The organism is Pseudodesulfovibrio mercurii (genome assembly GCF_000189295.2).
GTDB lineage: Bacteria > Desulfobacterota > Desulfovibrionia > Desulfovibrionales > Desulfovibrionaceae > Pseudodesulfovibrio > Pseudodesulfovibrio mercurii.
Genome location: NC_016803.1, coordinates 277,501 through 333,747, shown reverse-complemented (window position 1 = coordinate 333,747; position 56,247 = coordinate 277,501). Strand labels below are relative to the sequence as shown.

General features: G+C 64.7%; 53 protein-coding genes, 1 tRNA gene, 2 rRNA genes and 1 pseudogene (2 of these 57 cut by a window edge). 11 read left to right on the top strand and 46 right to left on the bottom strand.

The features are described from left to right. The 3 genes in view from gpmI to DND132_RS01500 are tightly spaced (at most 31 nt apart) and all read right to left on the bottom strand, a layout consistent with a single transcriptional unit that may run on beyond the window. Window positions 1-686 carry the 5' portion of a 2,3-bisphosphoglycerate-independent phosphoglycerate mutase gene (gene gpmI / locus DND132_RS01510; RefSeq protein ID WP_041915659.1) on the bottom strand. It extends 844 nt beyond the left edge of the window, so the window shows 686 of its 1,530 coding nt (coding positions 1-686); its start codon is at window positions 684-686; its stop codon lies off the left edge, out of view. An 11-nt stretch (window positions 687-697) separates the two neighbouring features. Beyond that, the gene (gene rsfS, locus DND132_RS01505; RefSeq protein ID WP_014320937.1) at window positions 698-1,072 is read right to left on the bottom strand and encodes a ribosome silencing factor; all 375 of its coding nucleotides are present in this window, start codon (window positions 1,070-1,072) and stop codon (window positions 698-700) included. A gap of 31 nt (window positions 1,073-1,103) precedes the next feature. Then, on the bottom strand, window positions 1,104-1,691 hold the full coding sequence (locus tag DND132_RS01500) for a nitroreductase family protein (RefSeq protein ID WP_014320936.1): 588 nt from the start codon (window positions 1,689-1,691) through the stop codon (window positions 1,104-1,106). Window positions 1,692-2,017: 326 nt separating this feature from the next. Here DND132_RS01500 and DND132_RS01495 point away from each other — a divergent pair, with 326 nt between their 5' ends. Together DND132_RS01495 and DND132_RS01490 are read left to right on the top strand one after the other, a co-directional pair. Continuing rightward, on the top strand, window positions 2,018-3,322 hold the full coding sequence (locus DND132_RS01495; RefSeq protein WP_014320935.1) for a phenylacetate--CoA ligase family protein: 1,305 nt from the start codon (window positions 2,018-2,020) through the stop codon (window positions 3,320-3,322). 23 nt (window positions 3,323-3,345) lie between these two features. Beyond that, a complete protein-coding gene (locus DND132_RS01490; protein ID WP_014320934.1) occupies window positions 3,346-3,777 on the top strand; it encodes an ACT domain-containing protein in 432 nt (143 codons plus the stop codon). Between the two features lie 74 nt (window positions 3,778-3,851). Here the strand turns inward: DND132_RS01490 and DND132_RS01485 are convergent, their stop codons facing one another. After that, on the bottom strand, window positions 3,852-4,607 hold the full coding sequence (locus DND132_RS01485; protein ID WP_148266922.1) for a substrate-binding periplasmic protein: 756 nt from the start codon (window positions 4,605-4,607) through the stop codon (window positions 3,852-3,854). Window positions 4,608-4,863: 256 nt separating this feature from the next. On the opposite strand from DND132_RS01485, the gene DND132_RS01480 reads away from it, so the two are divergent. Together DND132_RS01480 and DND132_RS01475 are read left to right on the top strand one after the other, a co-directional pair. After that, the gene (locus tag DND132_RS01480) at window positions 4,864-5,493 is read left to right on the top strand and encodes a CPBP family intramembrane glutamic endopeptidase (protein WP_014320932.1); all 630 of its coding nucleotides are present in this window, start codon (window positions 4,864-4,866) and stop codon (window positions 5,491-5,493) included. A gap of 74 nt (window positions 5,494-5,567) precedes the next feature. Next, on the top strand, window positions 5,568-5,945 hold the full coding sequence (locus DND132_RS01475; RefSeq protein ID WP_238528284.1) for an Hpt domain-containing protein: 378 nt from the start codon (window positions 5,568-5,570) through the stop codon (window positions 5,943-5,945). Between the two features lie 71 nt (window positions 5,946-6,016). Here the strand turns inward: DND132_RS01475 and DND132_RS01470 are convergent, their stop codons facing one another. Further along, complete coding sequence (locus DND132_RS01470) at window positions 6,017-7,366, bottom strand: MATE family efflux transporter (protein WP_014320930.1); 1,350 nt, start codon at window positions 7,364-7,366, stop codon at window positions 6,017-6,019. 86 nt (window positions 7,367-7,452) lie between these two features. On the opposite strand from DND132_RS01470, the gene cls reads away from it, so the two are divergent. Continuing rightward, window positions 7,453-8,910 (top strand): cardiolipin synthase, encoded by a 1,458-nt coding sequence (gene cls / locus DND132_RS01465; protein ID WP_014320929.1) that lies wholly within the window; start codon window positions 7,453-7,455, stop codon window positions 8,908-8,910. Window positions 8,911-9,315: 405 nt separating this feature from the next. On the opposite strand, the gene dapB is transcribed toward cls, so the two are convergent. The 4 genes from dapB to uvrB are packed head-to-tail and all read right to left on the bottom strand — an operon-like array spanning window position 9,316 to window position 15,248. Beyond that, on the bottom strand, window positions 9,316-10,095 hold the full coding sequence (gene dapB / locus DND132_RS01460; protein ID WP_014320928.1) for a 4-hydroxy-tetrahydrodipicolinate reductase: 780 nt from the start codon (window positions 10,093-10,095) through the stop codon (window positions 9,316-9,318). A 33-nt stretch (window positions 10,096-10,128) separates the two neighbouring features. Next, window positions 10,129-12,183 carry an NAD-dependent DNA ligase LigA gene (gene ligA / locus DND132_RS01455; protein ID WP_014320927.1) on the bottom strand — a complete coding sequence of 685 codons (2,055 nt, stop codon included), beginning with the start codon at window positions 12,181-12,183 and terminating at the stop codon, window positions 10,129-10,131. 23 nt (window positions 12,184-12,206) lie between these two features. Then, entirely contained in the window at window positions 12,207-13,217 is a 1,011-nt protein-coding gene (locus DND132_RS01450; protein WP_238528277.1) for a potassium channel family protein, read from the bottom strand. A 27-nt stretch (window positions 13,218-13,244) separates the two neighbouring features. Continuing rightward, a complete protein-coding gene (gene uvrB / locus DND132_RS01445; protein WP_014320925.1) occupies window positions 13,245-15,248 on the bottom strand; it encodes an excinuclease ABC subunit UvrB in 2,004 nt (667 codons plus the stop codon). Window positions 15,249-15,331: 83 nt separating this feature from the next. Here uvrB and DND132_RS01440 point away from each other — a divergent pair, with 83 nt between their 5' ends. Further along, entirely contained in the window at window positions 15,332-15,808 is a 477-nt protein-coding gene (locus DND132_RS01440) for a hypothetical protein (protein WP_014320924.1), read from the top strand. A gap of 7 nt (window positions 15,809-15,815) precedes the next feature. On the opposite strand, the gene aat is transcribed toward DND132_RS01440, so the two are convergent. The 4 genes from aat to DND132_RS01420 all read right to left on the bottom strand — a co-directional run bounded on the left by aat (window position 15,816) and on the right by DND132_RS01420 (window position 19,867). Then, the gene (gene aat, locus DND132_RS01435; protein ID WP_014320923.1) at window positions 15,816-16,508 is read right to left on the bottom strand and encodes a leucyl/phenylalanyl-tRNA--protein transferase; all 693 of its coding nucleotides are present in this window, start codon (window positions 16,506-16,508) and stop codon (window positions 15,816-15,818) included. Window positions 16,509-16,550: 42 nt separating this feature from the next. Further along, entirely contained in the window at window positions 16,551-18,866 is a 2,316-nt protein-coding gene (gene clpA / locus DND132_RS01430) for an ATP-dependent Clp protease ATP-binding subunit ClpA (RefSeq protein WP_081475880.1), read from the bottom strand. Between the two features lie 9 nt (window positions 18,867-18,875). After that, a complete protein-coding gene (gene clpS, locus DND132_RS01425; protein ID WP_014320921.1) occupies window positions 18,876-19,190 on the bottom strand; it encodes an ATP-dependent Clp protease adapter ClpS in 315 nt (104 codons plus the stop codon). A gap of 80 nt (window positions 19,191-19,270) precedes the next feature. Then, window positions 19,271-19,867, bottom strand: coding sequence for a class IV adenylate cyclase (locus DND132_RS01420; protein ID WP_014320920.1), 597 nt, complete (start codon window positions 19,865-19,867; stop codon window positions 19,271-19,273). A gap of 49 nt (window positions 19,868-19,916) precedes the next feature. Here DND132_RS01420 and crcB point away from each other — a divergent pair, with 49 nt between their 5' ends. Together crcB and DND132_RS01410 are read left to right on the top strand one after the other, a co-directional pair. Next, on the top strand, window positions 19,917-20,291 hold the full coding sequence (crcB, locus tag DND132_RS01415; RefSeq protein WP_041915875.1) for a fluoride efflux transporter CrcB: 375 nt from the start codon (window positions 19,917-19,919) through the stop codon (window positions 20,289-20,291). 21 nt (window positions 20,292-20,312) lie between these two features. After that, window positions 20,313-20,645, top strand: a complete 333-nt coding sequence (locus DND132_RS01410; protein WP_014320918.1) for a DUF190 domain-containing protein — start codon at window positions 20,313-20,315, stop codon at window positions 20,643-20,645. A 130-nt stretch (window positions 20,646-20,775) separates the two neighbouring features. Here the strand turns inward: DND132_RS01410 and DND132_RS01405 are convergent, their stop codons facing one another. From DND132_RS01405 to DND132_RS01310, 19 genes are all read right to left on the bottom strand, one after another. Beyond that, on the bottom strand, window positions 20,776-21,843 hold the full coding sequence (locus DND132_RS01405) for a protein-glutamate methylesterase/protein-glutamine glutaminase (protein ID WP_014320917.1): 1,068 nt from the start codon (window positions 21,841-21,843) through the stop codon (window positions 20,776-20,778). Between the two features lie 19 nt (window positions 21,844-21,862). Then, window positions 21,863-24,127, bottom strand: coding sequence for a chemotaxis protein CheA (locus DND132_RS01400; protein WP_014320916.1), 2,265 nt, complete (start codon window positions 24,125-24,127; stop codon window positions 21,863-21,865). A gap of 141 nt (window positions 24,128-24,268) precedes the next feature. After that, window positions 24,269-26,335, bottom strand: coding sequence for a methyl-accepting chemotaxis protein (locus DND132_RS01395; protein WP_238528275.1), 2,067 nt, complete (start codon window positions 26,333-26,335; stop codon window positions 24,269-24,271). Window positions 26,336-26,506: 171 nt separating this feature from the next. Continuing rightward, window positions 26,507-27,037: a DUF2062 domain-containing protein gene (locus DND132_RS01390; RefSeq protein WP_148267032.1), complete on the bottom strand. Its 531-nt coding sequence runs from the start codon at window positions 27,035-27,037 to the stop codon at window positions 26,507-26,509. 12 nt (window positions 27,038-27,049) lie between these two features. After that, on the bottom strand, window positions 27,050-29,101 hold the full coding sequence (fusA, locus tag DND132_RS01385) for an elongation factor G (RefSeq protein WP_014320913.1): 2,052 nt from the start codon (window positions 29,099-29,101) through the stop codon (window positions 27,050-27,052). A 2-nt stretch (window positions 29,102-29,103) separates the two neighbouring features. After that, entirely contained in the window at window positions 29,104-29,967 is an 864-nt protein-coding gene (locus DND132_RS18410) for a hypothetical protein (RefSeq protein WP_014320912.1), read from the bottom strand. 34 nt (window positions 29,968-30,001) lie between these two features. Next, window positions 30,002-30,730, bottom strand: a complete 729-nt coding sequence (locus DND132_RS01375) for an outer membrane protein assembly factor BamD (RefSeq protein ID WP_014320911.1) — start codon at window positions 30,728-30,730, stop codon at window positions 30,002-30,004. Window positions 30,731-30,738: 8 nt separating this feature from the next. Next, window positions 30,739-31,656 (bottom strand): thioredoxin-disulfide reductase, encoded by a 918-nt coding sequence (gene trxB / locus DND132_RS01370; RefSeq protein WP_014320910.1) that lies wholly within the window; start codon window positions 31,654-31,656, stop codon window positions 30,739-30,741. Between the two features lie 3 nt (window positions 31,657-31,659). After that, window positions 31,660-31,980, bottom strand: coding sequence for a thioredoxin (gene trxA / locus DND132_RS01365; RefSeq protein WP_014320909.1), 321 nt, complete (start codon window positions 31,978-31,980; stop codon window positions 31,660-31,662). Between the two features lie 144 nt (window positions 31,981-32,124). Next, window positions 32,125-33,216: a tRNA (adenosine(37)-N6)-threonylcarbamoyltransferase complex transferase subunit TsaD gene (gene tsaD, locus DND132_RS01360; RefSeq protein WP_014320908.1), complete on the bottom strand. Its 1,092-nt coding sequence runs from the start codon at window positions 33,214-33,216 to the stop codon at window positions 32,125-32,127. Then, the gene (gene fbp, locus DND132_RS01355; RefSeq protein ID WP_014320907.1) at window positions 33,216-34,247 is read right to left on the bottom strand and encodes a class 1 fructose-bisphosphatase; all 1,032 of its coding nucleotides are present in this window, start codon (window positions 34,245-34,247) and stop codon (window positions 33,216-33,218) included. Before fbp ends, tsaD begins: the two co-directional genes overlap by 1 nt. A 29-nt stretch (window positions 34,248-34,276) precedes the next feature. Then, a complete protein-coding gene (locus tag DND132_RS01350) occupies window positions 34,277-35,065 on the bottom strand; it encodes a hypothetical protein (RefSeq protein WP_041915655.1) in 789 nt (262 codons plus the stop codon). Between the two features lie 60 nt (window positions 35,066-35,125). Next, window positions 35,126-35,917, bottom strand: coding sequence for a tetratricopeptide repeat protein (locus DND132_RS01345; RefSeq protein WP_014320905.1), 792 nt, complete (start codon window positions 35,915-35,917; stop codon window positions 35,126-35,128). Next, on the bottom strand, window positions 35,901-36,224 hold the full coding sequence (locus tag DND132_RS01340; protein ID WP_014320904.1) for an FtsB family cell division protein: 324 nt from the start codon (window positions 36,222-36,224) through the stop codon (window positions 35,901-35,903). The genes DND132_RS01345 and DND132_RS01340 overlap by 17 nt, the downstream gene beginning before the upstream one ends. Before the next feature lie 2 nt (window positions 36,225-36,226). Then, window positions 36,227-36,505, bottom strand: coding sequence for a hypothetical protein (locus DND132_RS01335; protein ID WP_014320903.1), 279 nt, complete (start codon window positions 36,503-36,505; stop codon window positions 36,227-36,229). A gap of 258 nt (window positions 36,506-36,763) precedes the next feature. Further along, a complete protein-coding gene (gene pgsA, locus DND132_RS01325) occupies window positions 36,764-37,354 on the bottom strand; it encodes a CDP-diacylglycerol--glycerol-3-phosphate 3-phosphatidyltransferase (protein WP_014320902.1) in 591 nt (196 codons plus the stop codon). Between the two features lie 11 nt (window positions 37,355-37,365). Continuing rightward, window positions 37,366-38,253, bottom strand: a complete 888-nt coding sequence (locus tag DND132_RS01320; protein WP_014320901.1) for an Mrp/NBP35 family ATP-binding protein — start codon at window positions 38,251-38,253, stop codon at window positions 37,366-37,368. A 45-nt stretch (window positions 38,254-38,298) separates the two neighbouring features. After that, entirely contained in the window at window positions 38,299-39,297 is a 999-nt protein-coding gene (locus DND132_RS01315; protein ID WP_238528269.1) for a DUF368 domain-containing protein, read from the bottom strand. Next, window positions 39,287-39,928 carry a protein-L-isoaspartate(D-aspartate) O-methyltransferase gene (locus DND132_RS01310; protein WP_014320899.1) on the bottom strand — a complete coding sequence of 214 codons (642 nt, stop codon included), beginning with the start codon at window positions 39,926-39,928 and terminating at the stop codon, window positions 39,287-39,289. The genes DND132_RS01315 and DND132_RS01310 overlap by 11 nt, the downstream gene beginning before the upstream one ends. A 167-nt stretch (window positions 39,929-40,095) precedes the next feature. On the opposite strand from DND132_RS01310, the gene DND132_RS01305 reads away from it, so the two are divergent. Further along, the gene (locus tag DND132_RS01305; RefSeq protein WP_014320898.1) at window positions 40,096-40,527 is read left to right on the top strand and encodes a CBS domain-containing protein; all 432 of its coding nucleotides are present in this window, start codon (window positions 40,096-40,098) and stop codon (window positions 40,525-40,527) included. Window positions 40,528-40,739: 212 nt separating this feature from the next. Further along, window positions 40,740-42,092, top strand: coding sequence for a M23 family metallopeptidase (locus tag DND132_RS01300; protein ID WP_014320897.1), 1,353 nt, complete (start codon window positions 40,740-40,742; stop codon window positions 42,090-42,092). Between the two features lie 52 nt (window positions 42,093-42,144). On the opposite strand, the gene DND132_RS01295 is transcribed toward DND132_RS01300, so the two are convergent. The 11 genes and pseudogenes from DND132_RS01295 to DND132_RS01250 all read right to left on the bottom strand — a co-directional run bounded on the left by DND132_RS01295 (window position 42,145) and on the right by DND132_RS01250 (window position 53,033). Next, window positions 42,145-43,125, bottom strand: a complete 981-nt coding sequence (locus DND132_RS01295) for an ADP-ribosylglycohydrolase family protein (protein WP_014320896.1) — start codon at window positions 43,123-43,125, stop codon at window positions 42,145-42,147. 87 nt (window positions 43,126-43,212) lie between these two features. Continuing rightward, window positions 43,213-45,675 carry an endopeptidase La gene (lon, locus tag DND132_RS01290; protein ID WP_014320895.1) on the bottom strand — a complete coding sequence of 821 codons (2,463 nt, stop codon included), beginning with the start codon at window positions 45,673-45,675 and terminating at the stop codon, window positions 43,213-43,215. A 105-nt stretch (window positions 45,676-45,780) separates the two neighbouring features. Further along, window positions 45,781-47,037 carry an ATP-dependent Clp protease ATP-binding subunit ClpX gene (gene clpX / locus DND132_RS01285; RefSeq protein WP_014320894.1) on the bottom strand — a complete coding sequence of 419 codons (1,257 nt, stop codon included), beginning with the start codon at window positions 47,035-47,037 and terminating at the stop codon, window positions 45,781-45,783. A 5-nt stretch (window positions 47,038-47,042) separates the two neighbouring features. Then, window positions 47,043-47,651, bottom strand: coding sequence for an ATP-dependent Clp endopeptidase proteolytic subunit ClpP (clpP, locus tag DND132_RS01280; RefSeq protein WP_014320893.1), 609 nt, complete (start codon window positions 47,649-47,651; stop codon window positions 47,043-47,045). 272 nt (window positions 47,652-47,923) lie between these two features. Further along, window positions 47,924-49,402, bottom strand: a complete 1,479-nt coding sequence (gene tig, locus DND132_RS01275; protein ID WP_014320892.1) for a trigger factor — start codon at window positions 49,400-49,402, stop codon at window positions 47,924-47,926. A 51-nt stretch (window positions 49,403-49,453) separates the two neighbouring features. Continuing rightward, window positions 49,454-49,538: transfer RNA gene (locus DND132_RS01270), tRNA-Leu, on the bottom strand. Window positions 49,539-49,609: 71 nt separating this feature from the next. Continuing rightward, window positions 49,610-50,989, bottom strand: coding sequence for a bifunctional hydroxymethylpyrimidine kinase/phosphomethylpyrimidine kinase (thiD, locus tag DND132_RS01265; RefSeq protein ID WP_014320891.1), 1,380 nt, complete (start codon window positions 50,987-50,989; stop codon window positions 49,610-49,612). A gap of 96 nt (window positions 50,990-51,085) precedes the next feature. Then, window positions 51,086-51,514, bottom strand: a complete 429-nt coding sequence (locus DND132_RS01260; RefSeq protein ID WP_014320890.1) for a hypothetical protein — start codon at window positions 51,512-51,514, stop codon at window positions 51,086-51,088. A 124-nt stretch (window positions 51,515-51,638) separates the two neighbouring features. Then, entirely contained in the window at window positions 51,639-52,202 is a 564-nt protein-coding gene (locus DND132_RS18640) for a MerR family transcriptional regulator (RefSeq protein ID WP_238528392.1), read from the bottom strand. 117 nt (window positions 52,203-52,319) lie between these two features. After that, window positions 52,320-52,526, bottom strand: a pseudogene (locus tag DND132_RS18635) (MerR family transcriptional regulator); the annotation flags it as partial. Between the two features lie 174 nt (window positions 52,527-52,700). Next, window positions 52,701-53,033, bottom strand: coding sequence for a hypothetical protein (locus tag DND132_RS01250; RefSeq protein WP_238528249.1), 333 nt, complete (start codon window positions 53,031-53,033; stop codon window positions 52,701-52,703). A 413-nt stretch (window positions 53,034-53,446) separates the two neighbouring features. Here DND132_RS01250 and DND132_RS01245 point away from each other — a divergent pair, with 413 nt between their 5' ends. Then, a complete protein-coding gene (locus tag DND132_RS01245) occupies window positions 53,447-53,839 on the top strand; it encodes a Ros/MucR family transcriptional regulator (RefSeq protein ID WP_014320887.1) in 393 nt (130 codons plus the stop codon). A 286-nt stretch (window positions 53,840-54,125) separates the two neighbouring features. Here DND132_RS01245 and DND132_RS01235 read toward each other — a convergent pair whose 3' ends face one another. The 3 genes from DND132_RS01235 to DND132_RS01225 all read right to left on the bottom strand — a co-directional run. After that, entirely contained in the window at window positions 54,126-54,761 is a 636-nt protein-coding gene (locus DND132_RS01235) for a TetR/AcrR family transcriptional regulator (protein ID WP_014320886.1), read from the bottom strand. 430 nt (window positions 54,762-55,191) lie between these two features. Next, window positions 55,192-55,306: ribosomal RNA gene (gene rrf, locus DND132_RS01230) — 5S ribosomal RNA — on the bottom strand. Window positions 55,307-55,372: 66 nt separating this feature from the next. Continuing rightward, window positions 55,373-56,247: ribosomal RNA gene (locus tag DND132_RS01225) — 23S ribosomal RNA — on the bottom strand; it runs 2,064 nt beyond the window's last position.

Here is a 56,247-nt window from a genome sequence, read left to right as displayed (position 1 = left end):
TCGCCCTCGGCGTAGCGCGCCTCGATGGCCTCCACCGGGTCGTTGATGACGACGCCCTGGCCGTCCACCAGGGCGCGATAGGCCTTTTCCACGCGCTCGAACCGCTTGTCACGGTCCATGGCCCAGAACCGGCCGGACAGGGTGGCCACCGTGCCCAGGCCGAGTTCGGCGAGCTTGGCCTGCAGGGTGCGCAGGTAGGCGAGCCCGCCCTTCTGGGCCGTGTCGCGGCCGTCCATGAAGAGATGGATGAAGACCTCGGGCACGTCCTCGGCCTTGGCCATGTCCAGCAGGGCGAAGAGGTGGCGCATGTGCGAGTGCACCCCGCCGTCCGAGAGCAGCCCCATGAGGTGCAGCCGCCCGGAGCCCGCTTTCGTCTTGTCCATGAGCTTCCCGAGGGCGGGATTTCGGAAGAAGGAGCCGTCCTCGATGGCCATGTCGATGCGGGTCATGTCCTGATAGATGACGCGCCCGCCGCCGATGTTCATGTGGCCCACCTCGGAGTTGCCCATGAAGCCGTCGGGCAGCCCCACGGCGCGACCCGAGCAGGTCAGGCGGGTGGAGGGATAGTCGGCCAGGAGCCGGTCCAGGTTCGGGGTGGCGGCGTTGCGCACGCAGTTGCCCGCGCCCTCCGGGGCGATGCCCCAGCCGTCCAGTATCAGCAGCAGAGTCTTCTTGGGTTCGGCCATGTCTCGATCCATCAGGCCTCAAGCTCCACGCGGGGAGCCTCGGCCCACATGCCTTCGATGTTATAGAACTCCCTGAGCTCGTCCAGGAACACGTGGACCAGGACGTCGTTCAGGTCCACCAGGACCCACTCCCCGGTCTTGTGTCCTTCCATGCTCAGGAATTCCAGGTTGTTCTCGGCGGCCTTGTCCAGGATGTGGGTGGCCAGGGCCTGGGCGTGCTTCACGCCGCGCGCCGAAACCACCACGATCATGTCCGTGACCGAACTCAGGCCCGATACGTTGATGACGGTGATCCGCTCGCCCTGCTTGTCGTCGAGCCATCCGGCCACGTTGCGTGCCTTTTCCAGGCTCGTCATGTCCGCGAATTTCTTTTCTTTATTCAGCAATGTCTGTCCTTGTGTTGGCCGTCAAACGGCGTCAGTCCCTGGGGAACCGGCCCACCAGGAGCTCGTCGAGCCCGCGCTTGGGCACATGGTGCTTCCCGTCCTCGCCGGTCCAATACTTGATACTGCCGTCCGAGGGAAGCGGTTCCACGACCACTTCCTGGGCCGGGACGCCCAGGGCCAGGACCATGAGAATCTCGTAGCGGTCCGGCAGGTCGAAGATCTCGGCCAGCTTGGCGCGGTTGATCGTGGCGATGATGCAGCCGCCGAAGCCCTTCTCCACGGCCCCGAGCATGATGCTCTGGCAGGCGATGCCGTGGTCGCAGCCCGGCGAGTCCGCCAGTTCCCTGTCCAGCAGCATGATCACGTACCCGGTGGGCCGCTCGCCCTCGGCCGGGCCCTTCCAGTCCTTGAGATACCCCGCCCAGCCCAGGAGCGGGAAGATCGCCGCGCACTGCGCCGGATCGGCGGTGACGACGTACTTGAGCGGTTGCAGGTTCCTGCCCGAGGGCATGAACCGGACCAGGTCCACCAGATCCGCCAGCTCTTCCGCGCTCACCGGCCGGGATTCGTCGAACTTGCGCCGCGACCGGTTGCGCTCCATCAATTCCCTGAATGTCATAGTCACTCCGATGTGGAAGGTTAACCACCGATTGTGTAATGCACTTTGGACCGGTCCGCAACAGCGGCGGCCCGAAGAACAAGGACGCGCGGACCGCCCCCGGCCCACAAACCCCTTGACGCTACACACGACATGGGGCACTGTTCGGTCTATGCAACAATTCCTATTTGCGCGCTTTTTCTGGTTTACGGGCTCCTTGTAGGAGGCTCGTGGCTTATGGAACGGCGCAGGGATGGCGCTCAAGCGGACCACGGGCTCTCGAAGACCCGTGGTTTTTTCATATGCACACCATGGCCGATAACAGGCCGCCCAAGGAGGATGAAGGGATGATCTACGACGTGAAGAACGAGACCCTGCCCAGGGAGGAAATGGAAGCGCTCCAGCTGCGCAGGCTCAAATCCCTGTGCGAACGGGTTTATGCCAACGTCCCGTTCTACAAGAAAAAATTTGACGAAAAGGGCGTCAAGCCCCAGGACATCAAGAGCCTGAAGGACATCACCCTGCTGCCGTTCACGGTCAAGCAGGACCTCCGCGACCAGTATCCCTTCGGCATGTTCGCCGTGCCCAAGGACCAGATCGTCCGCATTCACTCCTCCTCCGGAACCACGGGCACGGCCACCGTGGTCGGCTACACCAAGCGCGACATCGAGAACTGGGGCGAACTCGTGGCCCGGTGCATGATGGCCGCCGGCGCGTCCGCCGCGGACACCGTGCACAACGCCTACGGCTACGGCCTGTTCACGGGCGGCCTGGGCGCGCACTACGGGGCCGAGGCCCTGGGCGCCACCGTGGTGCCCGTGTCCGGCGGCTCCACCCGCAGGCAGGTCACCCTGCTCAAGGACTTCGCCCCGGACGTCATCTGCTGCACCCCGTCCTACGCCCTGTTCCTGGCCGAGACCGGCCTGGAGATGGGCATCGACATCCGCGATCTGCCCCTGCGCATCGGCATCTTCGGGGCCGAGCCCTGGACCAACGAGATGCGCGCGGATATCGAGAAGAAGCTCGGCATCACGGCCATCGACATCTACGGCCTGTCCGAGGTCATGGGCCCCGGCGTGGCCATCGAGTGCGCCGCCGCCCAGGACGGCCTGCACATCCAGGAGGACCACTTCCTGGCCGAGACCATCGACCCGGTCAGCGGCGAACCCGTGGGCCCGGGCGAGGAAGGCGAGCTGGTCTTCACCACCCTGACCAAGGAAGGCATCCCGCTCATCCGCTACCGCACCCGCGACCTGACCACCCTGAACTACACGCCGTGCAAGTGCGGCCGCACCACCGTGCGCATGAAGCGCGTCACCGGCCGGTCCGACGACATGCTCATCATCCGGGGCGTCAACGTGTTCCCGTCCCAGATCGAGTCCATCCTCATCGACACCGAGGGGCTGACCCCGCACTACCAGCTCATCGTCGAACGCCAGGGCAACCTCGACACCCTGGAGGTCCGGGTGGAAGTCAACGAGTCCCTGTTCTCGGACGAGATCAAGAGTTTACAGCGTGTGGAATCAAAGGTAATGAAGAACATTAAGGAATTCCTGGGCGTCACCGCCAAGGTCAAACTGGTCGAGCCCAAGTCCATCGAACGGTCCCTGGGCAAGGCCAAGCGCATCATCGACAACCGTCAGAAGGACTAGTCCCCCAAGCCAAGGAGAATACCATGAAAGTCGATCAACTCTCCATATTTCTGGAAAACCGGGCCGGACGCCTGGCCGAAGTCACCCGCATCCTGTCCGAGGCCGGGGTGAACATCCGCGCCCTGTCCCTGGCCGACACCTCGGACTTCGGCATCCTGCGCCTGATCGTGTCCGACTTCGAAAAGGCCAAGACCAAGCTGAAGGAAGCGGGCTTCACCGTGGGCCGCACCTCGGTGGTGGCCGTGGAGGTCAACGACCAGCCCGGCGGCCTGCACACCATCCTGAGCATGCTCCAGGAGGCGGGCATCAACGTGGAGTACATGTACGCCTTCGTCCAGCAGTCCGGCGACTCGGCGGTCCTCATCTTCCGCTTCGACCGCACGGACCAGGGCATCGAGCTGCTCAAAAAGAACAACATCAACATCATCCCCGGGGACAAGCTCTACACCATGTAGCGCGCCCGCAAGCATGCGAAAAAAAAGGGTGAAGGCTCCGGCCTCCACCCTTTTTTTCCGACCAGCGCCGACGATCAGTAGCGGTCCATGATACGCTCGTACACGCCGTCCTCCCGGTTGGTCCGGATGCGCGCGTCGATCTCGGGCAGACGCGCCTCCCAGCCGGGATGGCGGTTGAAGACGAAACGCAGCTCCGCGCTGCCCAGGGGCCGGGCCGCCACATGGAAGTCGGCCATGGACAGTTCCGACGATTTGCGGATGATCCAGCGCACCGTGTACTGGTCGAACAGGGCCGCGTCCACCCGGCCCGCCTTGAGCATGCGCAGCAGGACCACGTCGCTGTTCACGTCGTAGCGGTAGGCCTTGCCGCTCCTGAACAACGGTTCCACCTCGGGATAGCTGTAGCTCTTGATGCAGCCGATGGTCAGACCGTGCAGACTCGACGCGTCCGTGTATTCCACGGGCCGGTTGCGCCTTGACAGGAGCACGGTCCGCAGGGTCAGCACCGGTCCGCTCCACAGGTAGTTGTCGGCGTCGTCGATCCATTCCCGGCACTCCAGCCGGGTGTAGATATCGTCCCCCGGCGTCCGGAGCATGCTGCGCGAGGCCGGGATCAACTTGACGGAGGTCCCGACGCCGTCGGGCATGGAGGCCCGGAAGATATCCAGGGCCGCTCCCTCGGGTTCGCCGTCCACGACCATCTCGAAGGGCGGCCACCCCCTGGTGAACAGGGCGAAGGTGACGGCGTCCCCGGCCACGGCCGGATGCATCTGGCACGCACAGGCCAGGAGCATCCATACGACCACGGACAGGGGACGCCTATGGAACACTGAAATCAACCGAACCTCCCTCGCCGATACCCTCGGCCCTAACTACACACGAAAATTATTATCCGAAAGAAATGCACGAAGAAACCGGGACTGCGGAGGATTTGACGACTTTCCACATTTTTTCCACAGGTTGACCAGATAAGGAACATCCCGCAAACAGATCTGTGGACAACCCCGTCATCGGAGGAATGCGGCATTTTCATGACAATGACCCGGCGGGCTGGATCGGCCCGGCAACCGTGCGTATATACGTCTAATGCCCGGCCCGTTCCTGTGGATCGAATTCCTGGCCCTGTTCGGCCTGACCCCGCTGCTCCACGCCCTGGGCTGGCTGCCCGTGCCCAAAATCCCCCTGCTCCTGACCATCGCGGCCGCCTGCCTCCTCTATCTCGACAGGAACGGATTCCTTCGAAAAACGGATTTTTTCGTTTTTTTGGGTGAAAATACACGCAATTTGCGGGCCATCGCCCTCCGCACCCTGGCCGTGGCCCTGCTTTCCGTGGCCATCATGCTCATTTTCATCCCGGACGGGCTCTTTGAGTTCCCCCGCACCCGGCCGCTCCTGTGGCTGACCGTCATGGCCCTCTACCCGCTCCTGTCCGCCTTCCCCCAGGAGGCCGTGTACCGGGCCTTCCTCTTCCGGCGCTACGCCCCCATCCTGAAATCCGAATCCGCCCGCACCTGGGCCAGCGCGCTGACCTTCTCCTTCCTGCACGTGGTCTTCGGCAACTGGGTGGCCGTGGTCTTGACCCTCCCGGCGGGCTTCATCTTCGCCCGGATCTACCGCAGGACCGGGTCACTCCTCCTCGCCTCCCTGGAACACGCGGCCTACGGCTGCATCGTCTTCACCGTGGGGCTCGGCCGATTCTTCTACAATCCCGGCTGATCGACGACCCCACTTTCTTCGCAAACCAGTTGCCGAAAGCGACCCGCCGCAGTATAGGGAGAGAATCCGATCGCATGATCGGTATTTCCCCAAAGGCGGTAGATACGGTGGAAAAGGAAATAGTGGACAGCAAATTCCTGGAATCCATGGCGGATCGGCGTCCGTTCATGAAACGGATGTTCACCGTGTTCATCTCCCAGGAGCCCAAGAGAATCCAGAACATCAGGGACGCCCTGACCTCCGGGGACGTGGAAAAGCTTCGCCACCTGGCCCACTCCCTCAAGGGCGGGGCGGCCACCATCGGCGTGGAACGGGTGCGCGACTGCTGTCTCCAGCTCGAAAACGCCTGCAGGGCGGGCGACCTGCACTCGGCCCTGGCCCTCATGGACCACCTTGAAGAGGAGATGCGTCACGCCTACGAATTCATGTTCAACTATCTGGCCGAGCACTGAACCGGCCCGAGCGCGGATTTTCCGGGCCCGTCGGCGTGACCGGCGGGCCTTTTTTCGTGCCCGCGCCCGGACTACCCCTTGAGCGGGGCGTTGCCCACGCCGGGCCAGATGCGCGCCAGGCCGAAGCCCGCCCGGATGAAGGTCCACAGGGCCGAGGCCAGCCAGATGTAGACCAGGACGTGCTCCGGCCGGACCGTCTCCACGGCCAGGACACACGCCCCGCCCACGGCCGAGGCCGCCAGCATGCTGTTGCGCAGGTAGGCGAAGTCGCCGGTGCCCCAGTGGATGCCGTCCGTGGCAAAGGACAGGGAGCCGATGGGCTGGGACAGGGAGACCACGATCCAGCCCGGCCCGAACACCGCGTAGGCCGCGGGCGGCACCAGCAGCCAGGCCACCAGGTCCGTGCAGAGCAGCATGACCAGGCACAGGGCCACGCCCGTGCCGAAACTCCACCAGCAGACCAGCTTGGCCACCCTGCGGGCCCGCTCGCGGTCGCCCGCGCCCAGGAAATAGCCCACCAGGCTCTGGCCGGTGATGGCGAAGGCGTCGAGGAACAGGGCCGAAAAGAGGAAAAACTGCCGAATGGCCTGGAAGGCCGCGCCCTGGTCCGCGCCGAACCGGTTGGCCACCCGCGTGCACAGGGCCAGGAAGACCAGCACCGCCCCGGTGCGCAGGAACAGATCCCCGCCCACGCGCATGAGCCGGGCCAGGCCCGCGCCGCGCATGCGCCAGGTCAGCCCCAGGGTGCGATGGACCGCGATCAGGCACCAGAACGCCCCGATCCATTGGCTGATGGTGCTGGCGATGGCCGCACCGGCCACGCCCATGGGCGGAAACGAGCCGTGCCCGAAGATGAGCAGCCAGTCCAGGACCACGTTGACCAGGTTGATGCCCACGGCCACGTAGAGCGGCGTGCGCATGTCCTGGGCCCCGCGCAGGCCGCCGAAACAGGCCAGGGTGACCAGCACGGCGGGCGCGCCGAGCAGCCGGTAGAACATGTAGTCGCAGGCCAGGTCGTTGACCAGCCCCTCGGCCCCGAACACGGCCGCGATGGGCGGCAGGAACCAGATGGACCCGGCCAGCAGGATCAGGCCGATGCCCGCGGCCAGGAGCCCGGCCAGGGAGACAACCTTGACCGCGCGTTCCGGCTCGCCCCGGCCCACGCTGTGCGCCACCTCGGTCTGGGTGGCGATGCCGAGGAAGGTGAACGCCCAGAAGATGGCCGAAAAGGCCATGGTGCCCACGCCCAGCGCGGCCACGGGCTCCGAGCCAGGCAGCCGGGCCACGAAGGCCGTGTCCGCCAGCCCGGTCAGCGGCTCGGCCACCAGGGAAAAGAGCACGGGCACGGCCATGCGGATAAGCGTCCGGTTGGGCCTGTCCAGAAAGGGATGTCGCGCGGCTTCCGCCGGATTGTCCTGCACTGCTGCTTCTCCTGCCTGGAAAGCCAGAACACATCCCCCTGGCAAAGACAAGCAAAGCTTTCCCTTTGCAAGGGATTTTGCTAGCAATGATGATTATGGAATCCCTGGAAACGTCCTTCCTGCTCGGCCTGGCCAGCCTGCTCTACTCGGCCATGGAAATCACGGGCATCGTCACGGCCGTCATCGCCGTGCGCGAAACCCGCACCCCGCAGGGGGCCGTGGCCTGGGCCATCTCCCTGGTCACCTTCCCGATCATCTCCCTGCCGCTCTACTGGATATTCGGCCGGTCCAAATTCCACGGCTACGTGGACGCCATGCGCACCGGCCGGGCCGAGTTCCAGCGGCGCATCGGCAGGAACCACGACGTGCCCAGGGTCACGCCCCTGTCCGAACGCCTGTTCCCCCACTCCCCGCACACGGTCTTCGAGACCCTGGCCGAATCGCCCTTCCTGGGCGGCAACGACATGGAGTTGCTGGTCGACGGCCCGGCCACCTTCAAGGCCATCTTCGCCGCCGTGGAAGGGGCCGAACGCTACGTGCTCATCCAGTTCTACATCGTCCACGACGACGACCTGGGCAGGGAATTCGGGGAACTGCTCGTAAGCAAGGCCCGCGAAGGGGTCCACATCCGCTTCCTGTACGACGAGCTCGGCAGCTACAAGACCCCGGCCGCCTATTGGGACACCCTGCGCGCCGCGGGCATCGAGGCCTTCCCCTTCCACACCACGCGCGGACCGGGCAACCGCTTCCAGCTCAACTTCCGCAACCACCGCAAGATCGTGGTCGTGGACGGCCACACCGCCTTCATCGGCGGCCACAACGTGGGCACCGAATACCTCGGCCACAAGGACAACGGCTACGGCGGTTGGCGCGACACCCACGCCCGGATCTCCGGCCCGGCCGTGCTGCCCATCCAGGTCTGCTTCGGCAAGGACTGGTACTGGGCCACCAGCGAAATCCCGGAACTCGACCTGTCCATGCCCGCCAAACGCGGCTCGGCAGAGGTCCTGGCCCTGCCCACCGGCCCGGTGGACCCCCTGGAGAACTGCTCGCTCATGTTCATCCAGGCCATCGCCTCGGCCAAGAAACGGTTCTGGATCGCCAGCCCCTACTTCGTGCCCGACACCTCGGTCATGAAGGCCCTGCAAATGGCCTCCATGCGCGGCGTGGACGTGCGCATCATGCTCCCGCGCAAGCCCGACCACCTGCTCGTCTACCTGGCCGGTTTCGCCTGTCTCAAGGAACTGAACTGCCCCGGCATCCGGGTCTTCCGCTACGACGACGGCTTCCTGCACCAGAAGGTCTTCCTGGCCGACGACGTCCTGGCCGGGGTCGGTACCGCCAACCTCGACAACCGCTCCTTCCGCCTCAACTTCGAAATCACCATGCTCATCGAGGAACCCGGCTTCTGCAAGGACGTCGAAACCATGTTCCTCAACGACTTCAACCACTGCGTCGAAACCGGCCTCACCGAATACGACGAAAAAAATATCCTCCACCAAACCATCATCCGCTTCGCCCGCCTGCTCTCGCCCATTTTGTAGGAGAAAGATGCCTCCGGCGGCCGGGGGAAGGGGAAGAGGGAACCCCTTTTCAAAGAGTTCCCTCTTCCCCTTCCCCCGGACCCCCATCCCCTTCTCCCTCCTAAACTTTTTGTCGCCGCTGCGCGGATGGCAATACCCCGAGAAATCACCCTCTTTTCCCTAGTCCGACACGCCGCCTCGCCAATTTCTCTTTTCCCCCGCCCCTCCACCCTCCCGCGACCGCACGCCCCTGCCGAAGGCACACAAAAAGTTTGGGAGAGTCCAGAGAACCCTTTCCAAAGGGTTCTCTGGTCCCCCCGAAGGGGCCCCCGGAGGGCCGCCGGAGGCATCCCCAACTCGTCCGTCGGCACAAAAAAAGAGGGAGTCTCGTTTGAGACTCCCTCGGAAGCGTCGGTAAGGTTGGGGCTAGAAGATATCGGCCATGTTGTAGAGTTTGCCGGGCTTCTGGCCGGCGAGCCATTTGGCGGCGCGCAGGGCGCCTGCTGCGAAGGTCTCGCGGGAATGGGCGCGGTGGGTGACTTCGATGCGTTCGCCGGGTCCGAAGAAGTACATGGTGTGTTCGCCGACCACGTCGCCGCCGCGCAGGGTCTGGACGCCGATCTCCTTTTTGGGCCGTTCGCCGATGATGCCGTCGCGGCAGTGCTTCTTGACGTCGTCGTAGTTCCAGCCGCGCGCCTCGGCCAGGACCTGGGCCAGCTTGAGGGCGGTGCCGCTGGGCGAGTCCTTTTTCATCTTGTGATGGGTCTCGACGATCTCGATGTCGTAGTTTTCGCCCAGGGCCTGGACCAGCAGGGGCATGATCTTGAGCAGGACGTTGATGCCAACGGACATGTTCGGGGCCCAGAAGATGGGGGTTTTCCTGGCGGACTCGGCCAGTTCGGCCTGCTGGGCGGGGTTCAGGCCGGTGGTGCCGATGACCGCGGGGTTGCCGTATTTGGCGGCGGTCTTGGCCATGGCCACGGATGCTTCCGGGGCGGTGAAGTCGATAATCACCGCGCCGGGCACCTTGGGCAGCAGGTCTTCGAGGCAATCGGAGATTTCACAGTCCTCGTAGTGCAGGCCGTCGGCATTGCCCTTGCGCTCGCACGCGCCCACCAGGTTCAGTTCCTCGTCGGCCAGGGTCTGGTTGACCAGCATGGTGCCCATGCGGCCCTTGGCCCCCAGGATGACGATATCCACGGTCATAGAGACGCTCCTTCGGGTAAGAAGTTCGTATGCTTAAAAGTCCAGCAGGGACTTTTGCCTTTTCGCGGTCTTGCCTTCGAGTAAAGCCTTAAAGGCGTCAAAGTCAATGACTTCCAGGCCCAGCTTCTCGGCCTTGGCGATCTTGGACCCGGCCTTTTCGCCCGCCACCACGTAGTCCACCTTCTTGGAGATGGACTTGACCGGGATGCCGCCGCGCGCCTCGACCATGGCCCAGGCCTCGTCGCGGGAGATGGGCAGGGTGCCGGTGAAGATGAAGACCTTGCCCGCCAGGGGGAGTTCGTCGGACGGCTCCTCGGCCGGGGCCCCGCCCTCGGGCCAGACGCCGAGCTCGCGGAATCGGTCGATCATCTCGCGGTTGGCCGCGTCCACGCGGAAGTCCAGGACGGACTCGGCCATGACGTCGCCGATGCCGTCCAGCCCGGTGAGGTCGTCCAAGGTGGCCCCGAAGAGTTCGTCGAGATTCTTGAACCGGGCGGCCAGGGTGCGCGCGGCCTGCTCGCCGATATGGCGGATGCCGAGCCCGGCGACGAGCCGCCACAGCGGGGCCTCCGCTTTGGCCTTTTCAATGGCCTTGAGAAAGTTTTCCGCGGACTTGTCGCCCATGCCGCCGTACTTGAGCAGGTCGGTCTTCTTCAGGGTGAAGAGGTCGGCGGCGGAGTTCAGGACCCCATCCTCGGCCAACTTGCGGACCCACTGCTTGCCCACGCCCTCCATGTCCATGCCCGCCTTGGACACGAAGTGGATGAGGCGCTGCACGGTCTTGGCCGGACAGGCCGGGTTGGTGCAGACCACCCGCTCGCCGTCCTCCACGGCCGGGCTTTCGCAGACCGGGCAGACCATGGGGAAGACGAAGGGCTCGGCGTTCTCGGGCCGCTGTTCGAGGTCGGCGGACAGGACCTGGGGGATGACGTCGCCCGCCCGCTGGATGAGCACGGTGTCGCCCACGCGCAGGTCGCGCTCGGCGATGTACCCCTTGTTGTGCAGGGTGGCGTTGGAGACCACCACCCCGGCAAGCTCCACGGGTTCGAGCTCGGCCACCGGGGTGAGCACGCCGGTGCGCCCCACCTGGACGCGGATGGCGTTGAGCCGGGTCCTGGTCTGATGGGCCGGGAACTTGAGGGCCAGGGCCCAGCGCGGGGCGCGGGCGGTGTAGCCGAGCGCCTCCTGCATCTCGCGGTCGTTGACCTTGGCGACCATGCCGTCGATCTCGAAGGGCAGCGTGGCCCGGATGGCCCCCAGCTGCTGAAAATAGTCGGCCACCGCCTTGGCCGAGGCGCACAATTTCACGTCGGGCGGGATGGCGAAACCGAGGTCGCGCAGCCCTTCCATGAGCGCCTGCTGGGTGGCCCAGTCCGAGGCGCGGCCCGGCCACTCCACCCGGCCCACGCCGTAGGCCATGAAGCGCAGGGGGCGCGAGGCGGCCACCTTGGGATCGAGCTGGCGGATGGTCCCGGCTGCGGCGTTGCGCGGGTTGGCGAAGACCTTCTCGCCCTTCTCCTCCTGGCGCGCGTTCAGGGCCGCGAAATCCCTGTTGGCCATGACCACCTCGCCGCGCACCTCCAGGAGTTCGGGCACGTCGTCCCCGTGCAGGGACAGGGGCAGGTTCATGACCGTGCGCATGTTGGCGGTCACGTCCTCGCCCACCAGGCCGTCGCCGCGCGTGGCGGCGCGCACATAGCGCCCGTTCTCGTAGATGACCTCCAGGGCCAGGCCGTCCATCTTGGGGTCGGCCCAGTAGGCCACGTCGGCCCGGCCCACGCCCTTGGCCACGCGCTCGTGGAAGGCGTACCAGGCGTCCAGGTCCATGGCGTTGTCCAGGGAGTACAGGCGCAGGGCGTGCTCGTAGGGGGTGAAGCCCGACGCGGGTTCCCCGCCCACCCGCCTGGTCGGCGAGTTGGGATCGTCCAGCTCAGGGTGTTCGGCCTCCAGGGCGGCCAGCTCGCGGAACAGGACGTCGAACTCCTGGTCCGAGATCTCGGGGTCGTCCAGGACGTAGTAGCGGTAGTTGTGATGATCGATTTTTTGGCGCAGCTCGGCCACGCGCTCGGCGACGCTTTCGGGAACCATGTACTCTTTCTACCTGGATATAATTACAAAATTTCTCTGAGTTCAGCCAGATTGGTCTTCTTGCCCACGGCCAGCAGGGTGTCGTTGGCCTGGATGACTTCCTTGGGGCCCGGGTTGAAGACCATCTCCCCGGACTCCTTCTTGATGGCGATGATGATCAGGTTGAAGTTGGCCCTGATCTTGGATTCGATGAGGTCCTTGCCCACCAGTTCGGACTCGGCCGACACCGGGAGTTCCTCCATCTGGAGGTCGATGCTGCCGCGCACGGCCAGTTCGAGAAAGTTGGTCACCGTGGGTCGGAGCACGCTCTGGGCCATGCGCAGCCCGCCGATGAAATGCGGCAGGACCACCCGGTCCGCCCCGGCCAGCTCCAGGCGGGAGATGTGCGACTTGTCCCCGGCCCGGGCCACGATGGAAATTTTCGGGTTGAGCTGGCGGGCGGTCAGGGTGACGTAGACGTTGGCCGCCTCGCTGGTCACGGCCGAGATCAGGGACTTGGCGTAGGGCAGCCCGGCGCTCATGAGCACGGCGTCGCTGGTGGCGTCCCCCTCGATGCACAGGATGCCGTCCTGCTCCATCTTGTCGATCAGGGCCCGATCATTCTCGATGACCACCACGTCGTGGCCGTCGGCCATGATCTCCTGGACCACGATGCTGCCGATGCGGCCGTGGCCGCAGACAATAAAATGGTTCCTTAACTTGCTGATCATCTTCATCATCTTATGCTTACCCCACAGAATTTGCAGTCGCCCGTCGATGAGCACCTGGGCGAAGGCGCCCGCGATGTACACGAAGCCGCCCACGCCGAGCATGATCAGGAAGGCCGTGAAGACGCGCCCTTCCGGGGAGAGCTGGTTGACCTCCATGAAGCCCACGGTGGAGAGGGTGATGACCACCATGTAGAAGGCGCTGCCCAGGTCCCAGTGCTCGTAGATCATGTAGAAGCCGATGCCGAGCAGGAAGATCACGCAGAGATAGACCGCGCCGAGCACGATGCTCCACAAGGAGCCCAGCCGCGCGTGCAAGCGCAACATCCGCCGATGAAAATTGCCTTTCATCCCTTACCCCAACTCCAGCATGCGTTCGCGGATGCGGGCGATGCGGTCCCGAAGTTCCGCGGCCCGTTCGAATTCCAGTTCCTTGGCGGCCTCGCGCATCTCCCGTTCCAGACGCTTGACGGTCTTGTTCAGGGTCTTCTGGTCCGCGCCGTAGTCCACCCCGTCCTCGGCGGCCGGAGCCACGGTCCCCCCGTGGTCGCCATGCCCCCCGAGATCGCCGAAGAGATTGTCCACCTTCTTGCGGATGGTCGTCGGCGTGATGCCGTGCTCCCGGTTGTACGCCTCCTGCTTCTCCCGCCTGCGCTCGGTCTCGCCCATGGCCTCGGCCATGGAGTCCGTGACCTTGTCCGCGTACAGGATAACCCGTCCGTCGGCGTTCCGGGCGGCCCGCCCGAAGGTCTGGACGAGGGATCGCGTGGAGCGCAGGAACCCCTCCTTGTCGCCGTCCAGGATGGCCACCAGGGAGACCTCGGGGATGTCCAACCCCTCGCGCAGGAGGTTGATGCCCACCAGGACGAAGAACTCGCCTTCCCGGAGCGCCTGGATGATGGCCATGCGCTCCAGGGTGTCGATGTCCGAGTGCAGGTACCGGGATTGCACGCCCATCTGGTTCAGATAGTCGTTCAGGTCCTCGGCCATGCGCTTGGTCAGCGTGGTCACCAGGACCCGCTCGTCCCTCGATTGCCTTTTCTTACACTCCGCCAGCAAATCGTCAATCTGTCCCTGCGTTTTCCGCACCTCGATCTGCGGGTCGAGCAGCCCGGTGGGCCGGATGATCTGCTCCACCACCACGCCCTGGGCCAGGTCCAGCTCCAGCGGGCCGGGGGTGGCCGAGACGTAGACCGCCTGGTGGATGCGCTCCTGAAACTCCTCGTAGTTGAGCGGCCGGTTGTCCAGGGCCGAGGGCAGGCGGAAGCCGAAGTCCACCAGGGTGGTCTTGCGCGAGCGGTCGCCCCGGTACATGCCGCCCACCTGGGGCAGGGCGATGTGCGATTCGTCCACGAAGAGGATGAAGTCGTCCGGGAAATAGTCGAGCAGGGTCGCGGGCGGCTGGCCCTCCACCCGGCCGTCCAGGTGGCGCGAGTAGTTCTCGATGCCGTTGCAGTAGCCCAGCTCCTCGATGGTCTCCAGGTCGTATTGGGTGCGCTGCTCCAGCCGCTGGGCCTCGACCAGCTTGTTGCCGCGCTTGAGGTAGGCCAGCCGGGACTGGAGCTCGTCGCGGATGTCGTGCATGGCCCGGTCCAGGTTGTCGCGGTCGGACACGAAGTGCGAGCCGGGATAGATGACCGTCTTGCGCAGCCGGTCCTTGACCTCGCCGGTCAGCGGGTCGGTCTCGGAGATGGAGTCGATTTCGTCGCCGAAGAACTCGATGCGCAGGGCCTTCTCGCGGCTGTAGGCCGGGATGATCTCGACCACGTCGCCGCGCACGCGAAAGGTGCCCCGGTGGAAGTCGTAGTCGTTGCGCTCGTAGTGGATCTCCACCAGCCGCCCGAGCAGGGACTCCATGGCCATAGTCTGGCCTTCCTCCACCGGGATGACCATCTTGGCGTAGAAGTCGGGCGAGCCCAGACCGTAGATGCAGGAGACCGAGGCCACGATGAGCACGTCCTTACGCGTCAACAGCGCGTGGGTGGCCGCATGGCGCAACTTGTCGATGTCGTCGTTGATGGACGAGTCCTTCTCGATGTACACGTCCGAGTGCGGCAGGTAGGCTTCCGGCTGGTAATAGTCGTAATAACTGACGAAATATTCAACCGCATTGTGCGGAAAGAGGCCCCGGAACTCGGTGTAGAGCTGGGCGGCCAGGGTCTTGTTCGGGGCCAGGACCAGGGCCGGACGGTTGAGCGTGGCCACCACGTTGGCCATGGTGAAGGTCTTGCCCGTGCCCGTGGCCCCGAGCAGGACCTGGTCCCGGACGCCCGCGCCCAGCCCGGCCACGAGTTCGGCCACGGCCTGGGGCTGGTCGCCCTTGAGGGTATATTCGCTGACGAGTTCGAAATCCGGCATTCTTCGGCACCCGGGCTTGAGCTGGCCCGTTAAAACACGTAAGTATCAATAAAACCCTGCAACCGCGATCCGGAGTCAGCGCTATGGATATCACCATCACCACTCCCGCTTCCCCCCTGCCCTGCGAGCGGGCCTACTCCCTGTCCATGGTCATCAGAAGCTTCAAGGGGCGGCGCGACGTCGAGGTCCACCTGTTCCGCGCCCGCTGGGGTGCCGGCGAGGAGTCGGACCCCGGCCTCGGCGACCTGATGGAGCACGATGCCGCCCCGGGAAACGGCTCCCCGGAGAGCCGCAAGGTCGTCCTGGAATCCTTCACGGCCGACGAGCGCGATCTCATCGTCAATTACCTGAAACAACAGTATTCCACAAGGCTTACGGCCATCCGGTCCAACCCGCTGACCTTCCCGGTCCCGACCGGGCTGGCCGGGTTCACCGAGATTCAGCCGGGCAAGGACGCCGGGTTCATCGAGTTCGAGAAAATCCCGAGCTATTCCCTCGACTTCCCCCTCAAGGGGTACTTCGACCTGAGCCGCCACCTGCCCCTGGCCGACGAGGACTAAGCCCGGCTCACGCCTGCTCGTCGAACCGCCAGACCCCCTCGCGGGTGGGCGCGTTCAGCCCTTCGCGCAGCATGGCCATGAAGCGGAACCGCTGCAACTCCCGCGCGCCGAAGCGCAGGAGATGGTGCGTGGTCTGCTGGCAGTCGATCAGGGTGAACCCCCACTTCCGGAGCTGTTCCACGAACACGGCGAAGGCCGCCTTGGAGGCGTCCGGCACGTTGTGAAACATGGACTCGCCGTAGAAGATCGAGCCCAGCGACACGCCGTACAGCCCGCCCACCAGGTCGTCGCCCTGCCACGCCTCCACGCTGTGGGCGTAGCCCAGCCGGTGCAACAGGATGTAGGCCTCGATCATCTCGTCCACGATCCAGGTGCCCTCCTGCTCCGGGCGCGGCGAACAGGCGCAGCGCCGGATGACCGCCTCGAAGCGGGTGTCCAGGGTGAAGGTGAAGGTCCCCCTGTTGAGCACCCGGCGCAGGCTGCGCGGCACGTGCAGCTCCTCGGGCCGCAGGGCCAGCCTCGGGTTGGTGGACCACCACAGGATCGGGGAGTTCTCCGCGTACCACGGGAAGATGCCGCCGGCGTAGGCGTTCAGCAGCCGCTGGGGAGACAGGTCGCCGCCCACGGCGAGCAGTCCGTCCGGATCGGCCTCTTCCGGGTCGGGGAACACGGGTTCGTCGAACAGGCGGTAGATGGTCATGGGCGGTAAGGAACGGGGCGGCCGAAGCCGCCCCGGTGTTCGCTATTGCTTGGGTCCGACGTCGTCGAAGGAGAAGGTGAACTCCCCGGACTCGCCGCTGACCGGCTTCTTGCCGGACCGCTTCCTCTTGGCCGCCGCGTCCACGGTGACCACGCCGCCCTTGGTCAGGGAGCCGAAGAGCAATTCGTCCGCGATGACGTCCTTGATCTCGGTCTGGATGACCCGGCCCATGGGCCGCGCGCCCATGGTCGCGTCGTGGCCGAGCTCGGCCAGGCGCGCCCGGGCCTTGTCGGTCAGGACGACCACCACGCGGCGGTCCTGGAGCTGGTCGTTGAGCTCCTTCATGAACTTGTCCACGATCTGCTCCATGACCGGCTGTTCCAGGGAGTGGAAGGTCACGGTGGCGTCCAGTCGGTTGCGGAACTCGGGGCTGAAGAGCTTTTCCAGCGCCTTCATGGCCTCGCCCTGGCGGTCGGAATTCTCGTCGCGCTTGAAGCCGATGGCGCCCTTGGACATCTCCCGCGCCCCCGCGTTGGAGGTCATCAGCAGGATGACGTGCCTGAAGTCCGCCTTGCGCCCGTTGTTGTCGGTCAGGGTGGCGTAGTCCATGACCTGGAGCAGGATGTTGAAGACGTCGGGGTGGGCCTTCTCGATCTCGTCGAACAGGACCACGCAGTGCGGCTTCTTGCGCACGCCCTCGGTCAGTAGCCCGCCCTGGTCGAAGCCCACGTAGCCCGGAGGGGCGCCGATGAGCCGGGCCACGGCGTGCTTTTCCATGTACTCGGACATGTCGAAGCGCAGAAAGCCGATGCCCAGGACCTTGGCCAGCTGGCGGGCCAGCTCGGTCTTGCCCACGCCGGTGGGACCGGTCAGCAGGAAGCTGCCCACGGGGCGGCCCGCCTGGCGCATGCCCGCGCGGGAGCGCTTGATGGACTTGGCCAGGGCGGCCACGGCCTCGTCCTGGCCGAAAACCACGGCCTTGAGGTCGCTTTCCAGGCTCTTGAGCCGCTCGCGGTCGGACATGGTCAGCCGCCGGGCCGGGATGCGGGCCATGCGGGCCACGACCTTCTCCACGTCGGCCACCTTGATGCGGTCGCCCTTGCGCGGACGGCCGGACAGCTTGTACAGCGCGCCGACCTCGTCCATGACGTCGATGGCCTTGTCCGGCAGGTAGCGGTCGGTGATGTGCCGCTCGGACAGTTCCGCCGCCGCCTTGAGGGCGAAGTGGGTGTAGTTGACCCCGTGGAACTGCTCGTAGTGGGACTGCAGGCCCTTGAGGATGGCGATGGTCTCCTCAACGGTGGGCTCGGCGATCTCGATCTTCTGGAACCGACGCGACAGGGCGCGGTCCTTCTCGAAATGGTTCTTGTACTCCTCGAAGGTGGTCGAGCCGATGCAGCGGATCTCGCCCGACTGCAACAGGGGCTTGAGGATGTTGGAGGCGTCCATGGACCCGCCCGAGACCGAGCCCGCGCCCACGATGGTGTGGATCTCGTCCACGAACAGGATGGCGTCGCGGTTCTGCTTGAGTTCGGCCAGAACCCCCTTGAGCCGCGCCTCGAAGTCGCCCCGGTACTTGGTGCCCGCGAGCAGCGAGCCCATGTCCAGGCTGTAGACCTCGGCGTTGATGAACTCCTTGGGCACCTTGCCCTCGACGATCATCAGGGCCAGCCCCTCGGCCATGGCGGTCTTGCCCACGCCGGGATCGCCCACGAAGATGGGGTTGTTCTTGCGCCGCCGGGACAGGACCTGGATGGTCCGCTCCAGCTCCTGGGTCCGGCCGATGAGCGGGTCGATGAGGCCGTGGGAGGCCCGGTCGGTCAGGTTGACCGTGAACTCCTTTAGCGGGCTCTTCTTCTCGCCGGGACGGCCCTCCAGGGGATCGGCCTTGGACGGCTGGTCGTCGCCCATGTCGTTCCAGTCCTCGCTCATGGACATGCCGTGGGAAATGAACTCCAGGATGTCGAGCCGGGAGACGTCGTGGGTGCGCAGGAAGTAGACCGCGTAGGAATCCTCCTCGTCGAACATGGCCGCCAGAACGTCGCCCACCTCCACGGTGGTCTTGCCCGAGGCCTTCTTCTGCCACACGGCGCGCTGCAACACGCGGCGCACGCCGAGCGTCTGGATGACCTCGGATTCGGTTCCCTCGGGCAGGGACTCCATGTTCTCCACGAAGAATCGCCCGAGCTGGTCCCTGAGCCGTTCCATCTCCGCGCCGCAGGCCTCGAGGATCTCCTCGCCCTGCTCTCCGATGGAGATGGCGTACAGCAGGTGTTCGAGCGTCAGGAACTCGTGGTTCCGACGCTTCACCTCGTTGACCGCGGAGGTCAACGCACTTTCCAGTTCCTTGCTCAGCATCGTCATATTCTATTCACCTTCCATGCTGCACTTGAGCGGAAAGCCCGCGCTCTTGGCCAGCCGGTGCACCAGGTCCACCTTGGTTTCGGCCACCTCGGCGGTATACACGCCGCACACCCCGTACCCCTGGTTATGCACGGAGAGCATGATGGCCGTCGCCTGCGCCTCGGTCCGGTGAAAGACGCGCACCAGAATCTCGACCACGAAATCCATGGTCGTATAATCGTCATTATGCAGCAGGACCTTGTACTTCTTCGGCTCCTTGACCTCGTGTTGACCAAGAAGTTCCGAATCGGACCGGTCCCCGGTAAAAGGGTCGCTCATAACGGTTCGACTCCACCAATCCTTTGTATTTCCTGGCTCCCAATATAAATTCGTTTTACCCGGCTGTCGAGGGCGGACGGTCAAAGATTCTCAATTTCGTCCAGCAGGGCCGCGCGTTCGCCCGGCTCGAAGACGAAATTCTCGTCCGGTTCCAGCCCCTTCGCAAGCCGGTACTCCAGGTTCAGGCCGTGGTAGGTGGCCTTGGTGGTCCGGTTCGGGTCCAGGCCCAGAGCGGCGGCGCAGGCCGGGACCGAGGCCTCTTCCCCCTCGATCTCCGCGAAATCCCCGAAGGGCAGATGGTCCAGGCAGACCACGCAACCCATGTAGCGCCACTTCTCGCGGACCTTCTCGTAGCGGAAGGCCGGGACAAAGCCAACGGCCTCCAGGGCCTGGGCCAGGGCCGAGGGATCGTCCACCCCGGTCTCGATCTCCTCGAAGACCTTGAGCGCCGACGGCACCGGGTTCGCGGGCGGCCGCTTGACCGTGAGCACCCCCTGCCCCTGGCGCTCGCGCAATCGGAGCAGGACGCCCTCCCGCTTCAGGGAGCGGTCGGGCCGGTCGTAGACCGTGTTGGCCTCGAAGTAGCGGCCCGAGGTCCCGGCCCCGGCCGCGCGCAGCCGGTCGGCCAGGGCGGCCAGGTCGGCCTCCGGATATTTCAATTCGCACTCCAGCGCCATTGGCTTTCTCTCCTTGTGTTGGTATACCTCGGCCAAGGATATCGAAATGCTGACCAAAATTCTCTATCTTTCTCTGGGCGGGGCCGCCGGGACCCTGTCGCGCTATTTCCTGTCCGGCGTGGCCCAGCGCATGGCGGGCGGCTCCTTTCCGGCGGGCACCTTCGCCGTGAACATGGCCGGCTGCCTGCTCTTCGGCGCGGTCTGGGGGTTCTTCGAGAACCGTCTGCTGCCCGGCAGCGAGGTCCGGCTCCTGGTCCTGACCGGGTTCATGGGCGCCTTCACCACCTTCTCCACCTACATGTTCGAGACCGCGAACCTGGTCAAGTCCGCGCAGATGGCCATGGCCCTGGTCAACGTGGTCGGCCAGTCCGTGGCCGGGCTGGCCCTGGTCCTGACCGGCATCGCCCTGGGCCGCCTGCTCTAACCAACCATTCGGGGGAACGCCATGAAACTGCTCGAAAAGGCGGAACGCATCAGAATCTACATCGGCGAGGACGACAAGTTCGACGGCCAGCCCCTGGCCGACGCCATCGTCCGCCGGGCCCGCGAACTGGGCCTGGCCGGGGCCACGGTCTACCGGGGGCTGATGGGCTTCGGGGCCAACTCCCTGATCCACACCAGCAAGATCCTGCGCCTGTCCGAAGACCTGCCCGTGGTCGTGGAGGTGGTGGACCACCCGGACAAGCTCAAGCCCCTGCTCGACCAGCTCGACGGCATGCTCAGGGAAGGCATGGTCACCCGCGAAGAGGTGGACGTCATCGCCTACCGCCACAGCTAGGGGGGCCGGAGGCGCCCTGCTCCCCTGTCCCGGACGCCCCCCGCGGGGTCCGGCGAAACGCGACAAAAAGACCCCTGCGGAAATCCTCCCGCAGGGGCCCATCCGCAAGACCCATCCCTTCCCCGCGGCTTCAGCCGCAGGCTCGAACAATCTCCGGCGCGATCTTTTCCAGGGACAGGACCTTGTCCACGCCGCCTTCCTTGATGGCCTCCTGGGGCATGCCGAAGACCACGCAGCTGGCCTCGTCCTGGGCGATGGTGTACGCCCCGGCGTCCTTGAGCTCCTTCATGCCCTTGGCCCCGTCGTCGCCCATGCCGGTCATGATGGCGGCCACCACGTTGGCCCCGCCGTACCGCGCCCCCGAGCGGAAGAGCACGTCCACCGAGGGCCGGTGCCGCGAGACCAAGGGACCCTCCTTGACCTCCACGTAATACTTGTTGCCCGTGCGCTTGAGGAGCAGGTGCTTGTCGCCCGGCGCGATCAGGGCCAGGCCGCGCATCATGGCGTCGCCGTCCGCCGCCTCCTTGACCGTGATCCGGCAGATGCCGTTGAGCCGGTTGGCGAACGCCGCCGTGAAGTGCTCGGGCATGTGCTGGACGATGGCGATGGGCGGGCAGTTCTCGGGCTGGGCCTCGAGAAAGACGCGCAGCGCCTCGGTGCCGCCCGTTGACGCGCCCACCAGGCAGACCTTCTCCGTTGGGGACATGGCCACGGGCTTGCCCTTGGCGATGACCGCGTCCGCGCTGAGCTTGGGCTTGACCTGGACCGGCGGGGCCGCCGGGCGCACGGGCCGGGCCCCGGCCAGGGCCGCCGCCTTGACCTTGTCGATGAGCCGGATCTTCGACTCCTCGAGAAACTTCTTGGTCCCCACCTTGGGCTTGGTGATGATCTCCACGGCCCCGTATTCCAGGGCCTTGACCGCGTTGGAGGTGCCCTCCCCGGCCACGGAGGAGCAGATGACCACCGGAATGGGCCGCTGCTGCATGATCTTGCGCAAAAAGGTCAGCCCGTCCATGCGCGGCATCTCGATGTCCAGGGTGATGACGTCCGGGACCTCCTTCTTGAGCCGCTCGGCGGCCGCGTAAGGGTCCACGGCCGTGCCCATGATCTCGATCTGGGGGTCGGACGACAGGATGTCCTCGAGCGTCTGCCGGACGACCGCGGAATCATCGACAATGAGAACTCGAATCTTTCGCATGGATAACCTCTCGGAAATACTATCTGGATTCGGCAATCACCCGACGGATCAGGCCGGGCACGTCCAGGATCAACGCAATGGACCCGTCGCCCTTGATGGTCGCTCCGGAGATGCCCTCCACGTCCTTGTACACGCGGCCCAGGCTCTTGATGACCGTCTGGTGCTCGCCGATGACCGTATCCACCACGATGCCGACGCGGCTTCCCTCCACGCCGGTGATGACGATCTGCTCGATGGGCGGGTTCTCGCCCTCGATGTCGAACCACTCGCGGATGTGGATGTACGGCACGATCTCGCCGCGCAGGTGCAGGATGCGCTGCCCGGAGCCGGACTCCTCCACCTCGGCGCGGGACAGCTCCACGCACTCCTCCACCAGGGACAGGGGGATGACGTAGAATTCGTTCTCCACCCGGACCTGGAGCCCGTCGATGATGGCCAGGGTCAGGGGCAGCCGGATGGTGATGGTCGTGCCCGCGTTGGGCTTGGAGTCGATGTCGATGGTCCCGCGCAGGGAGTCGATGGCGCGCTTGACCACGTCCATGCCCACGCCCCGGCCGGACACGCTGGTCACCACCTTGGCCGTGGAGAAACCGGGCTCGAAGATGAGCTTGAGCAGCTCCTTCTCGGTCAGTTCGGCGTCCTTGGAGATCAGCCCCCGCTCGATGCCCTTCTCGCGGATCATCTCGCTGGACATGCCCTTGCCGTCGTCGGTGATGCGAATGAGCACCTCGCCGCCCGAGTGTTCGGCCGAGAGCATGATGTTGCCCTGCGGGGGCTTGCCCTTGGCCACCCGCTCCTGGGGCAGCTCGATGCCGTGGTCGATGGAGTTGCGCAGCAGGTGGACCAGGGGGTCGCCCAGCCGCTCGATGACCGTTTTGTCCAGCTCGGTCTCGGCGCCGCTGGTGGACAGGGTGATCTGCTTGCCCAGGTCGCCCGAAAGGTCGCGCACCAGCCGCCGGAACTTGCTGAAGGAGGTGCCGATGGGCAGCATGCGGATGCCCAGCGTGGAGTCGCGCAACTCGTCGCTCAAGCGCTCCAGCTCCTCGGCCAGAAGGGTCAGGGCCGCGTCGTGCCTCTCGCTGACCACCTGGGTGATCTGCGCCTGGACGATGACCAGTTCGCCCACCAGGTCCACCAGGTAGTCGAGCTTGTCCGCCGCCACCCGGATGCTGCTCAGGGCCTCCTGGCGCTTCTTCCCGGCCACCTGCTCGCGGGCCTCGCCCTGCCGCCGGACCGCGTTGTCCACCTTGTCCGCCGGGACCTTGCCCGACTCGGTCAGGATCTGGCCCAACGGCTTGTCCACCCCGCCCTTCTGGGAGGTCAGGGCCTCGGCCACGTCCGCATAGGTCAGGTCCCCGCTCTCCACGAGCATCTCGCCGATCATGGGGATGCGCACGGACTCCTCTTCCTCGTCCACGAAGCTGGCCACCGGGGCGGCGGGCCTGTGCTTGCCGGACGGAGCGGACTCGGCCGCCCCCTCGTCCGGTTCGGAAACGGGTTCGGAAACAGATTCGGAGGTCGGTTCGGGGGTCGCAACGGAGGCCGGTTCAGGGGTTTCGTCCAGCTCCCGGACCTCGACCTTGAGGTTCGCGTCCAAAAAGAAGAACACGTCCTGGACATCGTCGCAGGCGGCCTCGCTCTCCAGGGAGAGTTCCCAGCCGTGGCCGGTGTCCCGGTGGCCCGACTCGACCTTGAGGGTCCCGAGCCGCTCCAGTTCCTCGAAAAATGCCTCCACCGCCTCGGCGTCCACCTCGCCGCCCAGGGGACGGAGGGTCACGGCATAGCGATGCAGGGTGGCGTTGGACGCGTCGTCGGTTGCGGATTCGGCCTCGGGTTCGGCCGGTTCCTCGGCAACGGACTCGGGCGCGGGTTCGGCCGCCTCGCCGGGGGCCGCCTCGTCGAGCCCCTCGACAAAGGCGCGCAACCCGTCGAGGATGTCCCGCATGGCCTCCGGGGCCACGGGCTCGTCGTCCTCGGCTTCGAGCATGGCCCGGATCTGGTCGCGGGAGCGCAGAGCCAGGCTGCACAGGACCGGGGTGGCCTGGACGTCGCCGTTGCGGACCATGTCGAAGACCGTCTCCACCTCGTGGGTGAAAGCGGCGATCTCCTCGAACCCGAACATGGAACCGGACCCCTTGATGGTATGCAGGGCCCGAAATATCTGGTTGACCAGATCCATATCGTCGGGAGCTTCCTCGAGTTCGAGCAGGGCGCCCTCGAGTTCGATCAGGAGGTCGTAGGCTTCCTCCTTGAATATCTGCCTGTTCAGGTCGTCTCCGGACATTCCGCCACTCTCCTCACGTCAGATTCCCGTGCCTTCACGAGCGTGCACCGGACAGGTTGGCCACTTGCGGCGTACTGACAGTATATCAACCGGAAAGTGCGGAATAGACCATTATAATCTTTTCCGAAACGAGGGGGCGGCCTAGCGGGGACCGAGGAATCGGATCTCGGCGCGGGCCGACTGGCCGTCAAAGGGCTTCACGACGATCTCGGCCCGCTCGCCCTTGAAGTCAGCCGCGCCGAGCAGGATGCCCTCGAAGTAGTCGAACAGCCCCCGGCTCGAACGGTAGTTCATGAACAGGACGTCGCCCTTGTCCTCGTAGGTGAAGGTGGGCGGTTTGATGCCCGGCTGGGCCTTGGTCAGCTGGGCGTGGACGTCGTTCATGCGCAGGTAGAAGTCCTTGAGCGAGTCCTTCTTGAAATAGCCGGGATAGAGCTCGTTGAAGCGGCCCACCGTGTACTTCCCCAGGCCGATGAAGAACTCCCGGACCTCGACGCCCGCGCTCCCCGCCGCAATCTCGGCCATCTGAAGCAGGGCCTGGTCCGGGTAGCTGTCGCCGGGCAGGAAGACCGGATTGCCCATCTCCTCCTGCATGGCATCGTAGACCGCCTGGCCGAAGGTCTTGCGCACGTACTCCTGGGCCAGCTTGGGCAGGACGCCCTTCATCTCTCCCTCGGAGCGGCGCAGCCTGCCGCCCGCCCCGGTCTCGTCGCTGCCGAACTCCCTGGACACGCCGAGCAGTTCCCGGGCCAGTTCGGCCATGTCCCGGGTGGCCCCGGCGGCCTGTCCGGCGGCCTCGTCCGCGTCCTCGGCGATGGAGGCGATGTCCTCCACGCTGCGCATGATCTCCTCGGCGGCCGAGGATTGCTCCTCGGCGGCTGTGGCGATCTGGGCCACCCGCGCGACCATGTCGCGGATGTTGTCCATGATCCGTTGCAGGGACTCGCCCGCGCGGTTGGACAGGGCCGTGCTCTCCTCCACCCTGGCCGCCGTGGCCTGCATGGAACTGGTGGCCTCCTTGGAGCGCGCCTGTATGGCGATGATGGCCTTCTCCACCTCCTTGGTGGCGTCCACGGTCTTCTCGGCCAGCTTGCGCACCTCGTCGGCCACCACCGCGAACCCCCTGCCCGCGTCGCCCGCACGGGCCGCCTCAATGGCAGCGTTCAGGGCCAGCAGGTTGGTCTGGTCCGCGATGTCGTTGATGACGTTGATGATCCGGCCGATGGCCCCGGCCTGGGAATCCAGTTCACCGATCTCCCGGCCCAGCTGGCGGGCCGACTCGGCCACCTGGTTGATGGCCGACACCGCGTCGTTGACCATGGCCGCGCCCTCGGCGGCCGAGGTGTTGGCCTCGTCCGCGGCCTCGCTGGTCGCCGTGGCGTTGCGGGCCACCTCCAGCACCGTGCCGGTCATCTCCTCCATGGCCGTGGCCACCGAGGCGGTCTGACGGCGCTGCTTCTGCGCGCCCTGGGCCTGTTCGTCGGCCGAGGCCGAAAGCAGTTCCGTGGCCGAGGCCACGTGCTCGGCCAGGTCGCTGATGCGCTCGCCCGCCTGCCTCATGCGTCCGCGCTGCTCCTCCAGCTCCCGCCGGCGGCCCATCTGCTCGGACAGGTCCAGGAAGGAGGCCACGGCCCCCATGGCCGTACCCGCCCCGTCCAGGACGAAATTCACGGAAAGCTGCACCGGCACGATCCGCCCGTCCCACAATTTGAGGTCCAGGGTCTCGGCCACGGGCTTCATGGTCCGCAGGGCCTTTTCCGTCACCGAAACCCCGTCTCGGTCGTACAGGGCCTGGCTCACGGTCCGGCCGACCACCTGTTCCTCGGCCTTGCGCAGGATGGCCAGCAGGGACCCGGTGACCAGACGGATGCGCCCCTTGGCGTCGCACATCAGGGCCGGGCTGCCCTGGGCCCGAAAGGCCCGTTCGGCGGCGGCCGCCTCCTCGCGTTGCGCGGCCAGCCCCCCGGCCAGCGGGAGCAGCGCTCCGCAGAGCAGGCCCCGGTCCTCCTCGGGCAACTCGCCGCCCCGGACCAGCCGGTCCAGGGCCGCCCGAAGCCGGGCCTCGGCCCTCTCCAACGCGGCGCCGACGGCAAGACAGACGAGCAGCGCACCACCCGCCGCCAGGCCGTAATACGACCACCCCTCTCGGGTGGCGGCCAGGGCGAACAGGCTGCACAGGGCCAGGCCCAACAGGATCATCTTCGTCATGGGACGTACCGGCATGCAAATGGCTCCATGCGCTGAGGTGAACGGCAGAGGGAAAGGCGTATACCGGATCACCACTATCCTCTCTTCGGGATATTGGCAATTATTGGCCGGGAAAAACGGATCGCGTCCGGCCGGGGCGGCCGGGGACGGAAGGCGCGGGGACCGGGGCGGCTATCCCTCGCGCTTGCGCAGGATGCGCACGGCCCGCCGCCTGCGGTAGCGGCGGATGGCGTACAGGGAGAAGAAATAGGTCACGATGGTGGCCGGGATGCCGAAGGCCAGGCCGCCCGCGAACATGACCCCGAAGACCTGCCAGCCCGCGTGGATCATGTCCACCATGCGCAGCTTGTCCGGGTCGAAGGCCACGTCGTGGAAGGGCGTGACCGCCTGGCCCACCTGGAAGAGGAAGTAGTAGAACGGGACCATGGTGGCCGCGTTGGAGTAACAGGTGGCCAGCCACGCGGCCAGCTTGTTGACCCGCAGGACGAAGGCCAGGGCGATGACCACCACGGACTGGAACGGGATGATGGGCAGCGCGCCGATGAACATGCCCAACGCGCAGGCCGCGGCCAGGTTCTTGGGCGACGAGTTCTGGCGCATGAGACGCAGGTACCAGTACCGCATCCAGCGCTTGCTGCCCCTCCACCATTCCCGGAAGGACCGTTTCGACGGCTTTTCCGGGGGCGTCCGGCGGGAAATCATCTGGGTCAACAGCTACTCCAGGACGTCAAAACGTGAAAACTTCATCATGAACCCGGCGCGGCCCTGGGTGGCCGAGCGCAGGTCCGTGGAAAAGCCGAACAGGCTGGCCAGCGGGGCCAGTCCCTGGACGATCTTGAGCCCGTGCCGGTCGATCATATTCTCGATCTTGGCCCCCTTGGAGCCGAGCAGGCCGACCACGTCGCCGACGAACTCCTCGGGCACGGAGATCTCCACCCACATAATCGGCTCCATGAGCTTGGGATCGGCGTTGGCCAGGGCGTCCTTCAGGGCCATGGCCGAGGCCATGCGGTAGCCCACCGGGCTGGACTCGCCCTCCCGCCGTTCAAGGCCGAGCACCCGCACGCGCACGTTCTGCACCGGGTAGCCCCGGATCACGCCGCTCTGCAACCCGTCGGTGATGCCGTCCTCCACGGCCTCCAGCCAGGCGGCGGGCCAGGCCTCGGTGTCCACCTCGAAGGAGATGCTCCGTTCCTTGTCCCTGGGCAACGGCTCCACGGACAGCTCCACCGCACCGAAATGCATGACCTCGCCCAGCTCGCGGCTGAACACGCCCTTGCCCGCGCCCTTGGCGCCCACGGTCTCCTGGTAGACCACCTGCGGCTTGCCCGCGCGCGGCGTCAGGCCGTACTCGCGGCCGAGCCGCTCCAGGATGACCTCCAGGTGCAGCTCGCCCATGCCGGACAGGATGATCTGGCCCGTGTCCTCGTCGTGCTTGAGGTCCAGGGTCGGGTCCTCCAGGAGATATTTTTCCAGGACCTCGTCGAGCTTGTCGCCCTCCTCGGTGTTGCGCGGCTCGATGGCCAGGGAGATGACCGGCTTGTAGTCCGCGATCTGTTCGAGGAGGACCGGCGAGGAGCGGTCGCACAGGGTGTCGCCCGTACGGGCGTACTTCATGCCCGCAGCGGCCACCATGTCGCCCGCAAAGGCCGCGTCGATCTTCTCCTTGCGGCCCGCGTGCAGCCGAAACAGCCGGGCCACGCGCTCGTCCTGGTCCTGGGTCACGTTGTACACGGTCCCGCCCGCCTCGATGCGCCCGGAATAGATGCGCATCATGGCCAGCTTGCGGCCGGAGTCCATGGCCACCTTGAAGACCAGGGCGGACAGGGGCTCCTTGGAGGAGACCTCGAAATGTTTCTTCGTGTGCGTGACCGGGTCCACGCCCGTGGCGGGCGGCACGTCCAGGGGGCTCGGCAGGTAGCGGCAGACCGCGTCCAGGACCGGCTGCACGCCGACGTTCTTGAGGGCCGAGCCGACCAGCACGGGCACGAACCGGCGGGCCAGGGTGCCCTTGCGCAGGGCCGCGTGAATCCTGTCGGCCGGGACCTCCTCGCCGGACAGGTAGAGGTCGAGGATTTCCTCGTCCTCCTCGGCCGCGGCCTCGATGAGCTTCTCGCGCCAGGGAGAGAGCATCTCGGCCTGCTCCCCGCTCACCGGGGTGCGCGAGTACTCGGCCCCGCTGGTCGCCTGGTCGAACTGGAGCCGCTCCATGGTCACCAAGTCGAACACGCCGGAAAATTCCTGGCCCTCGCCGTCCGGGTACTGGATGGCCACGGGGTTGGCCCGAAGCTTCTGGACCATGGATTCGAGCACGGCCGCGAAGTCCGCGCCCAGGCGGTCCATCTTGTTGACGAAGGCGAGCTTGGGCACGTGATAGGACTCGGACTGCCGCCAGACGGTCTCGGACTGCGGCTCCACGCCGCTGACCCCGCAGAACACGCCCACGGCCCCGTCGAGCACGCGCAGGGAGCGCTCCACCTCGATGGTGAAGTCCACGTGGCCCGGCGTGTCGATGATGTTGATCATGCACGGGTCCCACTGACAGGTGGTCACGGCCGAGGTGATGGTGATGCCGCGCTCCTGTTCCTCGGGCATGTAGTCCATGGTGGCCGTGCCCTCATGGACCTCGCCGATGCGGTGAATCTTTCCGGAATAATAGAGGATTCTCTCGGTCAACGTGGTTTTTCCGGCATCGATGTGCGCGATGATGCCGATATTGCGGAGGTTGCCGAGAACCTTCGCCGAAGGGGCGTTGCTCTTGCTCACGATCAGTCTCCGATGGTCCAGGCGGTGCGGTGGTGAAGGAAAAATTCCGGTTGCAGTTCGGGCCAGACCCAACATCCCTCCTGGCCGGGGCCCAGGACCAGCCGGGCGCGGCCCAGGGTCTCGCCCGCGCGTGCGGTCGGGGCGTAGGCCACGTCGCGGACCGCGTCCAGGAAGGCCGGGAAGTCCGCCCCGCCGCGCGTAAAGCCGTCGGGCAGGGGGACGTCCGCCCCGAAGGTGGTGAACGCGGTGTCTGGGTGGGTGCGGACCAGGGCGTCGAGATCGAAGGTCTCCGCGTCCTCCAGGAACACGGCGACGCCGCGGCCGAAGACCGGCCGGTGCACGGCCAGCCCGGCCCGTTCGGGACAGGACGCCGGGTCCGAGGCCAGGTCGATGACCGCCACGCTCGCCCCGGCGGCCGCCAGTTCGGCGAACAGGCCTGCGAGCCCGGCGCGGTCAAGATCGGCCACCAGTTCCTGCCCGGCCAGTTCCAGGGCCGTGAGCAGACCGGGGGCCCAGGGACCCCGCTCGTCCAGGCGGACGGCCAGGACCCGGCGCACGCCGCAGGCGATGGCGGGCACCAGCCCGGCCAGTAGCCGGGCCGGAGAGGTCATGGCCCCGTCGAACAGGACCAGGGCGACGTCCACGGGCGCGGTCCGGCGGATGGAGTCGAACCCGCCCCGCCAGCTGGTCGCGACCTCGCGGGCCGCGTCCTTGCGCGGGCCGTACCAGTCGTACAGCCGGGCGATGCAGGTCTTCATCAACGCGCGCCCGTTGTCCGTGGACGCCTCATAGGCGAGCGCGAACAGGGCGTCGTCCACCAGGGACTCGCCAATCAGGTCGGGAAGGGACAATTCCGGTTCAGGCATGGGAACGGTCGACGGCTGAAGGGTTGGGCGGCTCCTAGAGCCACTGCTTGAGCCAGAGCTTCCAGCTCCCCTGGATGCGCTCCCGCTCTTCCTCGGACAGGGTCTTCTGATATTCGAAGTAGGAGTATTCGGCCCGCTTCATGGCGTAGTCGCGCAAATCGGGGATGTCCGAAAAGTTCTCCACCACGTACTGGTAGCGGTGCCAGGCCGGACCGTACTGCTCCGTGCGCCAGAAGAAGTCGGCCACGAAGACCTCGTGCTCCGCCAGGATGCGGCGGCTCTTGAGGATCATTTCCTTGGCCGCTTCGGCGTACTGCGACTTGGGGTAGGTCTCCACCAGGCGGTAGAGGTACTCCAGCCCTTCCTTGACGTTCTCCTGCCGCCGGTCGATGGTCCGGAACATGGACACGTCTGTGTTGGCGATCTGGTAGAGCACGTAGGGGATGTTCTCGTTGCTCGGGTGCAGCGCCTCGAACTCCTTGTACGCGTCCAGGGCGTGCACGTAATCCTCGTCCAGGAAGTAGGCGTCACCCAGGGCCAGTTCACCCTTGAGGGAGTACGGGCTGAACGGGAAGCGGTCCTTGAGCTTTGAGAAGTAGTCCTGGGCGTCCCCGTAGTCCTTCTCGTCCATGGCCGCCACACCCGCTTCGTACAGCTCCTGGGCCGTATCCTCGGGCGGGGGCAGGAAATAACTGTCGATCCACATGCAGCCCGCAAGGGACAAGAGGACGACAATAAGGACAGGGGCCAATAATCGACGCATGGGGACTCCTAGTCCAGTTGCTCAAGATAGGAAAAGGCGGCGGTGGCGGCGGTCGCCCCGTCGCCCACGGCGGAGGCCACCTGACGGCACATCTTCGCCCGGATGTCCCCGGCCGCGAAGATGCCCGGCACGTTGGTGCGCATCTCCACGTCGGTGATCACCCCGTTGCGCTCCGTCCGGATGTCCTCGGGCACAAAGTCGATGATCGGCTCGAACCCGATGAAGATAAAGACGCCGTCGAGTTCCAGGCGGGATTGCTCGCCGCTCTCGACGTTGCGCAGGGCCAGGGCCTCCACGTCGCTTTCGCCCAGGATCTCGTCCACCACGGTCTTGCGGATGACCTCGATCTTCTGGTTGGTGAAGCACTTGTCCTGATAGCAGACCTGGCCGCGGAAATCCTCGCGCCGGTGGATGAGGTAGACCTTGTTCACCAGACGCGACAGGTACAGGGCCTCTTCAAGGGCGGAGTTGCCGCCGCCGATGACGGCCACGTTCCGTCCGCGAAAGAAGTTGCCGTCGCACAGGGCGCAATAGGACACGCCCCGCCCGATCAGACGGTCCTCGCCGGGCACGCCGAGCTTGCGGTAGCGGGAGCCGGTGGCCAGGACCACGGCCTTGCCTCCGATCTCCTGGTCGCCCACCGTGATGGTGTGCCAGGGCGCGCCCACCTTGATGGAGCGGACCTCGTCGTTGATCCGGTGCAGGTCATAATCCTCGAGATGGTTGGCGAACTTGTCAGCCAGCTCCCACCCCTGGAGTCCCTTGGGGAAACCGGGGTAGTTCTCGATCTCCGAAGTCATCAAAACCTGTCCGCCCGGGGACAGCTTCTCGACCATGGCGGTCTTCACCCCGGCCCGTAAAAGATAAAGGGCAGCCGTCATTCCTGCCGGGCCGCCCCCTATGACTACGGCGTCATACGTTTCCATCTATTACAGCGCCTTTTTCGTGATCATTTCCTTGATGCTGCTCTTGGAAACGGCACCGGTGGACTGGTCGAGGACTTCGCCGCCCTTGAACAGGATCAGGGTGGGAATGGCACGGATGCCGTATTTGCCGGGAGTGGCGGAGTTTTCGTCAACGTTCATCTTGACGATTTTGACCTGGCCGTCAAACTCCTCGGCCAGTTCGTCGATGACCGGACCCATGGCGCGGCAGGGACCGCACCAAGGCGCCCAGAAGTCGATGAGGACCGGGATGTCGCTTTGCAGAACGTCCTGCTCGAAAGTACCGTCGGTGATCTGGTTCGCCATGAAGTTCTCCTTTTTTTGCTCGGCCGGGGGCCAGCGTATTTTCATGGTCCGGCAGGGCCGGGGCGGCGCCATGCCGCAATTGTTTTCGCAATTTATTTAAAATAGGTCCGCATGTACCCAACTGTCAAGGAGTGGCCGGAATTTTCACCCCTGCTCGACGCCGGAACCCGCCCGCTCCCAGTCCTGCGGGACGATACGGCCCCGGGGTATGGCTTCGAGGTCGAGCCCGTGCCGGTACCCCGCCCTGGCGAGCTGCCATCCGGCATAGGCGACCATTGCCCCGTTGTCCGTGCACAGGGACAGCCCCGGCAGGGTCAGTCCGATGCCGAAGGCCTCGGCCACGACGCCCATGGCGCGGCGCACACCCGTGTTGGCGGCCACGCCTCCGGCCACGATCAGGCTCTCCATCCGGCCCTCCCGCTTCAGGGCGCGCTCCACCTTGATGCGCAGGGTGTCGGCCACGGCCCAGTTGAACGAGGCGCAGACCCGGGCCAGGGCGGCCCGCCGCTCCCCGGGCAGGTCGGCCACGGCCTGCGGATCGGCCATGGTCCCGAAGACCAGCTCCGGATGGTCGGCCACGTAATTGGCCACCGCCGTCTTGAGCCCGCTGAAGCTGAAGTCCAGGGTCGGGTTGTCGATGTACGGCCTCGGGAACAAGTCGGTATCCGGCTCGGCCTCCTGGGCCAGCTGGTCGATGAACCGCCCGCCCGGATAGGGAAAATTCAGCATCTTGGCGGTCTTGTCAAAGGCCTCCCCGGCGGCGTCGTCCAGGGTCCGGCCGAGCAGCTCGAACTCCGTTGGGGACGATATCCGGTAGATGTGGGTATGCCCGCCCGAAACGAGCAGCCCCAGGGCCGGGAAACGCAGCTCCCCTTCCAGGCCCGGCGCGAGCAGGTGCGCCCAGAGGTGGTTGACCCCGATCAGGTCCGCCCCGGAGGCCAGGCTGAGCCCCTTGGCGAAGCTCACGCCCACCAGCAGGCTGCCGAGCAGCCCCGGACCGCGCGCCACGGCCACGCCGTCCAGGTCGCCGGCGTCAAGGCCGGTCTCGGCCATAAGCCGCCGGTAGAGCCGGGGCAGGACGCGCAGGTGTTCGCGCGAGGCGATCTCCGGGACCACGCCGCCGAACAGGGCGTGCGTGTCCACCTGGGTGGCCAGTCGCTCGCCCAGCAGACGGCCGTCCTCCACCACCGCCACGGCGGTCTCGTCGCAGGAAGTCTCGATGCCGAGGATGCGCATCAGCGGTTCTTTTTTCTCCGGGACTCGGATTCGTAGATCTCCTGAACCACCCTGACGTCGTTGCGCGATCCACAGAAAAAGGGAATGCGCTGGTGCAGATGGTCGGGCTCGATGTCCAGGACCCGGTTCAGGCCGTCGATGGCCAGGCCGCCCGCCTGCTCCACGATGAAGGACATGGGGTTGCACTCGCACAGCAGGCGGAGCTTGCCCGTGGGCTTCTTGGGATCGCGCAGGTCGGCGGGATACATGAAGATGCCGCCGTAGAGCAGGTTGCGGTGGAAGTCCGCCACCAGGGAGCCGATGTAGCGGCCGGAGTACGGCTTGCGCAGGGCGTTCTGGGGCGACTTGAAATAGGCCAGGACCTGCTTGGTGTGGCGGTCCCAGTAGCGCTCGTACCCCTCGTTGACCGAGTAGATCTTGCCCTGCTCCGGGATGCGGATGTTCGGGTGGGAGAGCAGGAACTCGCCCACGCTCGGGTCCAGGGTGAAGCCGTGCACCCCGTCGCCGCAGGTGAAGACCAGCATGGTCGAGGAACCGTAGAGCACGTAGCCCGCGGCCACCTGCTCACTGCCCTTCTGGAGCACGTCGCTGGACATGAGCGCGGCGGCCGGGTCGCTCTTGCGCTTGAAGATCGAAAAGATGGTCCCGATGTTGACGTTGACGTCGATGTTCGAGGAGCCGTCCAGGGGGTCGAAGACGATGATGTACTCGCCGCGCGGCAGGGACTCGGGCACCTCGATGATGTCCGCGTTCTCCTCGCTGGCCATGGCGCAGAGCACGCCGGACCGGGCCAGCCGGTGAATCAGGATGCGGTTTGCGTACTCGTCGAGTTTCTTGACCTCCTCGCCCTGGACGTTGATGTCGCCCGTGAAGCCGAGGATGTCCACCAGCCCGGCCTTGTTCACGGCGCGGCCGATGATCTTGGCGGACAGAACGAGTTCGTTGAAGAGTCGCGTGAACTGCCCGGTCGCCCCCGGCACCATCTTCTGGTGCAGGAGGATGTGCTCGGTGACGGTTACCTGTTGCGACATCTGCTTGCCCTCACGATTTGATTGCGCCCCTAGAATGGCCACCAGCTTCCCTCTGCGTTTGGGTCCACGCTCTCTGTAGCGTAAATATACTGGTCCCTGCCAACGTACCGGGTCAGCCAGGTGTAGTAGCGGTTGCCCACCTGAATTTGCCCGTGCACCTCGTCCTTGAGGAGGTCCTTCCAGTCTACGGCCAGCAGGGCCTTCTTGTCCACGTCCGCGCCCAGGGACCAGACGTTGCGCCCCGGATCGATGACGATCAGGGCCTTGGGGTCCGGGCTCAGGCGCATGAGCGAGCGGGGGTCGAAGCCCACGCCGATCAGGCCGCCGAAACGGACATCGTCGAAATAGGGCCGCCCTATGTACATCTCCGGGCCCAGGTCGGAGTAATCGACCACGGTCAGCAGGCTGATCTCGCGCCAGACGCCCTCGAAGACCAGCGGCTTGTTGATGCGCTTGAGCGGCAGCTGCGGCTGCATGAAGATGATCGTCCCCTGCTCGTCCGTGACCAGGACCCGGTCAACCCACGGGAAGCGGGCCATGAGCAGGTCGAGCCAGTCGATGCCGGGCAGGGTGTCCGTGTCGTCCACGAAGCGGATCAGCTGGGTCAGCGGCCCGTCAACCGGGGAGATGAGCTTGGCCAGCTTCTCCTGGTTGGGGTTGGTGAACTGGTAGCTGTCGGTGTCGATGACCGGCGGCGGGTCCACGAAGTCGCGCGTGGTGTGCCAGGTTTCCTTGGTGTATTCGGCGGTGGTGTCCCACATGCCGCAACCGCCGAGCAGTGCCGCGGCGGCCAGAATGGTCAAAAATAGATATCGCATATTCCCGCTTTCATGCAGGTCCGCTCCGCGCCTGAAGCCGGTGCGTTCCTGGCTGTTTGCCTACCCCTGGACCCGGGCCTCGAACCTGGCGGCCAGGGTCTCGAGGGTGCTGATCAGCCGGTTCTTGGCGTGTGCGCCGAAGGCGTCCGCTTCCCCGTCCGGCCCGTTGCCGTCCCGGCGGCGCTCCAACTGCACGATCCGGTCGCGCAGCTCGGCGCGGCGCTCGTCGGACACGGTTGATTGCAACAAATCCCGGTAGATTTCAAGTGCCCCCTCCACATCCCCCTGGGAGGCGAGCAGGTCGGCCATGGTCTTGGTCCGGAAGGAGCCGGTGCCGGGCCGGAAGTCGGGACGCGCGACGTCATCGTCGTCGAATTGCCGCTCCACGCGGGGCAGCCTGAAGGGCGGCGGCCCGTCCTGCGGGGGCGGCAGGGGCGCGCCCACCAGCCGGTCGGCCAGGGTGCCGATGCCCTCGAAGACCACGTCGGTCCACGTGATCACGTCGCCGGAAAGATTGGAGGCCACCAGCATCAGGAAGACGGCCAGGTCGCGCTGTTCCGGAGGCAGGCTCCGGGCCCAGCCGCGCCAGAAGGCGGGATAGTCGCGCAGGGGGTTGATGACCCGCTCGAGCTGCTCGTGGACCTCGGCCTCGCGGTCGAGTTCGGTCAGCAGCTCCACCAGGAGCATGCGCGCCTCAAGATAGTCGGGATGCCTGTCCAGCCCCTGACGCAGCGTCTTGACCGCGTCCTCGGGCTGCCCGTTCTCGACGAACAGCTTGGCGAGAGGGAAAAAGACCCGTGAACCGGGTTCCAAGGAGAGGACTTCCTGATACCATTCAATTTTCTTGCACATCGGCGGTTTCTCCGCGGGGTTGGTCCTTCTCATCCGGGAATATGTATAACAGCTCGTCCTTCTTGACAAAATTCATTTTCTCGCGGATGACCTTCTCCTGGTAGGCCTTGTCCGACTTGAGCTTGCGGATCTCCTGGCTCAGGTCCAGGCTCCGGGCGTCCACCGCCTCGATCTTCTGCCGCAGGACCTCGTACCGGTTCTTCAATTCCAGGTAGGCGAACACCCCCTGGTCGCTCCAGATCAGCCGGGTCAGCAAAAAGAGGTTGATGCAGACCAGCAGCGCCACGAATATCAATCTGCCGCGCATGGCTACTGCAACCTGCGCTCCGCGCCCATCCGGGGCTTGCGCCGCGACAGCGGCCCCTGCAATTCCTTGAGAAAGTTCGATGTCGCCGTCTCGATGCGCTCCACGTCCGATTCGCTCAGCTCAACCTCGTCGATCCGTTCGAGGAACGACTTGAGCACGGCGAATTCGTCCAGGAGGGAATGGCCGTTTTCCAACTGCTCCAGCTGGGACTCGAGATCGAGAATGGTCTGGAGGCAGTTGGTTATGCGGACAAGATGGTTGACCGAGCTGGAATCCGACATAGGTATCTCGCAGAAATGTTTGTCTCTCTTTACCTTGTAACCCATTTTTCGAGAACTTGTACAGTTGTGCCGTAGCAAAACTAGCATGTTACCATACCCCTGTCATCCCTGAAATTCCCAAGTTTGGACAAGGGGTTGCCGGGCATTCTCCGAGGCGGTCCGAGCGGTTCTCGATTTTTTCTAGACTCGTCTCCGAAACAGACATCGCTCCTTTGACGGACCGGCCTCCCCTCGCCCGCTGCGGCGCTCCCGGTCCGGTCAGCCCTCTTCCGGGGTCCCGATCCACTTCTTGTAGAAGTTGTACAGGTAGTGCCCGCCGGAGACCACGGTCAGGACCAGCGCGACGTACAGCAGCACGATGCCGGTGGGCCGGGGGTCCCAGCCGAAGAGCGGGTAGTGGAAGATCAGGAAGCCCACGGCCAGGGACTGGGTCAGGGTCTTGGCCTTGCCCAGCCGGTCCGCGGCGATGACCTCGCCCTGCTCCGCGGCCACGGCGCGCATGCCGGTCACAGCCAGCTCGCGGCAGATGATGATGATCACCACCCAGGCGGGCACGCCCCACCCCGGCCCGAGCCTGACCAGCATGATCAGGGCCGAGCCGATGAGCAGCTTGTCGGCCAGGGGGTCGAGAAACTTGCCCAGGTTGGTGATGGTGTTCTGCTCACGGGCGATCTTGCCGTCGAAGTAGTCCGTGACGCAGGCCAGGAAGTACAGGCCGAAGGCGAAATACGAGCCGAATTTGAATCCGAACCACATCTCGAAGTAGAGCAGCAGCACGATGAAGGGCGCCGCCAGAATCCTGGCCATGGTCAGGCAGTTGGGAAGATTGAAGACTTTTTTCCTGTTCATCGTTCCCGCCTTTAGGTGTTTGTGGTCGAGGCCGCCTCAAGGCTGTTCTGGGCGGCGGCCGCGATGGTCTCCGCCAGTTCGAGGAACGCCTTTTTGGCGAAGGACTCCTCCTCCATCAGGACCACCGGGACGCCCATGTCTCCCGCCACCACCGTGGTCGGGTCCAGGGGGATGGCGCCGAGGAAGTCCAGGCCGTACTTCTCGGCCAGGGCCTTGCCGCCGCCCTTCTTGAACAGGTCGATGGACTGGTGGCAGTGCGGGCAGATCAGGCCGCTCATGTTCTCCACCACCCCGAGGATCGGGGCCTTGGCGTACTGCAGGAAATTGATGGACTTGCGCACGTCGGACAGGGAGACCTCCTGGGGCGTGGTCACGACCACGGACAGGGCGTCCGGGATGGTCTTGAGCACGGTCATGGGCTCGTCGCCGGTGCCCGGAGGGGAATCGACCACCAGGAAGTCCAGGTCGCCCCACTGCACGTCGGAGATGAACTGGCGGATGGCCGAGGTCTTCATGGGACCGCGCCAGAGCACGGCCTGGTCAGGGTCCTTGAGCAGGGACTCCATGGAGACCACGTGGAGGTTCTCGTTGTATTCCTTGGGCAGGATCAGGGAACCCCGGTCCACGTCCAGGGTGCCGGAGATGCCGAGCAGGGTCGGCACCGAGGGACCGTGGATGTCCACGTCGAGCAGGCCGACCTTGAAGCCCCTGGCGGCCAGGGCCGCGGCCACGTTGACCGAGACCGAGCTCTTGCCCACCCCGCCCTTGCCGCTCATGATGAACAGCTTGTACTTGATCTTTTCCAGGGTGGACTTGATCATCTCGTCCTGGATCTTCATCTTGGCGCTCGGCTTGCCGTCGCCCCCGCCGCCGCAGGAGCCGGAACTGCACTCACTCATATCTTCTTCTCTCTTTATCGCTTTCTCCCGCAAAGGAGACCCTATTCATTGCGCGCGGTCGGACAACCGCTCCAACACGAACACGACGAGCACGCCCGCCGCGAACAGCCCCAACGCCAGAACCACCTCCCCGCTGAAACCGTCGGGCAGGACGTTCTGCGTCCGCAGGACATGTATCTTCCCACGAATGACCGTGGATTCCAAGACTTCTTTCCAGGGCCAGACTTTTCGCAAGGCCCCGATCATGAACCCGGTGAGCACGCTCACCGTGGCCGCGTGACAGCGGTTGAGCAGGAAATGCAGCACCCTGGAGAACAGGACGATACCCACCACCGCCCCGGCCGCAAAGGTCGCCAGGACCACGAAATTGTCCCACAGGAACGGATTCTTGAGGGTCCGGGTGACGTATTCGTACTTGCCGAGCATGAGCAGCAGGAACGCCCCGCTGATGCCCGGCAGGATCATGGCGCAGATGGCGATGGCCCCGCACAGAAAGATGAAGCCCGTGGTCTCGGGCGTGGTCACCGGGATCATGCCCACCAGGAGGTAGCTGCCCACGGTGCCCAGCAGGACGAATCCCATGTTGACCGCGTTGAACGGCCTGATCTCGCGTCCGACCACGAAGATGGAGGCCGCGATGAGCCCGAAGAACAGGGACCATATCTCCACCGGCCGGTTGTTGAGCATGTAGTTCATGAACCCGGCCATGGTCACCACGGCGGTCAGGATGCCGAAGAGCAGGCAGGCCAGGAAGCGCAGGTGCACCTCGGCCAGGGCCCCGGTCAGGTCCAGGCGTAGCAGGCGGCGCAGAAAGGCCACGTCGAAGGAACGGATGGCGTCCACCAGCTGGGAATAGATGCCGGTGATGAAGGCGATGGTCCCGCCGGACACGCCGGGGATGATGTCCGCCCCGCCCATGCACAGCCCCTTGAGCCAGAGCATGGCCCCTTCGCGCAGGTCCTGCGGGCCTGGGCTGGCCATGAAGGCCGCCCGAAAGGTCTTTTTCCCGTTGCCGTCGCCCATGCCTTCCACCCTACCAGCCATGGCTGCCCACCAGGTCCACGAAGGCCACGCCGCCCTTGTCCGTCTGCTCGACCCGGCCGTCCCTTTTCTCCACCAGGACCAGGCTCTGGCTGCGCCGGGACGCGCCCACCGGGATGAGCATGCGGCCGGGGTCGGCCAGCTGGTCCACCAGGGGTGCGGGCACCGTGGGGCCGCCCGCCGTGACGATGATCCGGTCGAACGGGGCCTCCTCGGGCCAGCCCAGAGTCCCGTCGTCCAGCTTGAGCTTGACCGAGAACATGCGCATGTCCATGAACCGCTTGCGTGCGGCGTGGAAGAGCTTCTTGATGCGCTCCACGGTGTAGACCTCGGCCCCCATGTGCGCCAGGACAGCGGCCTGGTAGCCGGACCCGGTGCCGATTTCGAGCACCTTCATGCCCGGCTCCACCTGCAACAGTTCGGACATGAGCGCCACGATGTACGGCTGGGAGATGGTCTGCCCCTCGCCGATGGGCAGGGGCCCGTCGCTGTAGGCCTTGTAGGCCAGGGCCTCCTCCACGAACAAATGGCGCGGCAGTTCCCGCATGGCCGCGAGCACGCGCTCGTCGGTCACGCCGCGCGCCTGAATCTGGTCACGCACCATGCGCTCCCTGAGCCTTACCGGGTCAACCATCGTCTCTCCTGGGGATACGGCGTTCCATGAACGAAAACACCTGCGGGATGCTGAACAGATTTTACCCGCCAAGTCAACACGGGGGGCAAAGAATACCCGGAAAGGGAGCAGAAATCTTGACACATTTCCCGCATTGACCGACAGTATCGGTAGACCCAGGAGGAGCTATGCTGAAGGTGAGAGATCTCATGACGTCGCCGGTCTTCTCCCTCAGGGAGAACGATTCGCTGCATACCGCGCGGGAACTCATGGACCTGCAACGTATCCGGCACATCCCCATCGTCACCGTGGACAACGTCTTCACCGGGCTGATCACCCACCGGGACATCCTGTCCGCGACCATCTCCAAGCTGGCCGATCTCGACCCCGAGACCCAGAAGGAGATCGACTCCGGCATCCCCATCCACGAGATCATGCGCGCGGACATCGTCTCGGTGGAACCCGACACCTCCCTCAAGGAAGCCGCCCGGCTCCTGCTCAACAACAAGTACGGCTGCCTGCCCGTGGTCGAAAACGGCGGCCTGGTCGGCATCGTCACCGAGGCCGACTTCCTGCGCCTGACCATCAACCTCATGGAGGGGTTGGAACAGGACGGCTGATCCCGCCCCGGAGGCCCCCCCGCCCTCCGGACGGCACCACAAAAAAACACGACCCCCCCCCGGACGCCCCGCCCGCGACGGGTTCCGCGTTCGCGTTCCCGGCGGCCGCGCCGCGCCTTCACGTCCGCTTCGCGGAGTTTTCACCTTCTTCCCTTGTGTCCTCTCATGGAGTGTTATAGAAATAGTCTAGATTTCATCACACAGGAAGTACCATGAGCAAAGACACCAGCCTGAGCAAAAAGAAAAGCGGCGGCAAGCTGCCCCTGGGGGGGCTGCTCGCCATCATCGTCCTCCTGGCCCTGTGCGCCGGGCTCTTCATGATTTTCCGCGACACCACGCCCCCGGTGGTGGCCATCGCGCCCGACACGGCCCAGTTGGGCAAGGGGTCCGTGGTGACCGTCACGGTGACCGACCCCGGCAGCGGCCTCAAGTCCCTGGAGATCTACGCGGTCCAGGGCGACAAGCGCCTGCCCCTGGCCGCCAGGACCTACCCCGGCGGCATCATGCAGGTCGAGGAGAACATCCTCCTGGACTCCGCCACCATGACCGAAGGCGCGTTCACCATCGAGGTCACGGCCAGGGACTCCTCCCTTTATCCCTTCGGCGCGGCGGGCACCACCCGGACGGACAGGACCTATTCCCTGGACCTGACTCCGCCGCGCATCTACGTGGAATCCCCGGTCAACAACCTGAACCAGGGCGGGGCCGGGCTGATGGTCTACGCCCTGAGCGAAGAGGCGGCCAAGACCGGCATCCAGGTGGGCGAGCGGTTCTTCCCGGCCTACCTCCAGCCCGGCGGCTCGGGCAAGTTCCTGTACTACTGCATGTTCGCCCATCCCTGGGACGTCGCGGTCAAGGACTTCCAGCCCTTCGTGGTGGCCGAGGACGCGGCCGGGAACAGCGCCAAGCGCTCGTTCAACTACCACACCAACGCGCGCGTCTTCCGGCATGACCAGATTTCCCTGTCCGACAGCTTCATGGAGCAGACCATCCCGGAATTCCAGGGACTGGTCCCCAACCAGGGCAGCCTGCTCGACCAGTACCTGTACATCAACAACACCATCCGCAAGGAGAACCGGGCCAGGCTGGTGGAGTTCAGCCGCCAGACCAGCCCGACCATACTCTGGTCCGGCCCGTTCGTGCGTCTGCCCAACGCGGCCAACCGGGCCCGCTTCGCCGATGCCCGCGACTACATGTACAAGGGCAAGAAGGTGGACTTCCAGACCCACCTCGGCCTGGACCTGGCCAGCATCCAGCACGCGCCGGTCCCGGCGGGCAACGACGGCCGGGTGGTCTACGCCGACTTCCTGGGCATCTACGGCAACGTGGTCGTCCTGGACCACGGCCTGGGGCTGCAATCGCTCTACGCCCACCTCTCGTCCATCGCCGTGCACCCGGGCGACATGGTCCAGAAGGGCCAGATCATCGCCCACACCGGGGCCACGGGGCTGGCGGGCGGCGATCACCTGCACTACGGCATCACCGTGGGCGGCATCCCCACCCAGCCCATCGAATGGTGGGACGGGACCTGGATCAAGCACAACATCGCCTCGAAGATTCGATAAAAGAAAGCCCCCTCCGACGAGGGGGCTTTCTTTTGCCTTTCGCTCCTTCCCGCTACAGGGCCGCGACCACCTTTTCGGCATTGGCCAGGATCTCATCCCGGTCGCGCAGGCCGTCGAGGAACCGCTTGGGGATGCCGTCCAGGCCGTTGAGGGCCCCGGACAGGGCTCCGGTCAGGCAGGCGCGGGCCATGTTGTTGCCCCCGCCGTTGACGGCCGTGAGCACGGCGGTCTCGAAGTCGGCGAACCGGCTGGACAACCAGTAGGCCGCCGGGACCATGAAGCCGAGCTGGCAGGCCAGGCCGTATATCTGGGCGATGCGCTCGGGCGGGTCCACCAGGATGTCCCGGTCCACCGCCGCCTCGTGCACCAGGCCGGGCTGGAGGAAGACGTCGATGAGCGCCCGGTCCACCTCCTTCTGGGCCCAGCCCATGAGCGACTTGCCGGACTTCTCCAGGGTCTTGCCCCGGATCAGGCGGCACACGGCCAGGATGAAGGCCAGGGACTGGGCGGCCACGAAGGGCTCGGCGTGGGTCAGCCGGATGTTGGCCATGGCGTGGGCGGCCAGCTCGCGCGGCTCGTTGGCGTAGCGCGCGGCCAGCACGACCCCGCGCACGGCGGCCTCGCCCGAGTCGGACAGCCCGGCGGCCTCGGACCAGGGCACGCCTCCCTTGCGCGCCTGCCAGACCTCGCGCATGGCGATGTCCGTGTACCGCCCGCCCTGAGGCGTGCCGTCGATGGTTTGCAGAAACTCGTCCAGCCGGGCCGTGAAGTCGGCCTCGTCGTACCCGCCCCGCTCGGCCAGGGAGGCCAGCAGGAGCAGGGAGACCTGGCCGGTCTGGGACACATCCCCGGCCTTGCAGCCGTCGTGATAGCGCCCCGGTTTGGGCGGCCGGTAGTCGGTGATCCAGTCGCCGTAGTCGGCGCGCAGCTCGTTCAGGTCGTAATACCAGTGCGGGCCCAGCCCAAGGGCGTCGCCGACGAACATGCCGACCACCGCGCCCAGGGCGCGGTCCCTTCTCGTCAATTCGCGCATGGGAACCTCCAGGTTCCCTCAAGACTACACGAAAAAAGCCCGACGGCAAGGCCGACGGGCTTTTGTTTCACGATGGATCGAACGGAGCTACTGGCGGGCGGGCCGCCGGAACTCCTCCTTGAGCAGTCCGGCCGCCACGGGAGCCTCGCCGTGGTTGCGCACCCAGACGTTCCGGGAGCCGCCCTCCAGGGCCTTGTCGATGACCTGGTCCATGGTCTTGACCGGGATGACCTCGAGGTCCTTGAGGATGTCCTTGGGCACGTCCTGGAGGTTCTTCTCGTTCTCGGCCGGGATGAGCACGGTCTTGATCAGGCCGCGATGGGCCGCCAGGAGCTTCTCGCGCAGCCCGCCGATGGGCAGGACGCGGCCGCGCAGGGTGATCTCGCCGGTCATGGCCAGGTCGTTGCGCACCGGGATGTTCAACAGCGCCGAGATAAGCGCCGTGGTCAGGGTCACGCCAGCGGACGGACCGTCCTTGGGGGTGGCACCGTCCGGCACGTGGATGTGAATGTCAATGAGCTTGTAGAAGTCGGGCTTGAGCCCCAGCAGGTCGGACCGGGAGCGGATGTAGGACACGGCCGCCCGCGCGGACTCCTGCATGACGTCGCCGAGCTTGCCGGTGATCTCCACCTTGCCCTTGCCGGGCATGAGGACGACCTCCACCAGGAGCATCTCGCCGCCGAGCTGGGTCCAGGCCAGGCCGTTGCACACGCCCACCTGGGGTTCCTCCTCGCGCTCGCCGTAGGTGTACTTGGTCACGCCCAGGATCTTCTGCAGGCTCTGCTTGGATATCTGGATGACCTTGTCGCGGTCGTGGTCCTCCACGATGCGCATGGCGGACTTGCGGCAGATGGAGGCGATCTCGCGCTCCAGGTTACGCACGCCCGCTTCCTTGGTGTAGTAGCGGACCACGTCCAGGATGGCGTTGTCCGAGATCTTCAGGTTCTCGGGCTTGAGGCCGTGCTGTTTGATCTGCTTGGGCACCAGGAACCCCTTGGCGATCTCGACCTTCTCGGTCTCGAGGTAGCCGGGCAACCGAATAATCTCCATGCGGTCCTGCAGCGGCAGCGGAATGCCTTCCAGGCTGTTGGCCGTGGTGATGAAGAAAACCTTGGACAGGTCGTAGTCCAGGTCCAGGTAATGGTCGTTGAAGGCGTAGTTCTGCTCCGGGTCCAGGACCTCGAGCAGGGCCGCCGACGGATCGCCCCGGAAGTCGGCGGACATCTTGTCCACCTCGTCCAGGCAGATGACCGGGTTGTTGAACTTGACCCGCTTCAGGGACTGGATGATCTTGCCGGGCATGGCCCCCACGTAGGTGCGCCGGTGGCCGCGAATCTCGGCCTCGTCGCGCACGCCGCCCAGGGACAGCCGCAGGAATTCGCGATCCATGGACCGGGCGATGGACCGGGCGATGGACGTCTTGCCCACGCCAGGAGGGCCGACGAAGCAGAGGATGGGACCCTTCATGGTCTCCACCAGGGTCTGCACGGCCAGATATTCGAGGATGCGCTCCTTGGGCTTCTCCAGGCCGTAGTGATCCTCGTCGAGGATGGCCCTGGCCCGGGCGATGTCCACGTCCTTGTCGTCCTTGTAGTTGTCCCAGGGCAGGTCGAGCACCCAGTCGATGTAGTTGCGGACCACGGTGTACTCCGCACTGGACGACTGCATGGTCCGCATCTTCTTGATTTCCTTGCGGACGCGCTCGCGATTCTCCTGGGACATGGGCTTGGCGTCCAGCTGGGCCTCCAGCTCCTGCGCCTCGGCCTGCGGGTCGTCGTCGCGGCCCATCTCCTTGTTGATGGCCTTGACCTGCTCGTTGAGATAGTACTCCCGCTGGTTCTTCTCCATCTGGTCCTTGACGCGCCCCTTGACGCGCTTCTCGATGGAGACGATCTCGATCTCGCCGAGCAGCAGCTCGTAGACGCGTTCGAGACGGCGGTTGGGGTCCAGCTCCTCGAGAATCTCCTGCTTGCGCGAGAAGTCGATCTTGAGGTGCGGCATGATCTGGTCGGCCAGCTGGCCCGCGTCCTTGATGGTGGACATGGCCAGGATGGCCTCGGGGGCCACCTTCTTGTTGACCTTGCCGAACTCCTCCAGGGAGTCCTGGACCGCGCGGATCAGGGCCTTGCCCTCGGCCGTGTCCACGCCGGAGTCGTCCAGCACGTGGAAGCGGGCCTTGGGGTAGTCCCCCTCCTCTTCGGCGTAGGGGATCATGTCCACGCTGGGGTCCCAGGTGGCGCGGGACACGCCCTCGAAGAGCACCTTGATGGTGCCGTCGGGCAGCCGCAGCATCTGCAGGATCTTGCTGACCGTGCCCACGCGGTACAGGTCGCCCGCTTCGGGGTGTTCCTTTTCCGGGGACTTCTGGGTGACCAGGAATATCTGCTTGCCGTAGTCGGCGACCGCGGTCTCTATGGCCTTGATGGAGGCTTCGCGCCCCACGAACAGCGGGACGATGGATTTCGGGAACATCACCACTTCCCTCAGCGACATCATCGGGAGGGTCATGGGATCAGGGGATTTCTTGCCGTCAAAACCGAAAGTCGGCATTGATTCCTCCGAGGGTTAGAATAAGGCGTTTCCCCGTTGCCGGGGAAGGATACCGCCGATGTACGGAAGGTAAGGCCCACGGACGGAATGTCAATCCGAACCGTTCTAGGCGGACTTCACTTCCTGATGGTACAGCAGGAGCGGATCCATGTCCTTCTCGACCACGGCCGCGTTGATCACGCACTCGCGCACGTCGGGCATGGCCGGGAGCTTGTACATGATGTCGAGCATGGTCTTTTCCAGCACGTTGCGGAGGCCGCGCGCGCCGGTCCGGCGCTCGATGGCCTGCTTGGCGATGGCCGTCAGCGCGTTCTCGGTGAAGGTCAGCTCCACCTTGTCCAGCTCGAACAGCTTGCGGTACTGCTTGATGAGCGCGTTCTTGGGCTCGGTCAGGATGCGCACCAGGTCCTCCTCGGTCAGCTCCTCCAGGGCGGTCTGCACCGGGATGCGGCCGACGAACTCGGGGATCAGGCCGAACTTGATCAGGTCCATGGGCTCGGCCATGCCGAACAGTTCGCCCAGACCCATCTCCTTCTTGGCCTCGACCTTGGCGCCGAAGCCCATGCCGGAGCCCTGCTTGCGCTGCTGCACGATCTTGTCCAGGCCGATGAAGGCGCCGCCCAGGATGAACAGGATGTTCGAGGTGTCCATGCGGATGAACTCCTGCTGGGGGTGCTTGCGCCCGCCCTTGGGCGGGATGTTGGCCTCGGTGCCCTCGATGATCTTGAGCAGGGCCTGCTGCACGCCTTCGCCGGACACGTCGCGGGTGATGGACGGGGAGTCGCCCTTGCGCGCCACCTTGTCGATCTCGTCGATGTAGATGATGCCGCGCGAGGCCGCGTCGATGTCGTAGTCCGCGTTCTGGAGCAGCTGGACCAGGATGTTCTCCACGTCCTCGCCCACGTAGCCCGCCTCGGTCAGGGTGGTGGCGTCCGCGATGGCGAACGGGACCTTGAGCACCCGGGCCAGGGTCTGGGCCAGGAGCGTCTTGCCCGAGCCCGTGGGGCCGATGAGCAGGATGTTGGACTTGTCGATCTCCACGTCGTCACCGCCCGAATTGGCGGCGGCGTAGAAGACGCGCTTGTAGTGGTTGTGCACGGCCACGGACAGGATCTTCTTGGCCTGTTCCTGACCGATGACGTACTGGTCCAGCAGCTCCTTGATCTCCTGGGGAGGGAGCAGGCGACCGTCCTCGAATTCCTCGCTGATGGTCTCCTGGGCCATGATGTCGTTGCACAGGGCCACGCACTCGTCGCAGATGTATACGTCGGGCCCGGCGATGAGCCGTTGCACCTCCGCCTGGGTCTTGCTGCAGAACGAACAGCACAGATCGGATGAATTGTTCTTCTTGTCGATGGTCATGGCGATTAACCCTTGATGCTTTCGTCCACGTCCGCCCGCGACTTCATGACCTTGTCAATGAGGCCGTACTCGAGGGCTTCCTCGGACGACATGAAATAGTCGCGGTCCGTGTCCGCGGTGATCTTCTCTATGGACTGGCCCGTGTGCCGGGCCATGATGCCGTTGAGCTCGTCCTTCATGCGCAGAATCTCCTTCGCGTGGATGGAGATGTCCGACGCCTGGCCCTGAGCCCCACCCAGGGGCTGGTGGATCAGGATGCGGCTGTGCGGCAGGGAGTAGCGCATGCCCTTCTCGCCCGCGCAGAGCAGCAGGGAGGCCATGCTGGCCGCCTGGCCCATGCACAGGGTGGCCACCGGCGCGGAGATGTACTGCATGGTGTCGTAGATGGCCATGCCGGAGGTGACCACGCCGCCGGGCGAGTTGATGTACATGTAGATTTCCTTTTCCGGGTCCTCGGACTCCAGGAACAGGAGCTGGGCGCAGATCAGGCTGGCCACGTGATCGTCGATGGCGGTGCCGAGCAGAATGATCCGGTCTTTGAGAAGCCGGGAATAGATGTCGTACGCGCGCTCCGTGCGACCCGTTGTTTCGATGACCATCGGGATGGCGACCATGTATGTCTCCTTGAAGGCTCTTGGGCGGTTTATCGGATGTCCGGAGGGGAAACGTCAACCCTCGCGCACCGTTGGCGGAGGGCACAACGCCCGTATCCTCTCAGTTTTACGTCATTCAGTATGAGATATTTCCCCTGTAAGGACAAGGGGAAACTTGCCCCGCTGCCGGAACCAAATAGGCATCCGGGGGGCAAGGTCAAGGGCGGCCCGAAAAAAAGCGGCGGCCCGGAAGCTCCCGGACCGCCGCCTGTCTGGTATCGTTCGGGAAAGGCCTAGGCCTGTTCCTCCTCGTACTTGTCGGCGCGCTCCTGGAGCTTGGCCAGGGAGTACCCCTTGGCCGTGGACTCCTTGATGCCCAGGTTGGCCACGGCCCATTCCACGGCCTCGGCCTTGTCCTGGAACTGGATGCCGGACTTCGCCTCCCCGGCGGGCGCGGCCTCCGCACCCTTCTCGGCCGGGGCGGGCGCGGCGATCAGCTTGACCTCGGCGGAGTCGTAGATCAGCTCCGAGGCCTTGTCGCACAGCAGACGGTCCTTGAGGGGCACGATGAGGTTGTTGTCCTCATAGTACTTCTTCAGCTCGTGCAGGGGCTGGCGGGACTGCATGGCCAGCTGGGACAGGGTGGTCTCGATCTCCTCGGGGGAGATTTCCAGCCCTTCCTCGGCGGCCACGGCCAGGAGGAAGATTTCGGTCTTGACCGAAGCCTCGGCCTCGGGGCGGAAGCTCGAACGCAGCTCCTCGGGGGTCTTGCCCAGGGACTGGAAGCCCTTGCCCTGGCGATCCAGGCGGTATTCCAGGTCCTTGAGCAGCCGGTCCACGCGATCCTCGACCATGGCCGGCGGCAGTGGGAACTCGGCGATGCCCTCGATGATGCCCCGGAGCAGTTCGCTCTGGGCGGCGGCCTTGTTCATCTGCTTGCGCTGGGAGGCGTAGGACTCGCGAATACCCTTGCGCATGGTCTCCACGTCCTTGAACCCGGCCTTCTGGGCCACGGAGTCGGTCATCTCGGGCTTGATGCGCTCCTTGACCGCGTGCAGCTTGGCCTTCATGGTCACGGTGCGGCCGGCCAGGTTCTCGTTGATGAAGTCGGCCGGGAAGGTGATGTCGGTCTCGCCGCCCTCGCCCGGGGACAGGGTCTTGATCAGCTCCTCGAACTCGGGCAGGGCCTGGTTCTGACCCAGGACCAGGTCGAAGTTCTCGGCCTGGATACCCTCGACGATGATGTCGTCCTGGTAGGCGCCGAAGCTCACGGAGGCGACCTCGCCGTCCTTGGGCGGACGGTCGTCCTCGATGACCTTGACCTCGGCGTTGTTCTCGAGGATGCGCTCCTCGACCTCGGTCACCTCATCGTCGGACACGACCACGTCCACTTCTTCGACGGTCAGCCCCTTGTACTCGGGCAGGTCGAGCTTGGGCGCGACCTCGAACTCGATGGAGTAGGTGAAATTCTCGTCGCGGACCAGTTCCTTGGCATCCACGTCGATGCGGGACATGGGCTGCATGGAAAGGCCGTTCATGATCTCGTTGATCTGGTAGTTGATCAGGTCGGTGGTGGCTTCGCCATACACCTGCTTGCGGAACTTGGACTCGATGATCGAAGACGGCACCTTGCCCTTGCGGAAGCCCTTGACGTCGGCCTGCACACGGTACAGGGCGATGGTGGCGGAGAGAGCGGCATTGACCTCTTCGGCGGGGACCTCCACGGTGATCTTGCGTTTCACCGGGGAGAGTTCTTCAACATTGTATTCCATGAGACGTATCCTCCTCGAACGCCTGGGCAGGCGCGTATATATGGCATTTTGTGGTGCGGGCGGAGGGACTCGAACCCCCAAACCGTGAGGTACCAGATCCTAAATCTGGCGCGTTTACCAATTCCGCCACGCCCGCAAAAAGAACGTGCTGTTTAAGCAAGCTCTCGCGCATATGTCAACCTATAGGGACGTTGCGGGCACGGAAATCTACACTTCGTCGGGGTTTTCCGCCAGTCGGCCCGAAATATCCCGCACCCCGGCCAGCAGTTCCGTCATGTCCGGGGCCAGCACGTACAGGACGGACTCCCGGCCAATGCCCCCCGGATCGCCCAGGACCCGAACCGACTCCGGGGCCGGATGCTCCTTGAGGGCCGCCAGGCCGCCCCACTCCTCGAAGCCGTCCTCGGCGACGTCCACGTACTCCGGCCGCCCGTCCCAGTCCATCCAGGCGACCTCCATGCCCAGGGCCTCAAGCGCCCCGCGCACGGCCACGCCGCCCCCCAGGGTCATGACGCAGCCCACGTCGGGTCGGGCCCGCCGGGCGGACAGCAGCAGGCTCGCCGCGCGTCCCGCCACCCCGAATTCGGGACGGCCGACCACGTCCACCCTGCTCCGGCTCACGGACGTGAACCCGCCGGGGAACCCGGCCACGTCGGCGGCCGAGTCGGCAAAGGGCAAGGCCACGGCCACGTCGGCCCGGCCGCGCGGCAGCAAGGCCTTGAGCCCGGTGGCACCGGTCAGCCGACGACCCAGGTCGTCCACGGCCGCCAGGACGCCGGCACGCGCCCGCTCCTTGAGCCACGGGGCCAGGTGGTTGGGCGGTCCGCCCCCCTCGCCCAGGCGGTACCCGGCGCGCAGGGCCAGGTTCAGGTACTCCTGGCCGCGCCGGATGGCCTGCCCCATTTCCAGGCCGTGGGCCAGGCCGGTGGCGATGGCCGAGGACAGGGTGCAGCCCGTGCCGTGGGTGCAGTCGGTGGACACCCGCTGCTGCATGAACGGGATAGGCTCTGCGCCGGAGGTCATGTACCAGTCGGTCACGGCCAGGGAATCGGCGTGCCCGCCCTTGATGAGCACCGCCCTGGGCCCCATCTCAAGGAGCATCTTCCCGGCCAGGAAGACGTCCTCGCGGGTCCTGACGGCGATGCCCGTGAACAGCTCGGTCTCGGGCAGGTTCGGGGTCAGCAGGTCGGCCAGGGGGAACATGCGCTCCACCATGGCCTTTACCGCATCGTCCTGGAGCAGCTTGCCCCCGGAGGTGGCCACGCAGACCGGGTCCACCACTAAGGGAAAGGTCTTCCTGCGCAGAAGGGCCGCCACGGCCTCGATGATCGGGGCGGAAAAAAGCATGCCGGTCTTGGCCGCGTCCACCCGGATATCGTCGAGCACGGTCTTGAGCTGCAGGGCCACGAACTTGGCCGACGGGGCATGGATGCCGGTCACGGCGGCGGTATTCTGGGCGGTCAGGGCGGTGATCACGCTGGCCCCGTATCCGCCGAGCATGGTGATGGTCTTGAGATCGGCCTGGATGCCCGCCCCGCCGCCGGAGTCGGACCCGGCGATGGTCAGGACGCAGGGAAGTCGTTCCATGGTTCAGCCTCCAAAAAAACAACGATCATCGGCGGGTGCGGACACCTGCAACCGACAATCGCAACGAAAAGGCGGGGACGCCCCCGGGGTGGCGGATCAACCGCAGGACAGCTTGACGTAGTCTTCGACCGAAACGCCGTTCCAGGCCTTGCTGACCCAGTAGGCCGTGGCCCAGATCATCAGGGCGGTGGCCTGAAGATCGGTCAGGCGGCGCAGCTTGACCTCGAGGTTGGACTTGCTCGCCCCGTGCTGGATGTGCACGCTGTGCTCGTCGCACGCCTCTTCCACCCGAAGCAGCAGGTACGCCTGCTTGGACTGGTTGGGCAGCAGCTTCACTTCCCGGTGGGACTCGAGAATGGTCTTCAGTTCGGCCACGGAAAAGTCGCTCGACACATTGCGGATGGACTTGAAGAAGACGTCCACGGCCCACGGCAGGATGAACTCGGCTCCGGCGCTCTTGGTCTTGAAATAGTCCTTGAGCCATTTTTCCTGATCATGGGTAATTCTAGCAGCGACCTGGGGCATACCGTCTCCTCCAAAAGAACCGCGAAACATGGTACCTGATAGTATATTTGGCAGTAGCTATATAAAGGAAACTGCCGAATCAATCAAGAGTTTTTCTAGAAGAAGATTAAAACAATTACGGCCGTTACCCGTTGAAAACAGTCTTCAGCTGACGGAACAGGGTGAGCAGCAAGGCGTCGGGCGCGTCGTTGCCGTCGATGTTCAGACGAATGATTTCCGTGACCGTATTCCGGCTCGGCGTGACCGTCTTTTTGGCCACCAGGATGATGTTCTGCTCACGACCGCTCTCGCCGTCCTGCGTGCGCACCACGAGCACCCAGTGGCCGTCCTGGCGCTGCCAGGAGGTCTCCAGGGCAACGGTGGCCGACTCCTTGCGCTCTATGAGCTGGACGAAGTCCTGGAGGGAGAAATGCTTGCGCTCCTTGCCCTGCACCCCGAGGTACTCGCCCCCGGAGGCGATGACCAGCGGGCTGGCCAGGAACTCGGCCGGCGGGAAGTCGATGATCCCACCGCTCTCCCCGGCGGTCAGCCTGCGTTTGAGCGCGGCCACCTCCTCGCGCAGGACGCGGACGTCCTCCTCCCGCCGCGAGGCCTCGGCCTCGCGCTCGGCCCGCAGGGCGGCCACCTCGTCGCGCAGGGAACGTATCTCGCTGCGGAACAGGGACTGGTTGTCCAGCGCGTCGGTCATCCGGGACAGCACCCCGGCCAGGTCCTGGACGACACCGGGAGAAACTGGCTGTTCAAATCCTTGATCAGACTGTTGATCATTCATGAACATACCGAATTTCAAGGCTAATTCATGTTCAATTTGTTCAGTTGACCAATTGTCGTTGAACATCCCTCGAATCCTCCTGAAGATTTCCAAGACCTCTACCGGATAGCGCGTACGCCGTCCGCCACCGCCTTCCGACGGGATGAAACGCTCAAATTTATCCTTGTAATACACAATGGTGGACGGCGGGATATCCAATCGCCGCCCCACTTCGCGCAAACTGATAAATTTTCTGTTCATCGCGGCCGCCTCTGTTGATCACTAATCATTTAATTGGACATAAACAGAAATACTCCGCCATGTCAACCTCATTTTGATCAGCTACAAACAACATTGATCAATACTATCGGCAAAAAAAGGGGCGCGGCAACCAGGTTGCCGCGCCTCCGGACAAAATCGCCCGGTACCTGAGAGCTACTTTTCCAGTGCTCCGCGGACTTCCTTGAGGGACTCCAGGATGCCCTGCATCTTGTCGCGCAGGGCCTGGTCTTCGAGGGTGTTGCCGAGGTAGGCGGACTTCATGGCCATCTCGTTGACCATGTCCAGGGCGAGCAACCGCTTCATCTCAAGCGGAAGCCCCTCCTCCATCTTGACCATGCGCCCGTCGAGCTGGCTGACGTCCTGGCGCAGTTCGCCCAGACTCTTGACCTCTTCGGTCAGCCCGGCGATGTTCCGGTTCATACCGAAGAAAAAGATGACCAGCAGCACGACCACAAGCAGGGAGACGATGACCGCGACCTTGCTCATATCCCGGCTGGTGGCGTTGACGGCCGCAGCCGGAGCGGCCTGCGCAGCGCCTTCAGCGCCCTCTTTCTCTGCGTGAACCGCTTCCAATTTATGGATTTTATTCCCGTCAGAACCCATGTTACTCTCCATTGATTGTGCTTTGTTGGATATCCACGTCTCAATGCGTTATCGTATACTGCACCCGGCGCGAGGAATCAAGGCCGATGCGCCCGGAAGGCCGTATCTTCACCCTTTGCGGCGGTCCCGCCCCGGACGCATGAATCTTTTTCACCGTAAAGGTTAAATACCTTGACACACGCAGCCGTATGTTGAATACGATGTAGCTGCGGTGAAACATTAACAGTACAACATTGGACGCGGATTTACCGCTTCAACACTGCATGTCCGATAGTCCGAACAACTAGGAGGTTTCCATGGAAGATTACTTGCAAGAAGCGTTGGAGATCGTGAAGGCGCAGGCAAGCGTGCGGACCATGACCGAGGAAGAAATTACTTCCATGGTACAGAAACTTGCCGCAGGCATCAAAGCCATTGCCGAGGGCGAGGCCGTTGACAGCGCAATGCCCGCCACCATCGACCCCCAGAAAGCCATCCGGGAGAAATCCATCCTCTGCTGCGCCTGCGGCAAATCCTTCAAGGTGCTGACCAAGAAGCATCTGGCCACCCACGGCATGACCCCCGAAGAGTACCGGGAACAGTACGGCTACAAGAAGAAACTGCCCCTGGTGTGCAAATCCCTGCAACGCGAGCGTCGCAAGAAAATGAAGGAAATGCAGCTCTGGACCAAGCGCGGCAAGAACAAATAGCGCCACGCCCAACACAGGACATTTCAAGGGCGATGCCGGTCTGCACCGGCATCGCCCTCATTTTTTCGGCTTATGTCGGGCCATGTAATGCCTCCGCAACGGGTCCACGATTAAACGCGCAATACGCCCCCGTTGAAGACCATCCGCTCGGCTGTGCGGTCGTTCAGGTTGTCCAGGAGATGCTGCGGCGACCTGACGCTTATCAGGACCTTGCTCTCCCCGGTCCTTCCGGTGACGTGCGGCGCAAAGAAGGATCGCGGCAGACGCAGCGAATCCCGCCCCACCGTCACGGCTTCAGCGTCCGCTCCAACATCAGGTCCAGGGTGTCCTCGATACGCTTCCACCCGGCCTCGGAGCGCACGTCCACCCCACCCAGACTGCGGTGCATGCGCGAGCGCACGGCCAGAAAATTGACCGCTGCGGCCAGGATCATGACCAGTGCGGTCAGATCCACCTCCTCGGGCGGATCGGTCCGCATCAACTCGAAGAATTCGAGGGCGGTACGGACTCGGACCTCTTCCAGGGCCCGGGTCAGGTCGTTGCGCACCACCCCTTCCCAGGCCAGGATTTCGAGTGTCTGCGGCCGGCGCAGGATGGCCCGCAGATAGCGACGGAAAAACTGGGACATGAGCTCGTGCGGGGCCATGTCGCGGATATGCTCCGCGTCCTCGCCGAGCAGTTCCTCGGCCGTGGGCCAGAACTCCACGGTCCGGCCGTACTCTGCGACCAGCCCCTGCAACCCCTGATAATAGCGATAGATCAGCTTCTTATCTACCCCGGCCTCACGCGCGACCAGGTTGACGCCCAGCCGCTGGAACCCGACCTCGGCCAGGACCTTGCCCACGGCCTTGACCAGCTTCTGCTTGGTGATTTCCTTGTTCCGGATGGGGATGACCTTGGGAACAGCCTGCAATTTCGCCATAACCCCTCCCATGGCGTTACGATAATACGGCCAAGACCAGTATCTCAAACACCTCCCGACCAAGCAAGGACATTTCCCGCCCTGGAACAATTCGCGCGTCGCCAACACTCGAAGCGACAGAGGGTCTCGCCACGCCTCCAACCGCGAGCGCCGGCAGCCCCTCCGTCGCGGGCAACCCCAGCCTTCCCTCTGGAGCGCCTTGGTGCGCATAGCGCACCAACAGCGGCTCTCTCCTCCCGCGTCCGCACGGAGCGAGGCTTTCGAGAGTGGGTCGGATGTGCATTTTCCGAGGGGGACGGGCGACCGCAGCGTATTGCTCCATACGTGAGGATCGCCTGCCGCCTCGGAAACGGTGCGGGCGGCCCGCTCTCGGAAGCCGCTCGATAAAAAAGAAAAAGCCCCAGTCAGAGACTGGGGCTTTGGAAATATTCCTTGGCGGCGACCTACTTTCCCACACGCTACCATGCAGTATCATCGGCGATGGAGGGCTTAACTACCGGGTTCGGAATGGGACCGGGTGTACCCCCTCCTCCTTGGCCACCAAGAAAATTTGGTGAACTTGGAAGTTCGAATATATAAGTAAATAGGGGAAGAGAGAATTCCATTAGTTGTTAAATAAGCCGCACGATCTATTAGTACTGGTCAGCTGAACAACTTGCGTTGCTTACACCTCCAGCCTATCAACCTGGTGGTCTTCCAGGGATCTTTAGGGACATAATGTCCAGGGAGAACTTATCTTAAGGCGGGCTTCCCGCTTAGATGCTTTCAGCGGTTATCCTTTCCGAACTTAGCTACCCTGCTATGCCGCTGGCGCGACAACAGGAACACCATAGGTTCGTCCACCCCGGTCCTCTCGTACTAGGGGCAGACCCTTTTCAATTCTCCTACGCCCACGGAGGATAGGGACCAAACTGTCTCACGACGTTTTAAACCCAGCTCGCGTACCACTTTAAACGGCGAACAGCCGTACCCTTGGGACCTGCTTCAGCCCCAGGATGTGATGAGCCGACATCGAGGTGCCAAACCGCGTCGTCGATGTGAACTCTTGGACGCGATCAGCCTGTTATCCCCGGCGTACCTTTTATCCTATGAGCGATGGCCCTTCCATTCGGAACCACCGGATCACTAAGACCAACTTTCGTTCCTGCTCGAGATGTCTCTCTCACAGTCAAGCTCCCTTATGCCTTTGCACTCAACGGCTGGTTTCCAATCAGCCTGAGGGAACCTTTGCAAGCCTCCGTTACTATTTTGGAGGCGACCGCCCCAGTCAAACTACCCACCAGACAATGTCTCCACACCGGATAACGGTTATGGATTAGATACCTAAGTAATCAAGGGTGGTATTTCAAGGGTGACTCCACGCATACTGGCGTACACGCTTCAAAGTCTCCCACCTATCCTACACATGATTAATCAAATACCAATGTCAAGCTGCAGTAAAGGTGCACAGGGTCTTTCCGTCCTTCCGCGGGTAACCGGCATTTTC

Bases quoted from the DNA above. Each gene is read 5' to 3' on its own strand.
- DND132_RS01500 (WP_014320936.1), bottom strand. From the start codon at position 1,691: ATGACATTCAGGGAATTGATGGAGCGCAACCGGTCGCGGCGCAAGTTC.
- DND132_RS01495 (WP_014320935.1), top strand. From the start codon at position 2,018: ATGATCTACGACGTGAAGAACGAGACCCTGCCCAGGGAGGAAATGGAA.
- DND132_RS01490 (WP_014320934.1), top strand. From the start codon at position 3,346: ATGAAAGTCGATCAACTCTCCATATTTCTGGAAAACCGGGCCGGACGC.
- DND132_RS01480 (WP_014320932.1), top strand. From the start codon at position 4,864: ATGCCCGGCCCGTTCCTGTGGATCGAATTCCTGGCCCTGTTCGGCCTG.
- DND132_RS01475 (WP_238528284.1), top strand. From the start codon at position 5,568: ATGATCGGTATTTCCCCAAAGGCGGTAGATACGGTGGAAAAGGAAATA.
- cls (WP_014320929.1), top strand. From the start codon at position 7,453: ATGATGATTATGGAATCCCTGGAAACGTCCTTCCTGCTCGGCCTGGCC.
- dapB (WP_014320928.1), bottom strand. From the start codon at position 10,095: ATGACCGTGGATATCGTCATCCTGGGGGCCAAGGGCCGCATGGGCACC.
- ligA (WP_014320927.1), bottom strand. From the start codon at position 12,183: ATGGTTCCCGAAAGCGTCGCCGAGCGCGTGGCCGAGCTGCGCCAAAAA.
- DND132_RS01450 (WP_238528277.1), bottom strand. From the start codon at position 13,217: ATGTTGCGCTTGCACGCGCGGCTGGGCTCCTTGTGGAGCATCGTGCTC.
- uvrB (WP_014320925.1), bottom strand. From the start codon at position 15,248: ATGCCGGATTTCGAACTCGTCAGCGAATATACCCTCAAGGGCGACCAG.
- DND132_RS01440 (WP_014320924.1), top strand. From the start codon at position 15,332: ATGGATATCACCATCACCACTCCCGCTTCCCCCCTGCCCTGCGAGCGG.
- aat (WP_014320923.1), bottom strand. From the start codon at position 16,508: ATGACCATCTACCGCCTGTTCGACGAACCCGTGTTCCCCGACCCGGAA.
- clpA (WP_081475880.1), bottom strand. From the start codon at position 18,866: ATGCTGAGCAAGGAACTGGAAAGTGCGTTGACCTCCGCGGTCAACGAG.
- clpS (WP_014320921.1), bottom strand. From the start codon at position 19,190: ATGAGCGACCCTTTTACCGGGGACCGGTCCGATTCGGAACTTCTTGGT.
- DND132_RS01420 (WP_014320920.1), bottom strand. From the start codon at position 19,867: ATGGCGCTGGAGTGCGAATTGAAATATCCGGAGGCCGACCTGGCCGCC.
- DND132_RS01410 (WP_014320918.1), top strand. From the start codon at position 20,313: ATGAAACTGCTCGAAAAGGCGGAACGCATCAGAATCTACATCGGCGAG.
- DND132_RS01405 (WP_014320917.1), bottom strand. From the start codon at position 21,843: ATGCGAAAGATTCGAGTTCTCATTGTCGATGATTCCGCGGTCGTCCGG.
- DND132_RS01400 (WP_014320916.1), bottom strand. From the start codon at position 24,127: ATGTCCGGAGACGACCTGAACAGGCAGATATTCAAGGAGGAAGCCTAC.
- DND132_RS01395 (WP_238528275.1), bottom strand. From the start codon at position 26,335: ATGACGAAGATGATCCTGTTGGGCCTGGCCCTGTGCAGCCTGTTCGCC.
- DND132_RS01390 (WP_148267032.1), bottom strand. From the start codon at position 27,037: ATGATTTCCCGCCGGACGCCCCCGGAAAAGCCGTCGAAACGGTCCTTC.
- DND132_RS18410 (WP_014320912.1), bottom strand. From the start codon at position 29,967: ATGCCTGAACCGGAATTGTCCCTTCCCGACCTGATTGGCGAGTCCCTG.
- DND132_RS01375 (WP_014320911.1), bottom strand. From the start codon at position 30,730: ATGCGTCGATTATTGGCCCCTGTCCTTATTGTCGTCCTCTTGTCCCTT.
- trxB (WP_014320910.1), bottom strand. From the start codon at position 31,656: ATGGAAACGTATGACGCCGTAGTCATAGGGGGCGGCCCGGCAGGAATG.
- trxA (WP_014320909.1), bottom strand. From the start codon at position 31,980: ATGGCGAACCAGATCACCGACGGTACTTTCGAGCAGGACGTTCTGCAA.
- tsaD (WP_014320908.1), bottom strand. From the start codon at position 33,216: ATGCGCATCCTCGGCATCGAGACTTCCTGCGACGAGACCGCCGTGGCG.
- fbp (WP_014320907.1), bottom strand. From the start codon at position 34,247: ATGTCGCAACAGGTAACCGTCACCGAGCACATCCTCCTGCACCAGAAG.
- DND132_RS01350 (WP_041915655.1), bottom strand. From the start codon at position 35,065: ATGCGATATCTATTTTTGACCATTCTGGCCGCCGCGGCACTGCTCGGC.
- DND132_RS01345 (WP_014320905.1), bottom strand. From the start codon at position 35,917: ATGTGCAAGAAAATTGAATGGTATCAGGAAGTCCTCTCCTTGGAACCC.
- DND132_RS01340 (WP_014320904.1), bottom strand. From the start codon at position 36,224: ATGCGCGGCAGATTGATATTCGTGGCGCTGCTGGTCTGCATCAACCTC.
- DND132_RS01335 (WP_014320903.1), bottom strand. From the start codon at position 36,505: ATGTCGGATTCCAGCTCGGTCAACCATCTTGTCCGCATAACCAACTGC.
- pgsA (WP_014320902.1), bottom strand. From the start codon at position 37,354: ATGAACAGGAAAAAAGTCTTCAATCTTCCCAACTGCCTGACCATGGCC.
- DND132_RS01320 (WP_014320901.1), bottom strand. From the start codon at position 38,253: ATGAGTGAGTGCAGTTCCGGCTCCTGCGGCGGCGGGGGCGACGGCAAG.
- DND132_RS01315 (WP_238528269.1), bottom strand. From the start codon at position 39,297: ATGGCTGGTAGGGTGGAAGGCATGGGCGACGGCAACGGGAAAAAGACC.
- DND132_RS01310 (WP_014320899.1), bottom strand. From the start codon at position 39,928: ATGGTTGACCCGGTAAGGCTCAGGGAGCGCATGGTGCGTGACCAGATT.
- DND132_RS01305 (WP_014320898.1), top strand. From the start codon at position 40,096: ATGCTGAAGGTGAGAGATCTCATGACGTCGCCGGTCTTCTCCCTCAGG.
- DND132_RS01300 (WP_014320897.1), top strand. From the start codon at position 40,740: ATGAGCAAAGACACCAGCCTGAGCAAAAAGAAAAGCGGCGGCAAGCTG.
- DND132_RS01295 (WP_014320896.1), bottom strand. From the start codon at position 43,125: ATGCGCGAATTGACGAGAAGGGACCGCGCCCTGGGCGCGGTGGTCGGC.
- lon (WP_014320895.1), bottom strand. From the start codon at position 45,675: ATGCCGACTTTCGGTTTTGACGGCAAGAAATCCCCTGATCCCATGACC.
- clpX (WP_014320894.1), bottom strand. From the start codon at position 47,037: ATGACCATCGACAAGAAGAACAATTCATCCGATCTGTGCTGTTCGTTC.
- clpP (WP_014320893.1), bottom strand. From the start codon at position 47,651: ATGGTCGCCATCCCGATGGTCATCGAAACAACGGGTCGCACGGAGCGC.
- tig (WP_014320892.1), bottom strand. From the start codon at position 49,402: ATGGAATACAATGTTGAAGAACTCTCCCCGGTGAAACGCAAGATCACC.
- thiD (WP_014320891.1), bottom strand. From the start codon at position 50,989: ATGGAACGACTTCCCTGCGTCCTGACCATCGCCGGGTCCGACTCCGGC.
- DND132_RS01260 (WP_014320890.1), bottom strand. From the start codon at position 51,514: ATGCCCCAGGTCGCTGCTAGAATTACCCATGATCAGGAAAAATGGCTC.
- DND132_RS18640 (WP_238528392.1), bottom strand. From the start codon at position 52,202: ATGACCGACGCGCTGGACAACCAGTCCCTGTTCCGCAGCGAGATACGT.
- DND132_RS01250 (WP_238528249.1), bottom strand. From the start codon at position 53,033: ATGAGCAAGGTCGCGGTCATCGTCTCCCTGCTTGTGGTCGTGCTGCTG.
- DND132_RS01245 (WP_014320887.1), top strand. From the start codon at position 53,447: ATGGAAGATTACTTGCAAGAAGCGTTGGAGATCGTGAAGGCGCAGGCA.
- DND132_RS01235 (WP_014320886.1), bottom strand. From the start codon at position 54,761: ATGGCGAAATTGCAGGCTGTTCCCAAGGTCATCCCCATCCGGAACAAG.